Here is a 55,712-nt window from a genome sequence, read left to right on the forward strand (position 1 = left end):
AATGGTGGCGTAGTGGGAAGGCTGGACGGCGCAAAGGTTCGGTTTCATGACGTTCATGGTGCGCCATTTGCACTGGGCAGACATGCTGCACGAGGAGGGCGCCATGGCCCTCTCAGCACGACTGGCGCCGGTGTGGTCTTTGTATGACCGGCTTGGCGGGATTCGCGTCATGGCCTGCGCGGCGGCCCTGCTGGGGCTGTGCGGCGAAGACTGCCTGCCACTGCCGTTACAGGGGCTGCGGGGCGGTGAGCGCGAGGAGGTGGCGGCGGTGCTGGGCGTGCTGGGGCTGTTGTAGAAGCCCGGCGAGCGGTTGCCGTGCGGTGTGGCGGGTGGTGAGCCCGGCCCTCGCCCACAGCCTCACCGGGTTCTTTGCCTTGGTTCAGATCACTTCCAGATACTGGCCGACCTCAAGACTGCACCGTTGAAGCTTCCTCATGGTTGCGTCACAGTTCCCCACTTCCGATGGAGGTGCAGAATGCATGGAATGATCCAACACATCAGGATGGCAACAGCTGGAAGCACACTTATGCTGTTGGCTGCCTGCACCTCTGTCGGCGACACGCGAAGTTCCGGACCTGTAGCCACTTTCTCGTCCAATCAGGACCCCTTAGCCGCCGCCACGTGTGTCCGCGACGCATGGGGAGAGGTGAGCATCGGAGGATCACGATGGCAGTATGTACTTGAGCCCCGTTCCGATGGCTACTCCGTGTCGACCTCCAGCGGCGGCGTCCCGGCAGAGTTTGTTGAGGTCAGCCCTCGAGCTGGAGGGGGAAGCGATATCAAGTTCTATAGTAAGTTCCTGAAGCGTCGACAGGCTCGCTACATCGAAGCCGTCACCCAATGCGGTGTCCGCTCACCGTAACTCCAAGTCTTGAGCCTCGCGAAGGTCACAGCCTTTGCCGGGATGCTGGCCCTGACGTCAGCCGGAAGGATACGACCGGCGGTCGAAGATCCTGCGAACGCAGCAACGATCTGCCTGAATAGCTCGGACCGGACGCCGACGCGACGCTGCTCGCCCGCACCCGGAGGGTCCGTCGAAACCACTTCGGTCTTGGATTGGGTCAAGGCTCACTCACCAGCATATGCGCCGCTTTGCTTTTGGGTCGGCCATCCGGCCCCGCTCCGAATGGGCGGCAGTGATCTGGAAGGAGTAGTACATGGCAGCAATCTGTCCGCGGTGCCTTTTGGCTACGTAATGGAGGTCTGCCACCTCAGCCGCGCGGTGAACGCGCCGCGGAACAACAGCTTGAATCTGCTGGTGCAGATCGCCTGGGGTTGGCGACACCAAGACGCGAATTGCGCTCTGTAAGGCCCGCGAAAGCCCGGGGCCATACCTTTCCCTTCGCAGTACAACACAAGCAGCAGAGCGCTATTCGCGCATCAATCTTTGCATGGGGGCAACGTGGCGAGCTTGGGTTGGTTCGACGGAATGGTCCTCGGCTTCTTGCTGGGCGTCGCTGCAAGCGCAATTGCCGCATTCCTCGCCCTTCGTGAGAACAGGCGGGACAAATGACCGCAGCTCAAGCCTCCCCAGAGAGGATGACGCCGACGGAGTAGAACTCCGGCACCATTCGGCCGCACCTACCACCGGGGCCGCGCGATGGAGGCTTGCCGCCTCGGCCGAGCAAATGGCGCGTCAAGACATTCAGCAAGCCGGTCAAATGCCACAAGCCATTGATATATGGTGACCCCGGCCCGATTCGAACGGGCGACCTTCCCCTTAGGAGGGGGACGCTCTATCCAGCTGAGCTACGGGGCCATTGGCAGCGGGGAAGGATACCGCGTCTGGCTGAATGGACCAAGCGCGAGGCGTTCTGCAGGACGCCCAGCATCAGTATTCTGTGCGCATCTACCCGCTGCACTTAATACCGTCGCCGCATGATGACCTTCTGGGAGAGCCTGTCTGCACTCGGCGACAGCCGCGCCTTGTTTCCGCTTGCCATTGTACTCGCCTTGTTCCTGCCAACCTCTCACCGCCACCTGCTGTGGCGCTGGGCCGTGGCCGTCACTGTAGTCGCCGCGACAACGCTGGCCAGCAAGATCGCCTTCATGGGCTGGGGTTTTGGGATGGAGCATCTGGATTTCACCGGCATCTCCGGGCATGCCGCCATGTCCAGCGCGCTCTATCCCGTGGCCTTATGGCTGCTGGCCAGCGGCCGCAGCCGAAACTTGCGGGCCTGGGCCGTCGCCGGCGCGGGGCTTGCAGTCGCGATCGGCTGCTCTCGACTGCCTTTGCGGGCCCATTCTCCCTCCGAGATCATCATAGGACTCAGCCTCGGCCTGGCCGCGTCGGCTTGGGTGCTGCGTCACGGACAGACGCTGGGCAACATCCTGGCGGTGCATGGCCGCGCGGCACTGCTGGCCATTGCCGCCGCCATGACCACGCCGATATTGCTCGCAGACTTACACACTCATGACCTCGTGAAGGCCGCTGCCAAGACACTGTCCGGCCGCGCGCAGGCATTCGAGCGTCAGGATCTACGCGGCCACTCATCGCCAGACAGAAGCCATCATCAGACACGAAGTTTTCACAAATCTTGACAGCAAGTGTTCATCCGCAGAATATGTGAAGGGAATTTTCCCTGACGGAGCAGGCCTCCCATGTTCAAGAAGACGATCGCAGTTGTGGCACTGGCGGCCCTGTCCGCCTCCCCGATGATGAGTTTCGCGCAGGAAGCGCAGGCTACGGCCGGCACGGAGGCTACTGCGGCGGAAGTTGCCGGCGCAGAAGCTGCTGGCGTCTCGACCGCTGCAGTCGTGGGCACCACCGTAATCGGCGTGGCCGCCGCTGCCGTTGCATACAGCATCGGCGGCGACAGCACCAGTGGCAGCAATGACGGCGGCAGCGGCACTGATCCGGGCGGCCCGGGTCCGGGCGGCCCTGGCACGGGTGGCACCGGCGGTACGGGCGGCACCGGTGGTACGGGCGGCACCGGCGGCTGATCAGCGCACCGCGTACCATTCAGGCCCTCGCCGGGCGCGGCCCGGCGGGGGTTTTTTATGCCTGCCAGACTCTCATTCCCATGAATAACCTCACCCCTCGCCTTCTCGCCGCTGCGTTGACCGCACTGGCGCTGTCCAGCTGTGCGCTTGCGCCGGGACAGCACCTGCGTCGCAGCGACGTCGCCGTTGACCGCAAGAGCGGCGATGGTCAGCTGGAAATCGTCACCATCACACCGAAGCTGATCGCGCAGGAAAACGCCGCGCGGACGCAGAATTCACTGCCAGCTGCATTGTTCGATTACCAGCCGGCACCATACACCGTCGGCGCCGGCGACATTCTCTATGTCACCGTATGGGATCACCCGGAACTGACGGTGCCAGCCGGCCCCCAGCAGCAGGGCGCTCTGGCAGGGCGCCTTGTGCAGAGTGACGGCACGATGTTCTACCCATACATCGGCAAAGTCGCAGCCTCGGGCAAGACGCCGATGCAGCTCCGCGAGGAGATCAGCACCCGCTTGGCCAAGTACGTGGAATCGCCCCAAGTGGACGTATCCGTCCTCACCTATGGCAGCCAGCGGGTCTGGGTGACAGGCGCTGCCCAGCGATCCTCGCCGATTGCTCTGGGCACTTCGCCGCTGACGCTGGCGGATGCGATCAGCCAATCCGGACTGGACAACCAGCAGGCCGACTTGTCGGGTATCCAGCTCAGCCGGGAGGGCGTCACCTACACGATCAACCTGGAAACCCTGGCCCGCGAGTTTGGCGGCCGCCAATTGCTCCTCAAGGATGGCGACTCCATCTTCGTGCCCTACCTTGATCGCAAAGAGATCTTCGTGGTGGGCGAAGTCAATCAGCCCGGCGCCTACAGCTTCCGCACCGGCGATGTCTCGCTGAACCAGGCACTCGGCCGTGCTCGCGGCCTGCTTCAACAGACCGCAAACGGTAACGCCGTGTATGTCATCCGCGGCAGCACGGACCTGCAACAGGAGCCCTCGATGGTCTATCAGCTGGAGGCGCGCTCGCCGACCGCGTTTGCCGCTGGTAGTCAGTTCCATCTGCAGCCAGGGGACGTGGTATTTGTCGGCGCAGCCGGCGTCAGCCGTTGGAATCGCTTCGTGAATCAGCTGCTGCCCTTCACCAATATCCTGTACAACGCGGCGCGTACCGGAACCGAAATCAAGGACAACTGACATGGCTCGCATGGATGCGGCCTGCCAATGCCCGGCACATCGCGCCCGTGGCGCGGTGTTGCTGGTCATCGTCGCCGCCCTGCTGTTCACCGGCTGCACCACCGGCAGCCGCTCCACAGTGGATACCTTCCGGCTGATCACCCATCGCCCGGCACAGGCGACCGCGGAAGGCGTGGCCAGCAACCGCTTCCCGCAGATGCAGGTGGACACACCTGACATCGTCGCCGTGGCAGTACTGGGCTACATCGATGCGGGCCGGCAGCAGTGGTTCGCAGGTACACACGCGGTGTTCGAGATGGACCACCATGGCCTGCTTCTGGGCGGCAGCGGTCTGGGACAGCAATGGCGTGCCCGCATCATCGGCCCGTCACCTTTTGATGACCTGAGGGGCGTGACCACGCCCGTGAGCGTGCAGCGCCGCTACGACTGGGTGCCCGCCTACCAGGTCGACGTCGCCGTGACTGGCACCCTGAGCAGGGGTGCACTGGAGCAGGTGGACATCCTTGGTTCGCGCCGAACCCTGCAGCGGTTCGACGAACAGCTGCGGGGCGGTGGCATGAGTGGCCGCAATGTCTACTGGGCAGACCCAGCCACCGGCTTCATCTGGAAGAGCCGACAGCATCTGGCGCCCGGTCGCGTCGCAGAACTGACCCAGCTCAAACCCTATCGCACGGCCAAGGATTGAGCCATGACGTTCAGATTTTTCAGCGCGGCTATCCTCGCCGCGCTGCTGGTCACCAGTGCTGCCCAAGCCGCGCAGATCCATATTGAGGGCGCCGCTGAAGCGACCGGGGTGTACGAGCTGAGCGCCGGCGCCCGCTTGGCCGAGGGCCTGCTGCTGGCCCGCCCAAGCGCCGACGCCTACCTGCTGGGGACAAGCCTCGAACGCCCGCAGGCCCTGCAGGCCCAGGTGCGGCTGCGCGCGGGGCTGCAGTATGGCGCCGGGCAGCTGGCAGAGTCTGCCGACGCACAGGTCGTGGCGCTCGCGCAGGCTCTGCAGACCTGGCTGGAGACACATCCCGCCACCGGCCGAACGCCCATCATCGGCTCCGCACGCCTGATCCAGGTGCAGCCCGCAAGCAACCCTGTACTAGCGACAGGCGACAGGCTGCGGTTCCCACTGCAGCCACGCACGATTACTGTCATGGGCGCAGTGGAGCAGGAATGCGAACTGCCGCACGTCCCGCAGCGCGACGCACGCGACTATCTGCGTGACTGTCATCCCAGCCCTCTTGCCGACCGCAACGACATCTACGTGATCCAACCCGACGGGCGAGTCCAGCAGTTGGGTATCGGCCTGTGGAACCGCGCAGATCCGCAGGCTGTCGCGCCAGGAGGTACGGTCTTCGTGCCCGTACGTGCCTCCCTCATCAAGCGTATCGACCCGCTGTTCAACAGCGATTTCGCCACGTTCATCGCCACCCAGCCCATCAATCCGTGATGACCCAGTCCTGCCTGCGCGCGCGCCCGGTGCGCCCCGCCCGTTTCGCACTGAGCGCGCTCGCCTTGTCGCTATCCTGCGCACTGCATGCCCAGGAGGCGCCGCCACCCACTGCCAACGAATGGGGCGGGATCGGCCTTCTGCAGACGCCTACCGCGCGCATGGCAAGCGACGGAGACCTGAGCTTCACTGCGTCGTACAACGCTCCGTATGCACGCTACAACCTGACCATGCAGCCATTCCCATGGCTGGAGGCATCATTCCGCTACATTAATGTCAATAACTTATTGTATGGGCCCAGCGTTGCCGGCGCTCAGCATTACAAAGACAAGTCGATCGACTTCAAACTGCGCCTGTGGCAGGAATCACGCCTGCTGCCGGAACTTGCCTTTGGTGTGCGTGACCTGGGTGGTACCGGATTCTTTTCCAGCGAGTATCTGGTCGCCAACAAGAATTTCGGTCCGTTCGATGCTTCGATCGGACTCGCCACCGGCTACATTGGCAACCGAGGTGACTTCTCCAATCCACTCGGCGCCATCGATGATCGTTTCAAGGACCGCCGCTCCATCGCCAACAGTGACATCACCCAGGCCGGCAAGTTCGGCCTGAGCAACATGTTCAAGGGGCCGGTCGGTATCTTTGGCGGCATCACCTACCAGACACCGATGGATGAACTGCTGCTCAAAGTCGAATACGACGGCAACGACTACCGCCGTGAACCCCGCAACAACAACCTGCGCCAGCGCACACCCATCAACGTGGGCCTTGTCTATGTCCCCAGCCGTAATGTCGAGTTGACTGCTGCTTGGGAGCGCGGGGACGCGGCGATGTTCTCGCTCACCCTGCGTGGCAACCCGGGCAATACGCCTGCTGCACCGAAACCGTTCGACCCGCCACCGCAACGGATGCTGCCCGCGACCGCTGTCGCCGAGCAGCGCGCAGCCGTCACCAGCGGCGACGCCTCCGGTGCCGCACCCGTCACCAGCACCGACTGGGCCGCAGTCACCGCCGAACTGCAGCGCAATGCCGGCTTCCGCGTCGAACGCATTTCGCGCCGCGGCGACGAGCTGTATATCGACGGTTACCAGACCCGCTACCTGCATGCCGCCAAGGGCCTGGGCCGCGCCACGCGCATCCTTGCCAACGCGACCGGCGATGACTACGACTGGTTCACCCTGCGCACCACCCGCGTGGGCATGCCGATCGCCGATCTGTCGATCAACCGTGAAGCATTCGCCGGCTACCTGGATGGCACGGTCAGCGAAGACGTCCTGCGCCGGAGCACGGAACTGCAGGCACCCGACACGCGCGCGCGGGAGACGCTGTACAAGCCCAAGCGCACCCCCTTCGGCGGCGGCTTCAACGTCGGCTACCGGCAGAACCTGGGCGGCCCCGATGGCTTCATCCTTTACCAGATCGCAGCCAACTACACCGGCAGCCTGTTCCTGCGCGACAACATCTGGCTGACCGGCACCGTCAGCGCCGATGTCACCAACAACTACCACAAGTTCAAGTACAACGCGCCCAGCCGCCTGCCGCGCGTGCGCACCGACATCCGCCAGTACCTGACCACCTCCGACGTGATGCTGCCCAACCTGCAGGCCAATATCGCCGGACGGCTGGCACCGGACCTGTATGGCATTGCCTATGCCGGTTACCTGGAGTGGATGTATGCCGGCGTTGGCGGCGAGCTGCTGTATCGCCCAAGCGGCGAGCGCTGGGCGGTTGGTGCGAATCTCAACCGGGTGCAGCAGCGCGACTACGACCAGCACTGGGGTCTGCGCGACTACCGCGTCACCACCGGCCACGCCACGTTCTACTATGCCTTCGACGCCCGTGAACGCATCATCGGCTCGCTATCGGTCGGTCAGTACCTGGCTGGCGACAAGGGCGCCACTCTGGACCTGGCCCGCGTGTTCAACAATGGCGTGACCATGGGCGCCTATGCGACCAAGACGAATGTCTCGGCGCGCGACTTCGGTGAAGGCAGCTTCGACAAGGGAATCTACTTCAGCATTCCGCTCGACGGCTTCTTGCCGCGCTCCACGCGCGGCCGTGCAGCCTTCAACTGGAACCCGCTGATCCGCGACGGCGGCGCCATGCTCGGCCGCAAGTACGGCCTGTACGGTATGACCGGTGACCGCGACGAGCGCTTCTTCTACGACAACCTGCGCAACGTCGGCGAATGAAAAAAGCCGGGGGCCTGACGGCTCCCGGCTTTCTGCTTCCAGCGCACCTTCAGTAGGCGCCGGGCACTCAAAGGTAGCGGACCCAGCTCTTCACGCCTTCATCCATCAGCGTGTAGACGTGTTCGAATGCCGCCCGTTGCTGGCGATACGGATCGGGAATCTCGCGGTCGGACTGCCACTTGCCCAGCAGGAAAGTCTTGCCCGACGCCTCTGGCGCGATCTCGATGATGCGATGGACGTGCTTGCGCTCCATCACCAGCACCAGATCCGAGGCACCCAGGATGCTGCGGTCGATCTGCCGTGCACGATGGCTGCTGCCATCCAGGCCATGCTCGGTCAACAGCGCCTGCGCGGTCGCGTCCACGCCATGGTTGACCAGCGCCCCCAGGCCGGCCGAGGACACCGTGATGCCCTTGCCCCGCACTGCCTCACGCAGCATCACTTCAGCCGACGGACTACGGCAGATGTTGCCGACACATACAACCAGAATATTCTTGAACACGGACAACGGCTTCCATCAGTTCTTCGGTACATGAGACGCAGCGCCCGGCCGCTTCTGCAGATCGGGCACTTCCACGCGGGCGCGGCCGGCATATCGCCAGCGACAGTCTCGGCGCCTAGTATGCCGACTTCTGGCCCAGCACCTTGAAAGCCGTCATCACAATGATGCGCACATCCAGCGTCGGACTCCAGCGCCGGATGTAATCGATGTCGTACTGGACCCGCTTCTTCATCGAGCGCAGCTCCGGAGTCTCACCACGCAATCCATTCACCTGCGCCCAACCGGTAATACCCGGCTTCACATAGTGACGATGCATATAGCGCTCGATCACACGCTCATAGTGGTTGTTGTGCTGGATAGCGTGCGGCCGCGGCCCCACAACCGACATGTTCCCACCCAGCACATTGAAGAATTGCGGCAGCTCATCCAGGCTGCTGCGGCGCAGGAAGGCGCCGAACCGGGTCACTCGCGGGTCACCGCGCGTCGCCTGGGTGATCTGACCCGTCCCCTCGGCATGCACGCGCATGGAGCGGAACTTGAGCATCCAGAATTCCTTGCCGCCAAGCCCATGACGCTTCTGGCGGAAGAAAACCGGCCCCGGCGAACTCAGTTTCACGCCAATGGCCAGCACGGCAAACAACGGCGCCAGCAGGATCACCGCCGCACCGGCAACCAGGATGTCCTCGACGCGCTTGAACAAGCGGAACCGATGATCCACCAATCCTTGGCGTACACCGATCATCGGTACATCACCCACCTGGTGCACACCAGGGTTGAGCGCCCCAAGGCCAGTCGTATCAGGGATCAGACGTACAGGTACCGGGAATCGCTCGATCTGCTTGAGCATGTCCTTGATCGCGGATGCGTCCCCCATTGGCATCGAAACCCAGACCTGGTCGAACTCGCCGCGGTGCTGATCCATGTACTGCGGAACGTCTTCCAGCCGCCCCAGCCTGCACGGCGCGTCCCCGCCGCGACGGGTGGCGATATCGCCCGCACCGGCAAAGTAGCCGATGACGTCCTTGCCAAGCTCCGGCTTCCCACGCAGCAGACGATGCAGCCTCAACGCGGGGGCCCTTAGCCCGACCAGCAGGATCCGCTCATGGTCCATCCCGCGCGAGCGCAGGCGATGCAACTGCACCCTCAGTAGCACTCGCAGCGCCGCCATCGATCCCAGGCCAAAGGCGTACCAGCCAACCAGCCATGTCGAAGGCACCACATCGGCAAGCCCGACCAGCACGACATAGAGCGAGAACAGCGCAAAGGTGGCAGACCAGGCCAGCAACAACAGCCAGAGATCCGCCAGAAGGCCACGGATCCGCCAGTTGCGGTACACCGGCGCCACAGAGAAGCAGACGATGGCACTGAGGATCACCGCGCCGAACACGATGCGCTGGGATGAATCAGGCGCACCTGTTCCGTACAGCAGAATGTGGGAAAGAACTGCCATGCCCGGCAGCAGCAGCATGTCGCCCAAGCGCAGCCCCAACTCCAGGGCAGCCCGGGCTTCGACGCGGCGGCGACCCACCCGGGCCCGCTCTGCGGAAAGATCTTCTACTGATCCATGTAGCAACGCACTTCTCCATTCTCGGCTCGACGGGACGCGGAATTGCCTGCATCCACGTGCATGGACTCCCCAGCCGGCACGGAATCATCGAGGTTGTGTCAATCAAATGTGGAGGAATTGTGAATGAAGATTGAGCCAAAAGATAGGAATTTCGACAGACTGCGGGCCCAAGTGAGCACCCCAGAATAGTCATACCTCACTGAAATCATTAATAAATCTTTATTTTTCAATTTGCATCGACATGAGTCATTTCACGTCAAAAAATGAACGCCATTGCGCACTTCATGTCGGTTTGCTGGCGCTCAGCCCACCCCACTCCACCCCGCACCGCACCAAAGCCCAGCAACCTCCCTCTGCTACCATCGGCGGTTCTGTTCATCGCGTCCCCCACCTGCCCGCGATGGCGCCAAACAACGTAACGAAACACAGGAGTCTGCATGTCTTCCGAGCTGCTCAAGTCCCTTGGCCTGGACGCGATCAACGCTGGCACGTACCTGGGCAACGGGGAGTGGTCGAGCGCGACCAGTGGTGAGCTGATCACCCCGGTCAACCCGACCACCGGCGAGCCGATCGCGCAGGTCCGCGCGACCACCGAGGCTGAGTACGAGACCGTCGTCACCCGCGCTCAGGAAGCCTTCAAGATCTGGCGTACCACGCCGGCCCCGCGCCGCGGTGAAGCCGTGCGCCTGTGCGGCGAAGCACTGCGCAAGCACAAGGACGCCCTGGGTTCGCTGGTCGCCCTGGAAATGGGCAAGAGCAAGCCGGAAGGCGATGGCGAAGTGCAGGAGATGATCGACATCGCCGATTTCGCCGTGGGCCAGAGCCGCATGCTGTACGGCTACACCATGCATTCCGAGCGCCCCGGCCACCGCATGTACGAGCAGTACCACCCGCTGGGCCTGGTCGGCATCATCTCGGCCTTCAACTTCCCGGTCGCGGTGTGGAGCTGGAATTCGTTCCTGGCCGCCATCTGCGGCGACGTGTGCATCTGGAAGCCGTCCAACAAGACGCCGCTGACCGCCATCGCCTCGCTGAAGATCTGCAACGACGCCCTGCGCGAAGCCGGTTTCCCGGACATCTTCTTCCTGATCAACGACGCAGGCACTGCGCTGTCGGAAAAGATGGTCGATGACCGTCGCGTGCCGCTGATCAGCTTCACCGGCTCGACCCAGGTCGGCCGCACGGTCAACGAGAAGGTCGCGCGCCGCCTCGGCCGCTGCCTGCTGGAGCTGGGCGGCAACAACGCCATCATCCTGGACGAAACCGCCGACCTGAAGCTGGCCGTGCCGGGCATCGTGTTCGGTGCGGTCGGTACCGCCGGCCAGCGCTGCACCACCACCCGCCGCCTGATCGTACACCGCTCGATCTACGCCGACGTGCTGGCCACGCTGGTCAAGGCCTACAAGCAGGTGGAAGGCAAGATCGGCGACCCGACCGACGCCGCCAACCTGATGGGCCCGCTGAACAGCGATGGCGCCGTGCAGCAGTTCCTCGATGCCATCGCCCAGGCCAAGGCCGCCGGCGGCACCATCGAAACCGGTGGTACCCGCATCGACCGCGCAGGCAACTTCGTGCTGCCGGCGATCGTCTCGGGCCTGAAGAACAGCGACGCCGTGGTCCAGCACGAAACCTTCGCGCCGATCCTGTACGTGATGCCGTACGACAGCATCGACGAAGCCATCGACATGCAGAACGGCGTGCCGCAGGGCCTGTCGTCTTCGATCTTCACCCAGAACCTGAAGACCGCCGAGAAGTTCCTGTCGGCGGCCGGCAGCGACTGCGGCATCGCCAACATCAACATCGGCACGTCCGGTGCTGAGATCGGCGGCGCCTTCGGTGGCGAGAAGGACACCGGCGGTGGCCGCGAGTCCGGTTCGGATGCATGGAAGGTCTACATGCGTCGCCAGACCAACACCATCAACTATTCGGATTCGCTGCCGCTGGCGCAGGGCATCAAGTTCGATCTGTGATGGCAAACGACGCGGACACGTCTGTGGGTCAGAGCCCCTTCGGGGATCTGACCCCAGCGAAGGGTCAGCCCCCCGCAGGGGCGCCGACCCTCGCTTTCACCGGCCGCCGCGTGTTGATCGCCGGCGGCAGCAAGGGCATTGGCCGTGAAATGGCGCTGGCGTTTGCCGGCGCTGGTGCGCAGGTCTCGGTCTGCGCGCGCGGCCAGGCCGGTCTGGATGCACTGCGCGCCGATGCACAGGCACAGGGTTTCGAACTGCACACGTTTTCCACCGATCTGGCCGATCCAGGCCAGATCCAGGCCTGGCTGCAGGCCGCCGCCGATGCCCTCGGTGGCATCGACGTGCTGGTCAACAACGCCACCGGCTACGGCATGGCCGACGACGAGGACGGCTGGGCCGCCAGCCTGCAGATCGACCTGATGGCCGCCGTGCGTGCCTCGCGCCTAGCCCTGCCCTGGCTGCGTGCGTCCAGTGACGCCTGCATTCTCAATCTCTCTTCGATCGCCGCGCAGCAGCCGCGCCCCGGTGGCGCACCCTACGCCGCCGCCAAGGCCGCGCTTTCGCACTACACCACCTCGCAGGCGCTCGCGCTGGCCAAGGAACGGATCCGGGTCAATGCCATCGCACCGGGCTCGATCGAGTTCGATGACGGCCTCTGGGACCGCCGCCGCACCGAAGATCCCGCCCTGTACCACGGTACGCTGGCGAAGATTCCGTTCGGTCGCTTCGGCCACCCGCGCGAGATCGCCGATGCCGCCCTGTTCCTGTGCTCACCGCTGGCGCGCTGGGTCACCGGCAGCGTGCTCAACGTGGATGGCGGCCAGGTGTTGATGGGCTGACACCGGCACTCCGGTAGCTGCCAACCTTGGTTGGCATGCCTTTCGTCGACCAAGGTCGACGCCTACCTGGCTGAAATGCCTTTCGTCGACCAAGGTCGACGCCTGCCATCGCATCCGCCGGGCATGGGATTGCCAGGGCAGAGGCACTATCATGTGCGTACTGCCAAGGAGGACCCCGATGAGCGTGGCACCCCGACAGACAAGCGCCCTGGCCGTGGTCAGCCTGGTCATGGGCATCGCCAGCTGGACCGTCCTGCCCTTCGTGGCCAGCGTCGTGGCCATCATCACCGGCCACATGGCCCGCGCCGAAATCCGCCGCCGCCCGCATGAACTGGAAGGCGATGGCTTGGCCGTCACCGGGCTGGTGCTGGGCTGGGTGATGGTCGGCGCCGTGATCGCCGCCATCCTGGTCTTCATCCTGTTCTTCGGCGGCCTGGCCTGGCTCGCTGCAATGTCGAACTGACTGCCATGACCGCCTCCGACAGCACTGAACGCTTCAGCAGCCGCGTCGCAGATTACGTCCGCTATCGACCCGATTACCCGCCGGCCCTGCTGGACTGGCTGCACGGTCCGATGGGCGTCAGCCACGAGGCTCTGATCGCCGATATCGGCGCCGGCACCGGCATCTCCAGCCGTCAGTTTCTGGCCAGCGGTCATCCCGTTGTTGCGGTTGAGCCAAATGCGGCCATGCGAGGCGCCGCCGAACAGTGGCTGGCGCCGCAGTATCCGGACTTTTCCGCAGTCGACGGCCGCGCAGAAGCCACCGGACTGGCCGACGCCAGCATTGATCTGGTCAGCGTCGCACAGGCCTTCCATTGGTTCGATACCGTGGCGGTGCGCGCCGAATGGCAGCGAATCCTGCGCCCCGGTGGCCTGGCACTGATCTACTGGAACTCGCGCCTGCTCGATGCCAGCCCGTTCCTGGTCGGCTACGAACAGCTGCTGCTGGACTACGGCACCGACTACTCCGCTGTGGCCGAGCGCTACCAGGATGACGCCACCATGCTGGCCTGGTTCGGCGCAGGCCTGCGCGGCATGGTGGAGTTGCCCAACGTGCAGCACCTGGACTTCGACGCTCTGCGCGGGCGCCTGCTGTCCTCCTCCTATGCCCCCCAATCCGGTCATCCGCGCCACGCGCCGATGATCGACGCTTTGCAGGACCTGTTCGCCGCCCATGCGGTCGACGGGCAGGTTGCTTTTGAATATCGAACCCGAGCCTTCCTCGGCACGCTGGACTGAACCGACGCATGTATTCGCTTGCCCGCCCCTTCCTGTTCTCGCTCGACGCCGAGCGCGCCCACGGCCTCGGCCTGTCCGCATTGGACCTGGCCTATCGCACCGGCACCACGCCGCTGCTGGCCGCACGCATCGCGCCGATGCCCAGCACGGTGTTCGGGCTGACCTTCCCCAATCCAGTCGGCCTGGCCGCCGGCCTGGACAAGAACGGCGAGCACATCGACGCACTGTTCGCATTGGGCTTCGGCTTCGTCGAGATCGGCACCATCACCCCGCGCCCGCAGGCGGGCAACCCGCAGCCACGGCTGTTCCGCCTGCCGGCGCACAACGCGATCATCAACCGCATGGGCTTCAACAATGCGGGCGTGGATGCGCTGGTGCGCAACGTCGAGCGCGTGCGCAACCGTCGCGGCATGCTCGGCATCAACATCGGCAAGAACAAGGACACCCCCAACGAACAGGCCTCAGATGACTACATCGCCTGCCTGGACAAGGTGTACCCGCTGGCCGACTACATCACCGTCAACATTTCCTCGCCGAACACCGCCGGCCTGCGCGAACTGCAGGAAGAAACCTCGCTGCGCCAGCTGGTCAGCCAGCTGCGTGAGCGCCAGGAAAGCCTGGCCGCCCGGCATGGCCGCCGCGTGCCGATGCTGGTGAAGGTTGCACCGGACCTCAGCGAGCGCGACATCGACGCCGCCGCACGCGTGCTGGGCGAACTGCAGGTGGACGGCGTGATCGCCACCAACACCACCGTCGACCACAGCAAGGTGGCCGGCGACCCGCTGGCCAACGAAGCCGGTGGCCTGTCCGGTGCGCCGGTGCTGGAGCAGTCCACGCTGGTGCTGCGCCGCCTGCGCGCGCGCCTGCCCGAATCGGTGCCGCTGATCGGCGTCGGCGGCATCCTGTCCGGTGCCGATGCGGTGGCCAAGATGGCTGCTGGTGCGGCGCTGGTGCAGTGTTACAGCGGCTTGATCTTCCGCGGCCCGCCGCTGGTATCGGAGTGCGTGGAGGCGATCCGTCGCCGCCGCGAAGCGCCGAGCCGCGGCGCGGTGGCCCCGCTGTGAGCGCGCCCATGGATACCGTCGACGGCAATGCCCCGCTGCGCTGGACGCTCACCCGCAACGCGCCGCTGCAGGCACTGAACACCTTCCATGTGCAGGCCAGCGCAGCCCAACTGCTGGAACTGCACGATGCCGCACTGCTGCCGGAAGTGCTGGCGCTGCCCGACGTGGCCAGCGGCCCGCTGCTGGTGCTGGGTGCCGGCAGCAACGTGCTGATCGCCGAAGACCTGCCCGGCACCGTGCTGGTGTTCGGCAACCGTGACATCAGTTTCCTTGAGCACCGCGCCGACCACGCGGTGATCCGCGCCGGCGCCGGTGTGCCCTGGCATGGTCTGGTGATGTGGTCGCTGCAGGAAGGCCTGTCCGGCCTGGAAAATCTGGCCCTGATTCCCGGCACCGCCGGTGCCGCGCCGATCCAGAACATTGGCGCCTACGGCGCGCAGGTTGGCGAGTTCATCCAGGCGGTCGAAGCCTGGGATTGTGAGGAGCAGGCCTGGGTGCGGCTGGACAATGAACAATGCGCTTTCGCCTACCGCGACAGCGTGTTCAAGCAGCAACCGGATCGCTACCTGATCACCGCCGTCGAGTTGAAGCTGCCGCTGCTGCATGATCTGCGCATGGACTACGCCGGCATCCGCGAGGAACTGCAGGCGCAGGGCGTGGAATTGCCGAGCGCGGTGGACGTGGCCAACGCGGTGATCGCGATCCGCCGCCGCAAGCTGCCCGACCCGGATGTGCTTGGCAATGCCGGCAGCTTCTTCAAGAACCCGGTGCTGCCGCTGGAACAGGTCGACGTGCTGCTGCAGCACTTCCCTGAGCTGCCGGTGTTCCCGGCAGACCGCGAAGACAAGCGCAAGGTCTCGGCGGCATGGATGATCGAGTCCTGCGGCTGGAAGGGCTTCCGCGAAGGCGATGCCGGCGTTGCGCCGAGCCACGCACTGGTGCTGGTCAACCACGGCAACGCCACCGGCGCTGACCTGCTGGCGCTGGCGCGTCGCATCTCGGCCTCGGTGCTGGAGAAGTTCGGCGTGCCGATCGAACCGGAGCCCCGCCTGCTCGGCGCACAGTGGTGAACAGCCCCGCCCTCTCCCCCAGCGCCACCCCGATGCGGGCGGCGCTGCTGATGCTCGGCAGCACGATGGCATTCGGCCTGATGGCGGTGGCAATCCGCTATGCCACCCGTTACGTGCCCACCCAGGAAGTGGCGTTCTTCCGCAATGCCTTCGGCCTGCTGGCGCTGCTGCCGATGCTGCTGCGGCCGGGTCACGCACCGCTGAAGACCCAGCAGCTGCCGCGCTATTTCGTGCGCAGTGCGATCGGCTTGGGTTCGATGCTGTGCGCATTCTGGGCCCTGGGCCATCTGCCGTTGGCGCAGGCGGTCTCGCTCTCCTACTCCACACCGTTGTTCGTCACCATCGCCGCCGTGCTGTGGCTGGGCGAGACCGTGCGTGTGCGCCGCTGGGCCGCGGTGGTGGTCGGCTTCATCGGTGTGCTGGTGATCGTCCGCCCCGGTACGGCGGGCTTCACTGCGGGCAGCCTGGTGGCGGTGGGTGCGGCCGTGCTCAGTTCGCTGGTGGCGATCCAGATCAAGCAGCTGACCCGCGTCGACAGCGCCGACACCGTGGTGCTTTACACGTACGTGTTCTGGGTGCCGCTGTCGCTGATCCCGGCAGTGTTCGTCTGGGTCTGGCCGACCGGCTTCGCCTGGCTGTGGCTGCTGGCCACCGGCGTGCTCGGCACCATCGGCCAGCTGCTGTGGACACGTGCGCTGCGCCTGGGCGAAGTCTCGGCGCTGACCCCGATCAGCTTCCTGCAGCTGCCACTGGTGACGCTGTGCGGCTGGTTGCTGTTCAACGAAACCGTGGACCGCTGGACGATCATCGGCGCCGGCATCATCCTCGCCGCCAACGCCTACATCGCCCACCGCGAAGCCGTGCTGTCGCGCCGCGCCGCAAGCGCAGCGGCCTCGGCAGCAGCCAAGCCCGCCGAATGAAAACCGCCTCGATGGACAAGCCCTTGGTAGAGTCGACCGTTAGTCGACTGCTTTCCGTTCGGAGCTTGCAAAACCCGCGCTGCGCGCGATAGTCGACTCTACCCGGGCGATCCTGGCAACGGCCCAGAACCTAATCCAACGCGCTATACACCCGCTCCGCAGCATCGAACACATTGCCCGGCGCGAACTGCTCACCCAGGTAGTGCAGCGACTGCCGGCGCAGCTGCGGCGAGCGTTCCTCACCGTCGCTGCCCAGCAGCACCTGCTGGAACTCGATCAGGTCCTGCAGGATGCGCCAGTGCCGGTACCACGCGATCCAGCGCGGATCCCCAAGGTCGCCGCCATAACCCTCCGCGAAATCGAGCGGATTCTCGCGACCCCAGCGACCACCCACGGCGCCACCGATGAACATCAGGTCGCGCTCACGCGGCGCCAGTGACAGGCCATCCCAGTCGATCAGATGCAGGCCGCCGTCGTTGCCCATCAGCAGATTGCCGGCATGCAGGTCGGTGTGGCACAGATGCAGGTCGACCGGCGCCTCCTTCAATGCAGCGCGCAGCTCCAGCGCATGCGCATGCAGTGCCGCGATGCGCGCATGCTGCTGATCCCAGACCGAAGCGAATGCGCGCCCCAGCCCATCCTTCGCCACCGCCAGCCCTTCACCGGCCAACCATTGCCCCACCGTCTCCAGCGCCGCGGTTTCCAGCCGTACGATCGGCAATGCCTGCTGCAACTCCGGAGGCAGCCGCGCACCGTGCAGGCGTCGCAACACCTCCCCCAGCCGCCGCCACTGCGTGCGGCTCAGCGCCGCCTCGAAGCCGGACTGGCCTTCGATATAGGGGAACAGGGTGAACTGCAAGCCCCAGCGCTGCACCGACGCGCCACCGGTCAGCGCCGGCCATGGCGCGACGATTTCGTCTATGCCGAGGGTGCCGCGCAGCCAATGCAGGCTGTCCCAGACCGAGGGATCAACCTGGTAGTTCCGGCATTTCAGCCACCATTGCCCGTGCCGCGCATCGATGCGATACACGCTGGCATTGGCGTCGGCGCCCACCGGGCGCGGCACCACCGCAGTGGCCGTGATGCCATAGGATTGCTGAAGGACTTCGCCGAGATGCTGCGCCGAAGCGAATGACATGGATGCAAGCGGAAAGTATTACCTGCCGCCACTATCGCAGATGACTTCGCTGCGACACAGACATGTCCGTCACAACATCGTGCGGCGCGACCAAAGGACTAGCCTGCAATACGGCGCATCACCGCCTCCAGCGGACCGCGCGCGAACTGCCATGACCACAGCCACGCCGCAGCAGTCGCGAGCATCAGGAACAGCAGTGCCCACAGCAGTACCGAGGCCAACGACGCACTGCCGCCCAGGAGGCCCAGGCTTTCCAGCGTGCCCATGCCCAGCAGGATGTGGCCGACATACAGGGTCAAGGTCATGCGTCCGGCCGCCGTGAAAGGCTCCAGCCAGTCACCCGGGTGCACCCGCGTGAGCCACAGGCAGGCGGCAATCACACTGCAGGCCGCGCCCGCCCCGGTCAGCACATAGGCAGGACCCGGCGGCATCGGCTGCGTTCCCAACCACGCCTGCCACGGCGTTCCCTGGGCCAGATGCTGCACACCATGGCCGGCGCCGATCAGCAGCAGGCCCAGCACCAGCAGCGCGCGCTGGACCCTCGGCTGCGACAGTTGCAGGCGTGCCAGCAGCATCCCCAGCAGGAAGAAGCACAGCCACGGCAGCAGCGGATGGAAGCCATTGAACAGCAGGTTGCGAACCGCGCCCGGCCATTGCCACAGACCGGCGTATTCCAGCGTCTGCCAGTTCCATCCCTGACTGTAATCCCAGTGCAGCAACGCCCAGAACGAACAGGCCGCCAGGCCCACGATGCTGCCCAGCAACACCCGCGGCGAGGCGCGCAGCCACACCACGGCCAACGCGAAATACACCGCGTAGTAGTGCAGGATATCGGCCGGGAACAGAGTCAGGTTGAGCAGGCCCAGCGCCAGCAGGAACGCAGCACGCCGCCAGGTCTGCATGCTGGCCTGCCACCAGGGCTGCCGCTGCGTTGCCAGCACCAGGCCCAGCCCGGCCAGGGTGACGAACGTCGCCGAGGCCTTGCCTTCCAGAAGGTGGAAGAAGCCTGCCAACCAGCTCGTACCCTCCGCAGGCACGGCCATCGCAAGGCGGAAGTTGACCAGCACCATGCCGGCCAGTGCGAGGTAACGCGCCAGATCCAGGCCGTGCAGTCGCCGGTCAGCAGCGCTCATGCACGCGCCCCCAGCAGCAGCGCAAGCAGGCCAAGATCCAGCGATGCATCCTCGGTGCCATCGGCTTCGCCCAGCCCCCGACGCAGCGCATCGCTTTCGATCGCATCCAACAGCACCTGCGCCTGCAGCGCCGGGGCCAGCGCGGGTCGCCGCCGCTCGCGCTGTGCAACACGCAGCAGGGCATCGCCCAGCACCTGCTGCAGCTGCCTGCGGTTGGCCGCAAAGGCCTTGGCCACGGCAGGGTTGCGCGCACTCTCGGCCAGCACCTCGACCGCAAGCGTTGCCCATTCCGGCTGCCGGCACAGTGCATGGAAATCCTGCAGGAAGGCCATCACCTGTGTCCGCTCGCCGTCGGCGGCCGCCAGGCGCTGCAGCATCGGAGCCAGCTCTTCGCTCTCGGCCACCGCTACCGCAAGGATGATCGCCTCCTTGCCCGGGAAATGGTTGTAGAGATTGCCCAGGCTGACCCCGGCAGCCTGCGCGATGTCGCGCATGCTGGTCTGGTGGAATCCCTTGGCGAGGAAGCACTGCAGGGCGGCCTGCAGGATTTGCGTGACACGTTGCTCGTTGCGGTCTGTTCGGTTCATGGCATCAATTGTGAACGAACGTTCGTACATTTTTAAAGGGGGCGAAATCCATCGGCAGGGCACCGTTCAGCGCCGCCCTACCCGGCCCTGCGCAGCTTCAGAAAAACTCGTCGAGCAGCCGATAGAACGCCAACCGACGCTCATCAGCCACCGCGCCATAGCGCTGGAACAGCGGGGCTACCCAGCGCGTGTCACCGAAGTTGTGGACGATGCTGCGCGCGGCCAGCGCAAGGTCCTGATAGCGGTCGGCCACACCCAGCCGGCCACAATCGATGAAACCACTGAAGCGGCCCTCGGCCACCATCAGGTTGGGCAGGCAGGCATCACCGTGGCTGACCACCAGATCTTCATGCGCGGGCTGGCTGGCGAGCAGCTCGGCAACGACCTGCTGCGCACTCTGCCCCAGGCGCTCATCATCGAAATCATCGGCATCGACCAGGCCCGCTTCGACGCGCGCCACCGCGGCCTGCACACGCGACGCCAGCCGCTGGTCGAACGGGCAGGCCGCCACCGGCAAGGCATGCAGCCCGCGCAGCGCGTCGGCCAGCACCTCCACCAGCTGCTGCGGGGCGAGTTCCGGCGAGGACGCCAGATCACGGCCCGGCAACGCGCTCATCAGCAACCAGCGCCGGCCCGCGTCCTCGGCGGTGGCGATCACCGTCGGCGCCGGCTGGCCCTGCGCCTGCAGCCAACGCAGGCGGGCGATCTCATGACCCAGCTCACTGAAGGCATCGATCACTTCCGATTTCAGGAAGGCATCGGCCTGCCCCGGTCGATGCACGCGAGCGACGTCCGCACGCGAAACCCCGATCGACTGCCGCTCGATGCGCGCGCCGGCCAGCGCTTCGCGCCACGCCGATGGCAACGGCATGCCGTCGCTGCTTGCGGGTGTTGCCTGCATGCCGGGGTGCTCCAATTGCCGGTGACCCCATGGATTCTCGCTCATTCCGTGGCAACTGCAGCCAGCAGCGCAGCTGCAAGATACAGGCCCAGACCGAACACACTGTGTGCGACCAGGCTGCGCAGGCGGGCCTTGCCCGGCGCCGGCGTCTTCGATGCCGCGATGCCCGCGCCCATGCACGGCTGCAGGATGAAGAAGGGCGCGGCCACACTGAGAATGCCGAACAGCAGTGCGGGCAGCACGGTAGGGGCACGCAGCCAATCTGTGCCGACCACCGCCAGCAGCAGCCCAGCGAAGATCACCCCGATCAGGTAATGCGCGGTCCAGCCCAGCGCGCGTTCACCGTCGACCACCGCCGAGCGGCCGATGCCATCGTGACGGAAGCGCCCGCGCGGCAGGTGGCCCAGCCAGCGCCCCACCATCGCGAAATCCAACGAGGGAATGCCAAGCAGGCGCCGTTGCAGCAGCGCCCACAGATCCATCACTGCGGTCGCCCCCACACCGATCAATACCGCATCCACCGCCCATGTCGCCAGCCCGCTCATATCGCACACCTTCAATTGTTTGCTTGAATGATAGAGCGATGCTAGCGTGAGCCGCATGAACGCCGCAACCGATCCGCCACCGTCGCCGCTGGAAGCACTGGCCGAGATCGCCCGCACCCTCGGCCATGCTCACCGCCTGGCCCTGCTGGAACACATCGCCCAGGGTGAACGCGCGGTGGAACGGCTGGCCGAACTGACGGGGCTGTCGGTAGCCAATACCTCCCAGCATCTGCAGCAGCTGCGCCGCGCTGGCCTGGTACAGACCCGTCGCGACGGCAAGCGCATCCTCTACCGCAGTGGTGATGGCCCGCTGGGCAACCTGATGGCCGCGCTGCGCGACTACGCCGACCACCAGCGCAGCGAAATGCACGATGTGATTGCCGACAGCGTGCTGCGCCGCGATGCATTGGATGGGCTGACGGTGGAACAGCTGCTGCAGCAACGAGACAGTGTGGTGCTGCTGGATGTGCGGCCACAGGAAGAATTCTCGCTGGGGCACCTGCCCGGCGCGCTGAACATTCCCGTTACGGAATTGCGTGCACGGATGGATGAACTACCGCGTGCCGTCCACATTGTGGCCTATTGCCGCGGGCCCTACTGCGTGCTTTCCAACGATGCGGTGGCGATGCTGCGCGAGGCCGGACTGACCGCGCAGCGGCTCGCCGCCGGTTACCCCGAATGGAAAGCCGCGGGCCTGCAGGTCGATCTGCCCCAGCACTGAGTGAGTTGCGTGTCATGGATGATGTGTTCTCCCCGTTGATCGACAGCTGCTGGCGGCGCCTGTTCGCTGGCGAAGGCGTCCTGCAGGATGGCCCAGCGCTGCACATTGCCTGCAGCGACGAGCTCGATGAGGGCGAGGACGGCATGCTGCTGCAGCCGGTTTCCGGCCCTGCGCGCGCACTGCTGCGCCCTGCGCTGGCTGAACGCCTGCAACTGCAGGCACGCGCACACTGGACCCTGCAACATCTGCAACAGCGCCTGATCGACATCGGCCAGCGCACGCATGGCGCAGACCGCATTTTCTATTTCCCTGCCGCATCCCTGGCGGCATTGGCCGAACACCCTGCTCCACCCCACATCCGCCGTCTCGGCCCGGCCGACGCTGCTGCGTTTGACGTGTTCCAGGCCAGCGCCAGCGAGGAGGATCTCGATGCGGCCTGGGTCGAACTCGATCACTGGCAGGTGTTCGGCGCCTTCGCTGGCGAGCGGCTGGTTGCTGCGGGAAGCATGTACCCCTGGAGCCTGGATCCAGCCCTGGCCGACATGGGCGTGCTGACCCTGCCCGAGGCCCGCGGCCGCGGGCACGCGCGCCAGCTGGTACACGCCATGGCCGTGTCCGCGCAGGCGGCCGGGCTGCAGCCTCAGTACCGTTGCCAGCTCGACAACACCGCCTCGATCATTACCGCCGAGCGTAGCGGCCTGCGTGCGTTCGCCGATTGGGACACCCTTCTGGCGGCCGACTGAGGCCGCCGCAGTACAACAAGGAAGCAACATGAAATTGATGGTCATCGGCGCCAGCAGGGGCCTCGGTCGGGCGTTCGTGGAAGGCCTGTGCAGTGCCGGCGACACCGTCATCGGCGTTTCGCGCAGCCGTCCGCGCGACCTTGAATGCCCCGAGGGTGTCACCCTGCAGTGGATTGAAGCCGATCTGTCCCAGCCCACGTCGGCTGCCAATCACATCGCAGCGCAGGCACCGGCCGATCTGGATGTGCTGATCCACAACCTGGGCATCTGGGAAGAGACTGCCTTCAGCGACGAGTACGCCTTCCTCGACGAGAGTGATGCCGCGCTCACCCAACTGGTCGACGTCAACATCACCGCCACCCTGATGCTGCTGCAGCGCCTGCTGCCGCGAGTGCTCGGCGCGCCGCGCCCGCAGCTGGTGCTGACCGGCTCGACCTCGGCGCTGCCGCGCAGCGGCCGCCCGGAAGTGGCGTTCGGTGCGTCCAAGTTCGCACTCAATGGCATCGCCGATGCGCTGCGCGAAGGCTTCCGCGATCGCTGCCTGGCGGTGACCAGCCTGCAACTGGGCTACCTAAACACCGACGATGCACTGTCGGTGCCGGTTGCAGAGGCCGCAGCCCGCGGCGACGGCGCACTGGTGCCGGTGCATGACGTCGTCGCGATGGTGCGCGCGTTGCTGCAGTTGTCACCGTCCGGCTTCGTGCGCGAACTGGTGCTGCCGGCCATCGCCGACCCGCGCTACTGACCGTAGAGACCTTGGTCGGGACCCATGGTGGCCGCGTACGCGCCTGTGGTTTAACCTGCTCGCACTGGCCGTCGGTCACAGGCGGGAACCTGCTATGGATGCGCTATCACGGGTCTCGGCCCAGGTCCTGGACAGCGCCCTGCCCAGCCTGCCGTTGTACCTGCTGCAGGCCACGGCGGTGATCGGCATGATCGGCGTACTGCTGATCGCCACCCGCCGCTCCGGCCATGCCATCGAAGGCCGCCGCCTGTATGTAGGCGTAGCACTCGGCCTGATCTACCTGTTCAACGCCTGGTTCGTCGCCGGCTACACCCAGGGCGTGGTCAAGCTCAATCTCGGCTTCGACATCCTGCTGATCAGTGGACTGCTCGGTGGCTGGCGCGGCGGCCTGGCCTGCCTGGCCGCCAGCCTGCTGGCCCGTTACCAGTTCTCAGGCACCCAGTTCTTCCTTCCCGCAAGCATCGAAGCCACCCTGCAGATGATGGCCGGCATCTGGCTGCGCACGCGCCTGCACCCACGCATGCTCGGCGAGCTGTCAGCGCGCATGATCCTGCAGGCGTGGGGCGTGCGCATCGCAGTGACGGCGCTGGGGCTGGCGCTGGGCGTGGCCATCATCGGGGCCGCGCAGCTGCCGGTTGCCGAGCTGGCGATCCAGCGCGTACTGGCGCTGCCGGTGTCGCTGCTGGTGCTCGGCGCAGTGTTCGCGCTGGTCTACAACGATGCGCAGATCGATGCACAGCGGCAGCGTGAGCAGGCCTGGCTGCGCATCGACCCGATCAGTGGCCTGCCCAACATGCGCGCGCTCGGCGAGCGGCTGAAGCACTACTGGCGTGACAATGATGGCGTCGGCAAGGCCTGCCTGGTGGTGGCCGAGATGGGCAACCTGCGCGACCTTCGCCTGCGCTATGGGCCGCTGCAGGACAGCGGCCTGTGGCGGCACGACAGCACCGACGAGGTGCATCAGCTGCTGCCCTCGCTACCGGCGCACCAACTGGAGATCTACCAGTTTGGCGACGCGGCGTTGGCGATCCTGGTGCCTGACACCTCGCTGCCCGAGCTGCGCACGCAGGCACAGATCACCGACCTGGCACGCAACCTGGCTGATCTGGTCGGCCGCGACTGGCCGGGTTTCCGCCCACTGTTCCGCTGTGCGGTGGTCGAGCTGAAGCCACCGGCCACTGCCGACGATGGCCATCTACCATTCCGCGCGATCACCCTGGCGCTGAGTGCGATCGAGTCGGGCGTGGTGTTTTTCGATGATCCGGTCCAGCGCGACAGCGAGATCGACGCGTTGATCGAGCGCGCGCTCGAGCACTGGCTGCAGCATGGCGACGCGCCGCTGTGCTACCAGCCCAAGCATCGCCTTCGGGACCGGCAGCTGGTCGGCGCCGAGGCACTGCTGCGCATGCGTGACGGCGAGGACCGGCTGATCGCACCGATGCGGGTGATCTCGTTGCTGCGTCGGCACGGCCGGCTGGCCGATCTGGAATGGGCGACGCTGCAGTCAGCCATCCATTTCCTGCAGCGCTGCCATCAGGAAGGCAGCAAGCTGACGATCGCGGTCAATGTTTCCGCCGAGTCCCTGCGCCTGCCCGACTTCGGCCTGCGCCTGCAGGAGCTGCTGCAGTTGCACGACGTGCCGGGGTTGATGCTGCGCCTGGAAATCGTCGAGTGGACCGAGATCGTCGAGCGCGATGTGGTCGACGCCAACATCGCGCAGCTGCTGGCCGCCGAGGTGACACTGTCACTGGACGATTTCGGCGCGGGCTACTCGACCCTGATCCTGCTCTCACAGCTGGCCATTGCCGAGGTCAAGATCGAGCAGGCGCTGATCGCCACGCTGTCCGATGCAAAGTCACAGTCCATTGTCCGCTTCATCGTCGAAGTCGCGCATCGCTGCGGCGCCATCGTGGTGGCCGAGGGCACTGAGACCCTTGCCCAGGAGCAGCAGCTGCGCGCCCTGGGCGTGGATGTCGGGCAGGGTTATCTGTACTCGGCAGCGCTACCGGCGGATGAGTTCCGCCGTTTCGCTGCCAGCTAGATCGCGTAGAAACCCAGGAACATCGCCACCGCCGATTCGGCCACGCGTGCGCGCTCCTGTTCGTTCAACGGCGCCTGCCCCATAGTCACCTGCGGCCAGAACGCAAAGCTTTTCACCAGGCCGTGCAGCTGGTGGCCAGCAAACTCCGGATCGACCTTGCGCAGCCGCCCATCGGCGATGGCCGCACGGATCCAGGCACTCTCGCCACTCTCCTTCTCGCCCATGCGGCAAACGATCGCCTGCGCCCGTTCCGGTGAATGGATGATCTCGGCCATCGCCACCCGCGCCAGGTCGATGAAGTTGGCATCGCTGAGCAGTTCCAGCTTCTGGCCCAGCAGCTGCAGCAACTGTGCCTGCAGTGACTGATCGGTGCGATACGGCAAAGCATCGCTGGCCACGCTGCGCTCCCACAGCTCCTCCAGGATCATCGAGAACAACGCTTCCTTGCTCGGGAAGTGGTTGTAGACGGTGCGCTTGGAGACCCCGGCCACCTCGGCGATGCGATCCATGCTGGTCGCCTCGTAGCCGGCCGCGCGGAACTCCTCCACCGCCGCCCGCACGATGGCTTCGCGTTTGCGGTCGGTCAGGCGTTGCGGGGCACGGGGCATGGCGGAAACCAGATAACTGAACGGATGCGCACATTTTACACCCGGGAGTGTACTTTTGAAAAACACGAAACTACACTGTGCAGTGTACCCAGCGGACGTCACCCATGAAGCGCCTGCTCCTTGTCCTTTTGCTTGGAATCCTCGCCGTGACCGCCTACACCTTCTGCAAGTCCTGGTCCCTCCCCGACTTCCCCGATTCGCCGCAGTACCGCGATGGCAGGTTCCGCAATGCCCTGCCGCGTCCGGCAATGGGCCTGCGCGATGGCGCGGAGATCTGGTGGACCTTCCTGTTCAACAAGCCCAAGGGCACCGTGCCGGCGCACCCCATTCCGGTGCAGCCGCTGGACCGCGCAACCCTGGACGCCGCACCTGATCGCAGCCTGTTCCGGCTTGGGCATTCCACGATCTTGCTGAAGCTGCGCGGGCAGTACTGGCTGACCGACCCGGTGTTCTCCGAGCGCGCCTCGCCGGTGCAATGGATGGGCCCGGCCCGCTTCCACGCGCCGCCGATCAGCATCGACGAACTGCCGCCGATCGCCGGCGTGATCCTCTCGCACAATCACTACGACCACCTGGACCACGCCGCGGTGATGCAGCTGGCCGGCAAGACCACGCGCTTCATCGCCCCGCTTGGCGTGGGCGACCAGTTGATTGCGTGGGGCGTGGACGCCAGCAAGGTGGAACAGCTGGACTGGTGGCAGTCGACCGAAGCCAGCGGCCTGCGCCTGACCGCCACCCCGGGCCAGCACTTCTCCGGCCGTGGGCTGGGCGACAGCGACCGCAGCCTGTGGGCTTCGTGGGTGATCCAGGACGGCGACTTCCGCATCTTCTTCAGCGGCGACACCGGCTATTTCGATGGCTTCAAGACCATCGGCGAGAAGTACGGCCCGTTCGACCTGACCATGATCGAAACCGGCGCCTACGACCCGCGCTGGGCGTTCGTGCACATGCAGCCCGAACAGACTCTGCAGGCGCACCTGGACCTGCGGGGCAAGTGGCTGCTGCCGATCCACAACGGCACCTTCGACCTGGCCCTGCACGCCTGGCAGCAGCCGTTCGAGCGCATCACCGCCTTGGCCGCCGCAAAGAACGTGCCGGTGGCCACGCCGATGATGGGCGAAGCACTGGACATGCAGGCGCCCGAAGCGGGCACGCGCTGGTGGGAGATGGTGGAGCTGTAACGGGGTAACTCGACGCAATGCATCCCGCGGCTCTACACCGGAAAGCAGACCGCGGTGGCACCGGCCACGCCCAGCAGCGCTGCAGTGCGTCATGTAACCGATTACACGCCCTGCTAGCGTAGCGCCTGCCCGATTCCGGCCGCACCTGCGAGGCTGTCCGCAATGACGTTGCGCGTTGAACGTTCCAGGCTCTCCCCCCTGCCCCCCTTCGTCCGGCCAGCCTTCACGCTGCTGCTTGCCACCCTCGCCTCGGCCGCACACGCGCAGAACCTGCCTCCCCGTACCCAGTGGCAGGCCAGCGCGTCGTCGCAGCAGGTTCCGGCGATGGCCATCAGCCGCCTGATCGACAACGATCCGAAGACGGTGACCGGTGGCGCGTTCAGCCCCGGCCACTGGTTCCAGATCGATCTCGGCAAGCCTGCGATGCTGGCCGGTGCACGCCTCACCTGGGATGTTTCCAACCCCGAAGGCTATTCGCTGCAGACCTCGCTCGACGGCAAGCAGTGGCAAAGCGCCTACGTCATGGGCGATTCGCTGGGTGGCATCGAAACCCTGTACTTCGCGCCGCGACAGGCCCGCTACCTGCGCCTGGCCAGCCCGCAGCGCACCTCCGACTGGGGCGTATCCATCTTCGAAATGGAACCGCTCGACACCGCACTCAGCGCACGGGTGACCGGGCTGGGCGCCACCCAGTCCGCTGCGCTGTGGCAGGGCGGCGGCACGGTTGCCATCCCCGCAGGCAAAGGCGGCATCCACACGCTCGACATCACCCTGCCCCGCGCCCAGCCCAGCACCGGGCTGGCAGTGGACTGGGCCAACGTGCACGGCGCTGCACGCCTGCAGGCACAGGACGCACAGGGCCGCTGGCACGAACTGGCGCGCGACGCGCAGGCGGCGACCCGGCAGCAGAGCTGGCTGGCGGCCGACGCGCCACTGGACATCAAGGCACTGCGGCTGACCGTGGAAGGTGATGCCCCCCAGGTCAAACGCATCCGCCTGCTCGGCCCGAAGGCGGTGATGACGCCGATGAAGCGCTACCAGATCGCCGCCAGCGGCGCGCAGCGCGCGTTGTTCCCAGCCTCGTTGCACATGCAGCAGACTTACTGGACCGCAGTCGGCGTGCATGCGGGCCGGCAGAAATCGATCTTCGACGAATACGGCAACATCGAGGCCTACAAGGGCGCACCGCTGGTGCAGCCGATCTGGCGCAGTGCCGATGGCCGCGCGACCGGTGCCGCCGAACAACCGGTGCAGCACGCACTGCGCGATGGCTGGAAGCCGATGCCGTCTGCCACGTGGTCACCGCAGCCCGGGCTGGAACTGCGCAGCGAAGCCTTTGCCATCGAGCGCGACGGGCAACCGGTCACCTTCGTGCGCCATCGCCTGCGCAACACCGGCAGTTCGGCCATCGAAGGCACGCTGACCCTGGCAGTGCGACCGATGCAGATGAATCCGCCGTGGCAGAACGGTGGCCTGTCGCCGATCCGCCAAGTGGCCGTCGAAGGCAACCGCGTGCGCGTCAATGGCCGCACGCTGCTGCAGTCGCTCAGCGCGGTGGATGCCGCTGGCACCGCGGCCTTCGGCAACGAAGGTGACACCGAGATCACCACGGCCATCGCCAGCGGGCAGCTGCCTGCCGCACAGCAGGCACGCGATGAGCAAGGATTGGCCGCAGCCGCATTGAGCTACCGGATCCGCCTCGCCCCCGGTGCCAGCGACGCGGTGGTGGTGGCCTTCCCGCTCGGTACCGCCACCGCCGATGCCAATGGCGTGCTGCCGGAAGCACCGGCCCTCAGCCTTGCGTCGCTGCCGCGCGACGGCGACAAGGCCTTCGACACGCTGGCCAGCCGCGCCTCCGCCGATTGGCAGGCGCGGCTGGGCCAGGTCGGCCTGCGCCTGCCCGACCCTTCACTGGTGGACATGCTGCGCGCACAGGCCGCCTACATGCTGATCAACCAGACCGGCCCGGCCATGCAGCCCGGCCCGCGCAACTACAACCGCTCCTTCATCCGCGATGGCATGGCCACCTCGGCCGTGCTGCTGCGCATGGGCGAAGCCAAGGTGGCACGCGACTACCTGGCCTGGTACAGCGAACACGGCGTGCACGGCAATGGCCTGGTGTCGCCCATCCTCAACGACGATGGCAGCGTCAATACCGGCTTCGGCTCGGACATCGAGTACGACAGCCAGGGCCAGTACGTCACCCTCGTTGCCGACGTCGCCCGGCTCGATGGCGGGCCGGAAAGCGTGCGTGCCTACCTGCCCAAGGTGAAGGCCGCGCTGCGCTTCCTGCAGGAGCTGCGCGAACGCACGCTGGTGCCGGGCTACATGGCCGACCAGCCATCGCCGGAGCGCTTCGCCGGCATCCTTGCGCCATCGATCAGCCACGAGGGCTATCCCTCACCCACCCACAGCTACTGGGACGACTACTGGGGCCTGAAGGGCTGGCATGACGGCGCGTGGCTGGCCGAATCGCTGGGCGACCACGAAACCGCCACGTGGGCGCGCGAACAGTACAAGGCGCTGTATGACGCACTGCATGCCTCGATCCGCGCAACGATGGCATGGAAGGGTATCGACTTCATTCCGTCATCGGCCGACCTCGGCGATGGCGATCCAACCGGTGTATCGATCGCGCTGGACCCCACCGGCGCCCAGAGCGTGCTGCCGGCCGAAGCCCTGCGCACCACCTTCGCCCGCTACCTGGACGATGTGCGCAAGCGCAACCAGCCTGGTGCGCTGTATGCCTATACACCGTATGAAATCCGCAACGTGCTGAGCTACGTGCACCTGGGCCAGCCCGAAGCGGCCGACGAGCTGCTGCAGGGCCTGCTGCACGATCGCAGGCCGCTGGAATGGCAGGTGCTGGCCGAGGTCGTGCACTCGCGGTTGCGCTTCCCGCGCTATCTGGGCGACATGCCGCACACCTGGATCGGCGCCGAATACGGCCGCACCCTGTTTGGCATGCTGATGCGCGAGGACGACGACGCGTTGTCGCTGCTGCCGGGTACGCCTCCTTCGTGGGTCGCTGGCGACGGCCTGGCCGTGGACCGCCTGCCCACCGCCTATGGCACCCTGCAGATGCAGGCACGCCAGCACGACGGCAACCTGACCGTGTCGCTCGGCAAGGGACTGCGCAAGGGCACGCCGGTACGCGTATGGTGGCCCAGCCGTACCCTGCCCAAGGACGTGCGCGTGGATGGGCGATCGGTACGGAACTTCGACAAGGACGGCGTGCTGCTCGATGGCCCGTTCCGCACCCTGGAGGCACGTCGGCAGTAATGCCGATGCAGGAACCGAAGTGATCGAACTTCTACTCGATGGCAGCCCTGTCGCCGCCGCTACCGACGATCAGCTGGCCAGCGCACTGGCGCTGGCCGCATCCATGCCCCAGTTCGAGCTGTGGGCATCGGTGCCCGACGGTCCATCGCTGTGCATGCTGCGCAATGCCGAGCATGCATGGCTGATGTACCTGCGCGAGCCCGGCGATGACGGCTTCCATTCCTGCGGAAACGAACACCGCGCCGGCAACGCCTACTTCCGCCTCGACAATGGCCAGGTGGATGGCTATCCCCTGGCGTGGTGCATCGGCATCGAGGCGTGCTTCGCCGCGATCAGTTTCTTTCACGGCACTGGAGGCGCCCGCCTGGAACACATCGATTGGCAGCCCTGACCCCGGTAGAGGCCGACCTTGGTCGGCATGCCCCGCCTCGCATTCCGGTGGCTGCCCTCCGGTAGATGCCGACCTTGGTCGGCACGCCTTCCGTCGAGCAAGCTCGACGCCTACCAAGCGGCATCACTAGAACCCCGGCAACCCCGGCGGATTGGTCTGCGACTGCGGCACCGCTTCCTCGGCTACGTTCCAGCGCGCCAGCACCTTCGCGTAGGTACCGCTGCTGATCTGGGTGTTCAATGCCTGGGTCACCGCATCGGCCAGGCCACTGCCCTTGCGCGTGGTCACCGAGATCGCCGCTGCGTCCGGCCAGCCACCCGGGAACAGGCCAACCCGGCGCACCTTGCCATCGCGCGCCGAGTAGGCGCCGGTGGCATTCGGCTCGAACGACACGTCGGCGCGGCCTGTGATCACTGCCAACCGCCCGATCACCGCATCATCGAAGTACTGGTACTCCACCGGTTTCAGGCCTGCGGCGATGTTCTGCTTGTCCCATTGGCGCAGAATCTGGTCCTGGTTGGTGCTGGCGCCGACCACCACCTTCAGCCCGGCCACGTCGGCTGGCTTTTCGATCTTCTGGATCGGCCCATCACTGCGCGTGTAGATGCCGAGCAGATCGTAGCGGTAGCTGGAGAAGTCGAACTTCTTCTTTCGCTCTTCAGTGACGGTCACATTGGACAGTACTGCATCGTACTTGCCCGACTCCAGCCCAAGCGGCCAGTCGGCCCAGGCCACCGGCACCACCACCAGTTTCAACCCCAGCCCATCGGCGATCAGGCGGGCGATATCCGGCTCGACGCCCACCACGTCCTTGCTGTCGGCGCCGTAGTCGGCCAAGGGCAGCTGGCCAGGATGGGTGGCGATGGTGAACGCACCGGGCGTGACGAAGCGGTAGCCGGCCGGGATCAATGCCTGCGCCTTGGGATCGAGCGTTCCTTTCAGCACCGCCGTATTCGCACCGGCAAGGCTGGTCGCGGCCACGACGCTCGCGTCCGGTGCCTGGCGCACGCGTGAGTAGACGATGCCGGCAATGCCAATGACCAGCACGCCCACGATCAACAGGGTGCTGCGCGAGGGGCGACGCGGTGCGGCAGGGCTCATGGCGTTCCTTTCGGGGTTACAGTGTTTTGGCGAGGAAATCGGCGGTGCGTTGCTGGCGCGGGCGCTCGAACAGAGCCTCGGGCGTGCCCTGCTCGATCACCCGGCCCTGGTCCATCATCACCACGTGGTCGGCCACGCGGCGGGCGAAGCTCAGTTCGTGGGTGACAATCACCAGCGTGGTGCCGGAGCTTGCCAGCTCCTCGATCACGCTGAGCACCTCGGCCACCAGTTCCGGGTCCAGCGCCGAAGTGGGTTCGTCGAACAGCAGCACCTTCGGCTGCAGCGCCAGTGCGCGGGCAATCGCAATGCGCTGCTGCTGGCCACCGGACAGCTGGCGCGGGAAGGCGTCGGCCTTGTCGGCCAGGCCGACCCGCTCCAGCAGTGTCCGCGCCTGCTGCTCGGCCTGCACACGCGGCACACCACGCACCGCGATTGGCGCTTCGATGATGTTCTCCAGCGCGGTCAGGTGGGGGAACAGGTTGAACCCCTGGAACACCATGCCCACCTCCGCACGACGGCGGCGGATCTCACGCTCGGGAAGCTCGTACAGGGTGTCACCGTCGCGGCGGTAACCGATCAGCTGCCCGCCCACAGTCACATAACCACTGTCGGCGCGTTCCAGATGATTGATCAGCCGCAGCAGCGTGGACTTGCCGGCGCCGGAGGGACCGATCAGCACCGTCACGCTTCCAGCGCGCAGATCCAGGTTCACCTCTTCCAGCACCGGCTGATCGCCGAACACCTTGCCCACACCATGCAGCGACACCGCCGCACCCTCGCCCGCTTCAACCTGAGTGGCGATGCGCGGGCGATTGACCACCCGCGGTGCAGCATTGCGTGCCGTTCGCTCCGGCGACGATATACGCGAAACGCTGCGCTCGCGCTGCAGCTGGCCGCGCGCGAACCGCTGCTCCACCCGCCGCTGCAGCAGCGACAGCACGGTCAGAATCACCAGGTACCAGACCGTGGCCACCATCAGCAGCGGCACCACTTCCAGGTTGCGGCGGTAGATCACCTGCACGGTGTAGAACAGTTCGGGCAGTGCCAGCACGTAGACCACCGAGGTGCTCTTGGCCAGGCCGATCACATCGTTGAAGGCGGCCGGCAGGATCGAACGCATCGCCTGCGGCAGGATGATGCGGCGCACCTGGCGGCCACGCGGCAGGCCGAGCGCGGCTGCGGCCTCGTACTGGCCGTGGTCGACCGAAAGAATGCCACCGCGGATCACTTCGGCCGAGAACGCCGCCTGGTTCAGGGTCAAACCCAGCACCGCGGCGGTGAACACGCCGATCAGCTGCGTGGTCGGGTACGAGAACAGGCTGATGCCGGTGAACGGCACCCCCAGCTCGATGGTGCTGTACAGATAGCCCAGGTTGTTCAGCAGCAGCAACAACACCAGCAGCGGGATCGAGCGGAACAGCCACACATAGCCCCACGACACAGCCGACAGCAGCGGCGAACCGGAGACGCGGGCCAGCGCCAGCAGCGTGCCCAGCGCGAAACCGAGGCCGGTGCCCAGTGCGGTCAGCAGCAGCGTGCGGCCCAGGCCTTCCAGCACCGGGCGCGCGAAGAACCATTCGGCGAAGGTGACCCAGCCCCAGCGCGGATTGCCCAGCACTGATTGCAGCCCGATGAGGATCAGCGCCAACGCCAGAAGGGTTCCGACCAGCTGTAGTGGATGCCGGGCCGGCACGATCTTCAACGCCGGGGTTGGCGCCGGGCGTGTGGCAATTCCATCCAGCGCAGTCGAAGGCGTGCTCATGCGTGGGCTCCATGCAGCACGGTCTGTGATGGCACAACGGCTGGCGCCGATACGCCCAGGCGCTTCTCGAACGGCAAGTGGGCGATGGATTCCGGATCGGCATCCAGATCGAACAGCGCGGTGTAACCGTGGCTGAGATACAGGCCAACCGCTTCGGGCTGGCGGAAGCCGGTGGTCAGGAATACCCGCCGGTAACCCTGCCGCGCCGCCTGATCTTCCAGTTCCTGCAGCACGCGCCGCGCGATGCCCTGGCGGCGCAGTCCCGGCAGCGTCCAGATGCGCTTGAACTCGGCAGTGTCCGGATCGCGGTGCGGCATGAAGGCGCCGCCGGAAATCGCCACACCGTCGCGCAGCAGCAGCACGAACGCCCCTACCGGCGCCGCAAAGGCCTGCGCCGGGTAGCGCTGCAGCTCCTCGCGGGCGCTGCCACCGATACGGCGGCGCACATCGGCGTAGCGACTGTCGTACTCCTGTTCCAGCCCATCGAACAGTGGACGGGCCAGTGGATCGTCCACCGAGGTGTAGAAGAAGCGTTCGTTGCTGCTCATGCCACGTCCTTCACCAGGTAGTCTTCGGCCAGCCGCGCCCACAGGCTGGCGGCCGGTGCGATGGCGGCGTCATTGAACACATAGCGCGGGCTGTGCAGCGGCGCGCTGTCGCCGTTGCCGACGAACACGAAACTGCCCGGCCGCGCCTGCAGCAGGAACGCGAAATCCTCACTGGCAGTGCGCGGCGCGAATTCGGGCACCACGCGTTCGCTGCCGAAGCCCTGCACGGCCACCTCACGGATGTAGGCGGTCTGCTCAGGGTGGTTGATCACACTGGGGAAGCCGCGCGGGAACTCGATCTCGGCGCGCGCGCCGAACGCCGCGGCGGTCTGCTCGGCAATCTCGGTGACCCGACGCCGCAGCGTGTCGCGTACCGCTGGCAGGTAGGCGCGCACGGTCAGCTTCAGCTCGACCACGTCTGGAATCACATTGGCGGCCTGCCCGCCGTGAATCGAACCCACGGTGACCACGCCCATCTGCCGCGGATCGACATTGCGCGACACCACGCTCTGCAGCGCGGTGACGATGTGCGCTGCCACCAGAATCGGGTCGACGCTTCCCTGTGGCTCGGCGCCGTGGCCGCCCTTGCCGATCACCTTCAACCGCGCCCAGTCCACCGACGCCATCGCCGGGCCATCGACGAAGCCGAAGTGGCCGACCGGCACACCCGGCCAGTTGTGCAGGCCATAGATCGCATCCACCGGGAAGCGCTCGAACAGGCCGTCGGCAATCATCTTCGAAGCCCCCGAGCCGGTTTCTTCGGCCGGCTGGAACACCAGCTGCAGGGTGCCGTCGATATCGCCGTGATGGGCCAGGTAATGCGCCGCGGAAAGCAGGATGGCGGTATGCCCGTCGTGGCCGCAGGCATGCATCAGTCCCTCGTTCTGGCTGGCGTAGGCCAGGCCGGAGTCCTCGTGGATCGGCAGTGCATCGATGTCAGCGCGCAGGCCGAGGCGACGGCTGCCCTGCCCGCGCTGCAACGTACCGACCACGCCGGTACCGCCGAGGCCGGTGGTCACCTCATAGCCCCACTGCTGCAGCAACTCGGCCACGCGAGCGCTGGTGCGGTGTTCCTCGAAGGCCAGCTCCGGGTGGCGGTGCAGGTCATGGCGGATCGCGATGGCCACCTCGGCGCGTGCCGCGATTTCCGGCAGCACGCCAGTCGTTGGGGAATTCAGTCGGGCATGGCCCGGCGCTACGGCGTTTTCTCCGCTCATCGCCTTACCCCACCTTCCGCGCCGGTTCGGCGTCGGTCGAATGGCGGCTGGCCTTGTACGGCAGGCCCAGATGCTCACGCAGGGTCTGCCCTTCCAGTTCACGCTGGTGGTAGCCACGCGCCTGCAGGATCGGCAGCACCCGGGTCACGAAATCGTCCAGGCCTTCGCGCTGCGCCGCGAAGCCGAGGATGAAGCCGTCGCTGGCACCGGCATCGAACCAGCGGATCAGCTCATCGGCCACATGCTCCGGTGTGCCGATGAAGTTCGGCCGCGGGCTGACTGCTTCCAATGCCACCTGACGCAGGCTCAGCCCCTTCTCGCGTGCATCCTGCTTGATGCGGTCGGTGGTGGAGCGGAACGAATTGCTGCCGATGTCACCCAGCTCCGGGAAGGGTGCGTCCGGGTCGTACTGGCTGAAATCGTGGTGGTCGAAGAAGCGTCCGAGATAGGCCAGCGCATCCTCCAGCGTCGCCAACGCAGCAATCGCCTGGTACTTGGCCTCGGCCTCCTCGGCAGTGCGGCCGACGATGGGGCCGATGCCCGGGAAGATCTTCACGTCATTGCCGCTGCGGCCATGGGCAATCGCAGAGTTCTTCACCTTCTGGGTGAACGCGCGGGTCTCCTCCAGCGACGGCGAATGGGTGAACACCGCATCGGCGTACTTGCCGGCCAGCGCGATGCCATCGTCGGACGACCCCGCCTGGAAGATCACCGGCTGGCCCTGCGGCGAGCGCTGGATGTTGAGCGGCCCTTCCACCTGGAAGAAGCGTCCCTTGTGGTCGAGGCGGCGGAACTTTTCCGGCGCGAAGAACGTGCCACTGTCGCGCTCACGCACGAAGGCATCGTCATCCCAGGAATCCCACAGCCCTTGCACCACATCCAGGTACTCGTCGGCGATCTGGTAGCGCAGCGCGTGCTCCGGATGCGGCCGACCGTAGTTGCGGCCCGAGCCCTCCAGTGGCGAGGTCACTACGTTCCAGCCGGCGCGGCCGCCGCTGAGCAGGTCCAGCGAAGCGAACTGCCGGGCAACGGTGAACGGATCGCTGTAGGAGGTCGACAGCGTGCCGGCCAGGCCGATCTTCTTTGTCGCCGTGGCCAGCGCCGACAGCAGCGAGATCGGCTCGAAGCGGTTGAGGAAGTGCGGGATCGACTTCTCGTTGATGTACAGGCCATCGGCCACGAAACCAAAGGCGATGCCGTTGTCCTCGGCGGTACGCGCGATGTCGATGTAGAACTGCAGGTTGACGCTGGCATCGGCCGGATTGGATGGATGCTTCCAGGCATGCATGTGGCTGCCGGGGCCCTGCAACATGATGCCGAACGGAATGTGGCGCGGGGTCGTGCTCATGGGAATCGCTCCTGCAGGTCAGGCCACCGCCGCGCGCGGCGCGGGCGACAGCAGTTCAAGGGATGTGAGGCGTGCGTCGAGGTCGGCCACCGGCGCATCGAGAATGAATTCACCCACGCCGAAGCGGCGGTGCAGCGCGTCCAGTTCGTCACGCACGTGCTGTGCATCACCGGACAACACGCTCGGGCGTGTCTCCTCGATGCGGAAGTCGGCCACGCCCACCTGGCGCGCGTACTCGGCAGCTGCTTCGGGGCTGGGCAGGTTCACCGTCTGCCCGGGACCGAGGTGCAGCTTGTAGACGCGCAGTGCACCGATATGGCGGGCTGCGGCTTCGGCCGTCGGCGCGGCGAAGGCCACCGTGGCCAGCAACGGTGGCTGCGAGGAGACGCTGCGGTAGGCGTCGAACGCAGCTTCGATGTGCTTCGGCTCACCATCGAAATGAGCGGCATAGACAAAGCGCCAGCCCAGTTCGGCCGCCTGCTGCGCGCTCTGCGGGCTGGCCCCGAGCAGGAAGCGCTCCGGCGCCTGCTGCGGCACCGGTCGGGCCAGCGCCTCGGTGTCTGCCCCCGACAGATAGCCTTCCAGGTCGCGCAGTTGCTGATCGAAGTCGGCGAACGCCGGGCGCCCGGCCGCCAGCGCGGCAGTCGAGGCCGGCAGGCCACCGGGGGCCTTGCCCACGCCCAGATCGACGCGCCCCGGCGCCAACGCCGCCAGCAGATTGAAGTTCTCCGCCACTTTGTAGGGCGCGTAGTGGCGCAGCATCACCCCACCACTGCCGATGCGGATGCGCCGGGTCTGCGCCAGCACCCAGGCCGCCAGCACTTCCGGTGCGGGGCTGGCCAGCGTCGGTGCGGCGTGGTGTTCGGCAAACCAGTAGCGGTGGTAGCCCAGCTGTTCGGCGCGCTGCGCCAGCTGCAGGCTGTTGCGCAGTGCCTGCTCCGGCGAAGCGCCCTCGGCCACCGGGCTCTTGTCCAACACGCTGATCTGATAGCTCATGGTTACGTCCTCTCTCAGGGGTGGGCCACGGGAATGCCGAGCAACCCGTTCAGCGCAGCCAGGATCGGCTCGGCACCGGAGATGTACTGGCGGTCCTGGTGCGCGCCACTGGCGAGCTCGCTGCGCACGCCCTGCGGCAGCACCAGCTTCGGCAGCGACTGGTCCTGCTCGCCGATCTCGGCAATCACCTCACGGCGCGGCCGCGCGAAGCCGATGCGGCGCACGTCCAGCTGCGCGTCCAGGCCGTCGATGCTCGACAGCGCGCCCTCCAGCAACAGGCTGTGCCGGCAGAAAAAGCGCTGGCCGGGAATCTGACCGTCCTCGAACTCACGGTCGAGCAGGAACAGGATGGGTTTGCTTGCTTCGTCCAACGCCACGGGAGTGTCCTCATCAGGGCCGGCAATGCGATGCCGCTTCGATATCGATGCTAGAGATGCCGGCAGCCGCAGCAGCGATGCCTGGCGACAATCGGCGGTCAGATCCGGCCATGCAGATGCGGTGTAGCCATAAGCAAAGCGCCGCCGGTTATGGCGTCAGGCAATACGTCGCAGCGGCGCCGGAACAGTCAGCGCCTGCGCGGCCAGATGCCCAGCTGCGCGCTCGGTCGCCAGTTCGATGCGCGCCTGCAGGGCGGCACTGTTGATGTGCTCGCCCTCGAAGTCGGCCGCTGTGGCATACACCCCGATCGGCAGCGTGTGCGCCTGCAGGAAACTGAACAACGGCCGCAGCTGGTGGTCGATCACCAGCGCATGTCGCTCGCTGCCGCCGGTGGCTGCCAGCAGTACCGGCACATCCACCAGCGCCTCCAGCTCGATGAAGTCGACCAGGTGCTTGAACAACCCGGGATACGAGCCGCGATAGACCGGCGCGGCCACCACCAGCAGCTCCGCCGCTTCGATGGTCTGCAGTGCCCGTTCCACCGCCGGCTCCGCCTCTGCGCGCGACAGCGACTGGCCCAGCGAGCGCGCGATCGGTGCCAACTCCACCAGCTCCACGCTGACATGCACCCGCTGCTGCAGCGAGTCCAGCAGATGACGCACCAGCAGCAACGTGCGCGATGTCGCCGAGCTGGTCGGCGACCCCACCAATGCAACCACCCTCAATGCAGAAGACATGACCCCCTCCTCGTAGCGCCGGGCCATGCCCGGCGACGCTTCGTCTGAACCTCAGAACCGGTAATTGATCCGCCCATACCAGTACGTACCAACGTTGCCCAGCACATCGCCGCTGTCCCACGTGGTCTGGATGCTGGCCACATCGGTGGCACTGCGCGCGTACTCCGGCACCTTGCGGGTGCGCTTGTCGAACACGTTGTTGATACCCAGCGCCGCACTCCAGCCCGCGCCCAGCTCCACAGCACCGGAAAGATTGGTCACCAACACCGGCGGCTGCTTGTACTCCACGCCGTTGTTCAGGCGCTTGATCGGGCCGTAGTAGGTGAAGTCCAGGTTCGAGCGCCAGCGTCCGTTCTGCCAGCCAAGTCCCGCCACCTGCGTATAGCTGGGCGTGCGGAAGCGCAGCGCGTACTCGCTGGATTTTGTCAGCAGGTTGATGTTCGGCAGCCCCTGCAGCGCCGCCGGAATGTCGCTGACCTTCTGGATGGTGGTGCGGCCGACGTTGGCCGCGTAACTCCAGCGCAGCTTGCCCCACGCCGTTTCCTGGTTCGCTTCCAGGGTCAGCTCCACACCGCGCGTACGGGTATTTCCCACGTTGGTGAAGTAGCTGGCGTAGAACGCATCACCCGGCAGGATGCTGATGCCGGCCGAACCCAGCAGTGCATCGATCGTGTTCTTCTGCACCGCACTCAGCACCGTGCCGCTGTTGTCGGTGACGCGCGCCGGATCCTGCGCGTTGTAGCCGATCTGGCTGGACTGACCGAGCTGGCCGCGGATGTCGATCTGATAGGCATCCACTGCCAGGTGGAAGGCCGGGCTCGGGTCCCAGGTCACGCCCAGGCTGTAGTTGGTGGCCTTTTCCGGCTTCAGCGGTGTGGCGCCCAACGCAATCGCCGCCGGCGAAGACACCTGCGCCACCAGCGTGGTACCGCACGGGCAGCTGCCGGTGGCCTGGTAGTACTGCGCACCCAGGCTGGGCGCATGGAAGCCGTTGCTGACCGTGGCGCGCACGCCCAGCGCATCGGTGAAGTCGAAGCGCGTGGTCAGGCGGCCGGTGGAGACGGTGCCGAAGTCGGAATGGTCTTCCCAGCGCGCGGCCGCATCCAGGTACCAGCGCGAGGTGATGTTGGTGGCCGCACCCGCGTACACCGCCTTGCTGTTGCGGGTCGCCTTCACCGCATCCGCAGTGGAATAGCCGACGAAGGCCGCGGCACCGAAGCCGGTGTACGACTCCCACTGCCCTGCCCCGCGCTCGTACTGTTCATGCTGGTACTCGGCGCCGGCGCTGACTTCCAGCGGCGCAGCAAATGCCGCCACCTCGAAGCCACGGCGCAGGTCCAGGTTGGCGATGCCCTGCTGGTAATCGAGCTTGCCGTCGTAGAAGTCGGTGGGCGAACCGGGGTACGGCAGTGAGTAGTTCACCGAGTTGCGTGTGTAGGTGCGCACCGTGCTGCGGTTACCGGTCAGGCTGGCGTCGTAGTCCCAGCCAGCGATCTGGCCTTTTACCCCGGCCGTACCGGTGTACTGCTTTTCCTTGGTTTCCAGCACCGGCAGGAAGCCATCCGGAAACACGCTCAGCACGCCAGGTGCCTTGTAGGTAGTGAAGATGGTCGCCGGCAGGCGGAAGTTCTGGATCGCCTGCGCGGTGCGATCGCTGGCCGTAGCATTGGCGTAGAACTGCGCGCTCTCGCCCAGGCCATGGCCCACGTTCGCCGCGAACGCTTTCAACGCATACGACGGCGAGCTGAGGATGGTGTTGGCCTCAGCATCGCGGTTCGCTTCCGCCGGGTTCGGCGACGCACCCGCAGGCAACCGGTTGTTCGGGCGCAATGCCACCAGATTGCCATTGCCATCCACCGCCGGATAGCTCAGATAGCCGTCGATGTAGCGGCGGGTGCGGATTGCATGATGCTGGCGAGTGGTCTCGCCGGACAGGTTGACGAAGCCATCCTCGCCCCACGGCAGGCCCACGTTGGCACGCACGCTGGTACGCGAACCATCGCCATCGGTGCTCTGCCCGCTCTCAACCGACACATCGCCACCGTGTGCCTGCGATTTCAGGATCACGTTGACCACGCCGGTGATCGCGTCCGAACCGTAGATGGCCGAAGCACCATCGCGCAGCACTTCCACATGGTCGATGGCCGACAACGGAATCAGCGCCAGGTCAGCCCAGGCATGCCCGGGGAAACCGCCACCATTGGCCCCGCTCACATAGGCGCTGGCGTTGCGGCGCTTGCCGTTGACCAGCACCAGCGTGTAGCCCGGTGACAGATTGCGCAGCTGGTAACCGCGGATCAGGCTTTCCTGGTCGCTCTGGTAGCCACCGATCTGGCTCAGCGACGGCAGGCTGCGCTGCAATGCTTCGAGCAGGTTGCCCTGTCCGGTAGCAGCGAGGTCCTCGGCGGAGATCACATCGATGGGCGTGGAGCTGTTCTTCACCGTGCGCGTGCTGGTGCGTGAGCCGGTCACCACCACCGCATCCAGCGTGGAGGCCGCCACGTTGGCCGTCGCGGCGGTGGCAGCAGGATCTGCATCGGCTTCAGCCGCATGGCTCGGTGTGGCGGCGAGAATGGCTGTGATCAGAACAGCGAGAGTGCTCAGGACAGGGGCGTGGGCGGCAGGCATGGGGGCTCGTGGGGGTGGGCCGGAAACACGCTTCCATTCAAGGGCCTGTTCACCTGCCGCGACAGGCGGGATCACGTCACCCAACCGTCATATCCGGCCATCCACATGACCGCTGGTAATGACGTTAGGCAGCCCACACGCACGTGGTCGGATCCCTTTCCAAAGGAAAGGGCTCTGACCCCAGCCTCCATATACCCACCCGGTATCACCTCATGCCCTCGCACCACGCAGCGCCACGCACCGCCCCCGTAGCATCAAGACATGCCCAGCCCACCCGCCGATCCCACCGCGCCGCTCGTTGCCATCGTCGCCTGCCACGGCCAGGGGCTGTTCGAGTTCGGCTGTGCGGTCGGCCTGTTCGCGCCGGTGCGGCCGGAACTCGGCGTCGCCTGGTACCGCACCCAGCTGTGCGCAGGCGAGCCCGGTGCACTGCGCATGCTCGGCAATGCACAGGTGCAGCTGCCCTACGATCTCAGCACGGTTGATGATGCCGACATCATCGTCATCCCCGGCTGGCGCGAGCCCAGCGAACGTCCGCCGCAGGCACTGCTCGATGCACTGATCCGCGCCCACGCACGCGGCGCGCGCATCGCTTCGATCTGCTCCGGCGCGTTCGTGCTGGCCTGGGCCGGGCTGCTCGATGGCCGCCAGGCCACCACCCATTGGCGCCTCACCGAAGCGCTCGCACGCGAGTTTCCGCACATCGATGTGCGCGAGGATGTGCTGTACGTGGACACCGGCAGCATCATCACTTCGGCCGGTTCGGCCACCGGCATGGACATGATGCTGCACATGGTGCGCAAGGATTACGGCGCGCGCGTGGCCAATCTGGTGGCCGAGCGATTGGTGCTGGCGCCCTGGCGCGATGCGGGGCGCAGCCAGCGCGTCAGCCGCGCCATTCCCAATGGCGAGCCCACGCGGCTGGCAAAGCTGATGGAATGGATGCGCCGCAACCTGCGCGAGCCGCACTCGCTCGGCAGCCTTGCCGAGCAGGCCGCGCTCAGCCAGCGCACCCTGCAACGTCAGTTCCTGGAAGCCACCGGCCTGTCGCCCATCGACTGGCTGATCCGTGAGCGCGTGGCCTTCGCCCGCGACCTGCTGGAAACCACCGACCGGCCATTGCAATGGATCGCAGAGCAGGCCGGTTTTGGTTCGCAGGAATCGTTCCGCCGCCACTTCCGTTTGCAGGTGGATGCCAGCCCCACCGAGTACCGCAGCCATCATCGCAGTGGCATCGGTGCGGACCGCTTGGTGGGCTGCTGATTCCAGATAGTGCCGGCCGCTGGCCGGCAGGGTTCACGACCGGATGGCGCGTCGATGGATCCGCCAGCACTGCCCCGCAAAACCGATCACGAATACGCCCAGGCAGCCGAGCAGTGTCTGCAGCACCACCGGTGCCATCGGCGCTGCTGCCAGCGGATGCGCAAGCGGCAAGCGCGTCAGCGTTTCGTTTACGCCCGGCACCAATGACAGCAGGAAACTGAAGGACAACGCGAACGTCGACAGGTAACGCGCCGAGCGTCCCAGCCAGCTCAGGCGTGCCGCCAGCACACCGCCAAAGGCCACCAGCAGCACGATCACACCGAATGCATGGCCCGGATTGAGCCCGCCCGTGCTGGAGACGGTGAACGAGGTCGCCACCGACAGCACCAGGCCAATCAGATAAACCCTGCCCGAGCGCGTGCCGGGATCGATCGCCCGGTAGCGGATGAAGCCATACAGGCCAGCCAGGATCGGCACCAGGCTGATGGCGGTATGGATCGCACCGGGAAGGGAAAGCGGATGTGCCATGGGAATCTCCATCAGTTAAATAAACCTACTAGTAGGTAGGCATTGGATGCAAAAAGAAGGCCCGCGCTGCCGCAGGCCACTACACATCACCTCAGGTGGCCGCACTCACCCGCGCGATTGCCAACCGCGCGAGCGTCGCGAACGTCGCCGCATCACCAAAACCACGGGCTGCCAGCATCGCGCCATGCACCGATGACATGAACGCCTTGGCCTCGTCCACAGCCGAACCCTGCAGTCGCAACTGGCCCTGCGCGGCACCCTTTTCCAGTGTGACGGTCAGCCACCCGCTCAGATCCTCGAAATGCCCCCGTACTTCAGCGGCAATCTCCGCAGGGATCATCGGCGCCTCCGCCGCCAGCATCGCGCAGATGCAGAACGACGACGTGCCACCCGCGATGCAGCTGGACCAGTAGTCGACGTAGGCGTTGAGCTCCTGCAGCGGGTCATCCAGCTGCCGGTCCAGCAGCGCCAGGCCCTCGCGTGCCTCGGCCCGATACAGTTCAACCACCGTGCGAACCAGGTCCGCCTTGCTGGGGAAATGGTGATGGATGCTGGCCTTGCTGATGTTCACCCGCGCCGACACATCCGCGTAGCTGAAACCGTTGTAGCCACCGGCCTCCAGCAACGAGCGGGCGTGGGCCAGGATTTCCTGGGCCTTGGGGGAGAGCGAGTCTTTCATGGCCATTAACCTACTAGTAGGTAGATTTCCTGTCAACCATCCACTGCCGCACTCGCGGGGCATCGTCCCCGGTAGAGCTGGCCGCTGGCCGGCTTGCTGGCAACGTGACCTTCGATTGCGCCTCAATGCGAAGACACGTACACCGCATCCGCTGGCGCTGGTGGCAGCGCAAAGCTGCGCCGCATCCGCGCCACCTCGGCCGCCGGCGGCAGCGCGAACAGCCGCTTGAACTCACGGTTGAACTGGGACGGGCTGGCATACCCCACCGCCAGCGATGCGGCCTCGGCGGTCATCGCCTCCCGCAGCATCAGCAGCCGCGCCTGATGCAGGCGGGTGGACTTCACGTACTGCATCGGCGATGTGCCGGTAATCGCGCGGAAGTGGTCATGGAAGGTGGCCACACTCATGCCCGCCTCGGCCGCCAGCTGGCCCACGTCCAGCGCCGTCGCATACGACGCATGGATCGTACGCAGCACCCTGCCGATGCTGCCGAAGCGGCCGCGCATGGCCAGCGCCTCCCGCATCGCACCGCCCTGCGCACCGGTCAGCACGCGGAAGTACAGTTCGCGTACCAGCGCCGGGGCCAGCACGGCCGCTTCGAGCGGGTCGGCCAGCGCTTCCAGCAGGCGCAGCACCGTGGCCTGCATCGGCGCCTGCATCGGGCTGGACATCATGCTCTGTGCCGGTGCCTGCGATGTGCCTACCTGTTCGCCCAGTTCGATCAGCAGATCTGCCGCCAACTGCAGATCCAGATGCAGGTAGATCGCCAGCAGCGGCGCCTCCGCAGAGGCATCGGTTTCCATCGTGAACGGCACCGGCACCGACACCGCCAGATAGTGCTGCGCGTCGTACTGGTAGATCTGCCCGCCCAGGTAGCCGCGCTTCACGCCCTGGCAGACGATCACGATGCCGGGGTCGTACAACACCGGCGTGCGCGCCAAGGGCCGGTCGGAGCGCAGCAGCCGCACCCCCGGCAGCGGAGTGAGCGTATAGCCCTCCTCCACCGCCAGCGTCTTCAGCAGGCCGACCATGCGCGCCTGCACCTGCCGCTGCAGGGAATCGACCACTGGCACTCCAGAGGAATAGGCAAGAATGGTCGAATCCTAGGCCTGGGGCGGGCACCGTTCAAGCACTAACGTGCAAGCCCTGTCCACCGTGAGCGCCTCCCCATGTCCCCATCCCGCCTTCTCCTCATCACCGGCGCCAGCAGCGGCTTCGGCCGTGCCCTCGCCCAGCAGGCACTGCTGGCGGGTCATCGCGTGGTCGGCACCGTGCGCAACGAAACCGCCCGCCACGCGTTCGAAACGCTGGCGCCCGGCCGCGCGCTCGGCCGCCTGCTGGACGTGACCGATACCGCCGCCATCAATGCGCTCGTCACCGATATCGAAACCAACGTCGGCAGCATCGACGTGCTGGTCAACAACGCCGGTTACGGCCACGAAGGCATCCTCGAAGAATCCACGCTGGCCGAGCTGCGGCATCAGTTCGAAGTGAACGTGTTCGGCCCTGCGGCGTTGATCAAGGCCGTGCTGCCGCACATGCGCACGCGCCGCCGTGGCCACATCCTCAACATCACATCCATGGGCGGCTTCATCACCCTGCCCGGCATCGCCTGGTACTGCGGCAGCAAGTTCGCCCTGGAAGGCATCAGCGAAGTGCTCGGCAAGGAGGTTGCTCCGTTCGGCATCCACGTCACTGCCGTCGCGCCGGGCTCATTCCGCACCGACTGGGCGGGCCGCTCGATGGCGCGGGCACCGCGCAGCATTGAAGACTACGATGCCCTGTTCGACCCCATCCGCAGCGCGCGTGAGGCAAAGAGTGGTCACCAGCTGGGTGATCCGGTGAAGGCTGCACAAGCCATGCTGCAGATCATCGACAGCGATGCCCCGCCCAGCCACCTGCTGCTGGGCAGCGACGCACTGCAGCTGGTACGAGCGAAGCTGGATACGATGGCCAAAAGCACCGACGCGTGGGAACAGCTGAGCCGTTCGACCGACGGCGTAGCGTGAGACCTTGAGGCCGCCGATGCCGTCACCGGCGACCTCCCTCCTACCTGCTCAGTCTTCCTGCACCAGCTTGAACTCGCGCAGCAGGCCACCGATCTGGGTCTTGTCCAGCTTGTTCATCAGCAGGTTGCGCAGGAACGCCGGGCCTGGAATGTCCAGTTCCTTGCCATCGCGCAGGCGACCGGTGGCGGCCAGCAGCGAGCGCACGTCATAGGTGGAATTGAACACCTCCGGCACGCCACGTTCGATACCCAGCAGCGTGTACACCGCTTCCATCGGTGTACGCACCGAATACTCGGTGGTGAAGATGCAATCGCGCTGCTTCGATTCGGCGAACTGTCCGATGAAGGCGAAGTTCACCGCTCCCTCCGGCACCACATCCGGGCGGTCACCGGCCTGGCGCGGCATGAAGAATGCGGTGATGTACGGCATCATCACCGGCACCGTCTTCGCGCCGGTAGCAGCCAGTTCATCGATCTCTTCCAGCGGCACGCCCAGGTGGTACAGCCACTCGCGGGTGATCTCCTCGCCCGTGCAGTCCTGCATCGGCTTGTTCACGTAATCGCCCGGCGTATCCACGAACAGCGAATACACCCACACCACGATCTGGTCCTTCGGCTGGTTCTTGAAGTGCGGCTGGCGGTTCACCGTCCAGCTCATCAACCAGCGCGAATCGCGCACGCTCACGATGCCGCCGGTCACCACCTTGCCGCTGAACGGATCGCGCTTGGCAATCTTCTCGATGTACGCCGGAATGCGTGCATCCAGCGTGGTCACCGTCGCCGATTCCCACTTGGTTTCCGGTATATGCGCGCCGAATACATCCGGGCGCCCGAACGCCGCATCCTTGGCCGCGATGCGCCGCCACAGGTCCCACGCCGGTGCCGGGCCTTCATTCAAGTGCGCAGCGGTGTGGTGATCGCCGCTGTCGGAATTCTCGGTCAGCGAGCCGATCGTCATGAACACCAGATCGTCCGCGCCCAGGTCCACGCCACCGGCCTGGCCGTCCCGCGTCCAGTGGATGCGCGTGGCCTGCTTGCGGCCCTCCTGCAGGTCGAAGTCAACATCGGTCACTTCAGTGCCGTACTGGAACCGCACGCCGCGCTCCTGCAGCCACTTCACCAGCGGCAGCACCAGCGATTCGTACTGGTTGTACTTGGTGAACTTCAGCGCCGAGAAATCCGGCAGGCCGCCGATATGGTGGATGAAGCGGTGCAGGTACAGCTTCATCTCCAGCGCCGAGTGCCATTCCTCGAACGCGAACATCGTGCGCCAGTACAACCAGAAGTTGCTGTCCAGGAAGTCGCGGCCCAGCACCTCGTTGATGCGCTTGTTCTCCATCTCCTTACGAGTGGCCAGGAACAGCGCGATGATGTCCTTCTGCGCCTGCTCGCTCAGGGTGAACAGGCCGTCGGTATGCGCATCCTCGCCGCGATTGATCGTGGCACGCTGCAGCGAATAGTTCGGGTCGTCCTTGTTCAGCCAGTAGAACTCGTCCAGCACACTGGCATCCTCGATCTCCAGCGACGGAATCGAGCGGAACAGATCCCACAGGCACTCGAAGTGGTCTTCCATCTCGCGGCCACCGCGGATCACGAAACCCTTCTCCGGCACCTTCAGGCCATCCAGCGCGCCACCGGCAATCTGCTGCTGCTCGAGAATGGTGATGCGCTCACCGGCCATGCGGCCATCGCGCACCAGGAACGCGGCGCCGGCAAGTGAGGCCAGGCCCGAACCGACGAACCACGCGCGCTTGCCATCGACACCGGCGGGCTTGCGCGGACGCGCGAAGGCTTCGTAGTTGCCACTGCTGTAGTACATGCGTTGCTCCTTCCTGGAGGGGGTAGCCCCCACTCTAGCGCTGATCCGATGTACCGCATCCTGCAGATAGGCTGCGACGCAGTGACGCAGGTGCTTGCTGTCCCCGCATTTCCAGCGGCCTCAACCGCCGTCAGCCGTCGACTCCGTAGTGAACCAGCGCTGGAACCCCTGTATGGCGTCCGGCATCAGCGCGCAGGCGCGCTCGCAGACCACGGATTCGGCCTGGCGGATAGCACTCACTGCATCCGGATGCGCGCACACCGCCATCGCCACATCCGACGCGTCCAGCATCGCTAGGTTCACGCCCACACCCACTGGCGGCATCAGATGGGCAGCATCGCCGATCAGCGTCACGCCGTTGCGCGGTGTCCAACGGAAATCCGCCGGCAGGCTGTAGATCGGCCGCCGCACGAAGTCGGTGCACGCCTCCAGCAGCCGCCGAAGGTTCGGTGCCCAGCCGATGTAGCTGCCGGTCACCAGCGCACGCATGCCTTGCTGCGCGATCTGCGCATCAAGCCAATCAGAGGGCCGCTTCAGCGCCGCGTACACGCAGAATCGATCGCCGCTGTTGCGCTGCACGAACAGCGCTTCCTCGCCGCCAAAGCAGAACAGGCTGCCCTGACCCACCATGGCCGCGATATCCGCCGCCGGCTGCGCGATCCATCCTTCAAAGAAAGTAATGCCGGTCGGCAACGGCTGGCAGGCACTCAGGGCTGTGCGCACCTTCGACCATGCGCCATCGGCACCGATCACGATGTCGGCCTCGGCCTGCACACCATTGGCGAAGCGCAGACTGTGGGATCCTGCCTGCGCAAGCGCCAGCTCGGTCAAGCAGTGGCCCCACTGCACCGTGTCGGCCGGCAACGCGTCCAGCAGCAGCTGGCGCAGGTCGCCGCGGTCGATCTCCGGCTTGTCCATGCTGCCCTCCGGCCCGAATCCACCGGCGACAATCGCTCCAGTCCACGGGTCGCCCGTCCGCTCCTCCTGGCCTTCATGGCGCGCCACCGCCCGGAACGCCTCCAGCAGACCAGCGCGCTGCAGCGCCACCTGGCCGGAGTCCTCGTGCAGGTCCAGCGTGCCGCCCTGGGTGCGCTGCTGCCCGGACGACTCGCCCTCGTACACGCTCGCGCGATGGCCGCCGCGATGCAGGATGAGCGCAGCGGTCAGGCCGGCGGGCCCCGCGCCGATGATGGCAATACGTGGAGGGTGTGGCATGGAGCGGCCTGCATCTTGGTTGATATATCAACCGTAGAACGTTCGGGTTGACACGTCAACCCGTCCCGGGCAACGTGAGCGCATGACCCCACCCACCATCACCCCTGACGAGTGGGCCGCCTGGCGCGGCTTCCGGCGCATGGCCGAGATCACCTCCGGCCGCATCGTCCACGACATCACCCGCAGCACCGGGCTTTCCAGTGCCGACTTCGTCGTGCTGATGGAACTGAGCAAGGCCAAGGACCGCTGCCGCCGCCAGCGGGAACTGCTGGACTACCTGGAATGGGACAAGACGCGCCTCTCGCACCAGCTCACCCGCATGGCCGGCCGTGGCCTGATCGAGCGCGACACCGACAGTGACAACGTGGTGGTGATCCGCATGACTGCAGAAGGCCGCACCCAGCTGAGCGCAGCGCGGCCGGTACACGTCGCCAGCGTGCGCCGGAATTTCCTCGACCACCTCTCAGCCGATGACCTGGCCGCGCTGCAGCAGATCACCGACAAACTGCATGCAGCACTACAGGACGCAGAGAACTGAGACGCCGCCAGGTCACAGACGGCGGCCCAACACCTGCCCCGGCCAGCCATCCACGTTGAAGGTCGACAGCCGTTCGTAACCGCACGATTCGTAGAAGCGCACCAGCTCGCCACTGCCACCGCCATAGCAATCCACGCGCAGGTAATCCAATCCCGCTGCGCGTGCCTGCTCGTCCGCGAACGCCATCAAACGCCGGCCGATGCCACGCACCCGCGCATCGCGCGAAGCAATCAACACGCGTACATACAGCTCCGGCTCGGTCGCCGCGGGCACATAGGGCATGGCCTCGCCCAACGCCAGGAACGCACGCACCTCACCCTGCGCGGTTTCCGCCACCCACGCACCGGGCAGTGCGCAGGCATCGGTCACCTGGGTAATGCGGCGCGGAATGGACGACCACGCCTCGGTACCCCACTGCTGCGGATTGCCGATGGCCACGAACCACGCAATCACTTCATCGAACAACTCCAGCACCGCAGGCGCATCGGCCGCGCTGGCGCGACGGATCGTCAGCGCCTCTTTTCCAGCATCACTCACGCGTAGTACTCCTTTCATTCAACGAACCCGAACGGCTGCAATCACCCGGCTCCGCCCAGAATGCCGCCGCGCACCAGGCATCACCACGGCCAAAAGTCCATTGCGCGCCGCCAACCGGTAGTGCCGGCCGCTGGCCGGCAGCTGCAATCCTCCAACTCCACCAGGGTGCCGGCCAGCGGCTGGCACTACCACGGCCGGGCGTTCACGGCGGCGGAGTTGACATGCAGGCATTTACCTGCCTATTGTGATCCCACGGACGGCCCCCCGCCGCCCATCGTGGAGCCACAGTCATGGTGGATATCGCTCACAGAGTCGGCATCAAGGCCCCATCGGCCCAGGTCTACCAGGCCCTGGCCACCCCCGAAGGCATCGCCGCCTGGTGGGCCGAAGACACCACCGGCGACCGCCACATCGGCGGCACAATCACCGCCCGCTTCACCGCCAACGGCCAGGAAATCGGCGCCATGCAGATGAAGCTTCTGCAGCTGCAGCCGAACGAGCTGGTGCTGTGGGAATTCATCGACGGCCCACCGGAATGGATCGGCACCACCGCGCGCTTCGCCCTGCACCAGGACGGCGACTGCTGCATCGTGCTGTTCAGCCATGAAGGTTGGAAAGAACGCGTGGAATTCATGCACCACTGCAGCACCAAATGGGCCATCTTCCTGATGAGTCTGAAATCCCTGCTGGAGACCGGGCGCGGCCAACCCAGCCCGCACGACGTCAAGATCGACACCTGGAACTGAAGGCCCCCATGGATGCAGACAAGGTGTTCAAGGCCCTGGCCGACCCCACGCGCCGCACGTTGTTGGACCTGCTGTGCGAGCGCAACGGGCAGACGCTGGGGCAGCTCTGCGAGCACCTGCAGATGGCCCGGCAATCGGTCACCCAGCACCTCGGCCTGCTGGAAGACGCCAACCTGATCAGCACCGTGCGCCGTGGTCGCGAGAAGCTGCACTTCATCAACCCGGTGCCACTACATGAAGTCTACGAGCGCTGGGTACGCAAGTTCGAACAGCAGCGCCTGAGCCTGCTGCATGACCTCAAACAGGAACTGGAAGGAGAATGACGATGACCGCAGAATCCACCCGTTTCATCCACGTGATCTACATCGCCTCCACACCGCAGAAGGTGTTCGAGGCCATCACCCGGCCCGAGATCGCCAGCCGCTACTGGGGCCACGAGAACGTCTCGGACTGGAAACCCGGCTCGCGCTGGCAGCATGTGCGCGCCAACGAAACGCGCTCGGTCGAGCTGGTCGGCGAAGTGGTGGAAAGCACCCCGCCCTCGCGGCTGGTCATCACCTGGGCCGCCGCTTCGCAGGCGGAAAACCCCGATGCCTACAGCCGCGTCACCTTCGACATCGTGCCCTACCAGGACATGGTGCGGCTGACCGTTACCCACGACGAACTGGAGCCCGGTAGCGGCATGGATACCGGCATCCGCCAGGGCTGGCCGATCGTGTTGTCGAGCCTGAAGTCGTTGTTGGAGACGGGCAAGGGGTTGGATGTGCTTTCGAAGCCGAGTGCTGCCGGCTAGCTGAATCGCGGCAATAGGTTGACGCAATACGAAGGCCGCTTCGACCGCGTTCCGACGCGCGCACCGACACGATCGCCCGCAGGCATCCTTGGCGACCTTCGATGAGTGCTTCAGACGCAGAGTCCCTGCACAGCAAAGTGGCGGCGGTCACCCTCGGCTTCTGGGTGATGAAGATCGCCGCCACCACCCTCGGCGAGACCGCGGGCGATCTGCTGTCGATGACGCTCAACCTGGGCTACGTGGCCAGCTCGGCCATCCTGCTCACGGTCTTCGCCGGCCTGCTGGCCGTGCAGCTGTCGGCACGGCGCTTTCACCCCGTGCTGTTCTGGTCGGTGGTGTTGGCCACCAGCACCGCCGGCACCACCCTGTCCGACCTGCTCGACCGCACGCTCGGCCTGGGCTACGCCACCGGCGCCAGCCTGCTGGCCGGCTGCCTGGCGCTGGTGCTGTTGGCGTGGCGCCTGTCGGAAAAGTCGATCTCGGTCAGCAACATCGCATCGCGCCGCGCCGAAGGTTTCTACTGGACCGCCGTGCTGTTCTCCAACACGCTCGGCACCGCCCTGGGCGATTTCCTCGCCGACGATTCCGGGCTCGGCTTCACCGGCGGCGCACTATTGATCGGCAGCCTCATCGCGCTCACCGCACTGGCCACCCGCATCAAGGGCATCAACCGGGTCATCCTGTTCTGGATCGCCTTCGTGCTCACCCGCCCGTTCGGTGCCACCTTCGGCGACCTGCTCACCAAGCCACTGGAAAAGGGCGGCTTGGGCTTCGGCACGGTGGGTTCGTCGTTGGTGCTGTTCACCATTCTCGCCACGCTGGTGGCGCTGCCGATGCTGCAACGACGGGCACAGCCCGCCAGTCAGCGCGCCGTCCAGCCCCCGTCCACCGGCAGCGCCGTGCCGGTAATCTGCGCCGCAGCGTCCGAGGCCAGGAACACCACCATCTCGCCCAGCTGCTCGGGCGTCACGAACTGTAACGAAGGCTGCTTCTCAGCCAGCAGCGCGCGCGCGGCGGATTCCTGATCCGTGCCTTCGCGCTCGGCCAACGCGGTGATCTGCCGCTCGACCAGCGCCGTCCGCACCCAGCCCGGGCAGATCGCATTGGCGGTGATGCCGGTGCCCGCGTTCTCCAGCGCGGTCACCTTGGTGAACCCCACCACACCATGCTTGGCCGCCACATAGGCCGACTTGTTCACCGAGCCCACCAGCCCATGTACCGACGCAATGTTGATGATGCGGCCGGCGCCCTGCTGCTTCATATGGGGCAAGGCGGCCGCCGTTGCATGGAACACCGCCGAGAGATTCAGCGCGAGGATCGCATCCCACTTCTCGATGGGAAATTCCTCGATCGACGCGGTGTGCTGGATACCTGCATTGTTCACCAGGATGTCGATGCGCCCCATCTTCGCAACGGCGTGGTCAATCATTCCGCGCACCGCCTCGCCACGGGAAAGATCGGCGCCATCATGCGCCACCCGTATGCCGAACTCAGCTTCCAGGTTGGAACGGATGCGTTCGATCTCCGACGCATCGCCGAATCCGTTCAACACGATATCGGCGCCTCGCCGCGCCAGCGCGGTGGCAATGCCAAGGCCGATACCGCTGGTGGATCCGGTAACCACCGCGACCTTTCCACTGAACATGGGCGTGACTCCATCGAGCGTAGGCCGCCAGTGTAGCGGTTAACACGGTCTTTGCTGAATCAGCAACGGAATGTGACTTTTGTCCACCTGCCAACGCGTTTAGCATGCGCGCCGCTGAATCTATGGAAGCATCCATGCCGTCTGTACTACTGCGCGCACGAATCCACGGCTACCACGCCAGATGCAGATATGAATGCACCATCACCCAATCCTATCCCGGCATATTCGAGATACTCGAAGTGGTGATCGAGGGCCACCCACCTTTCGCTGGAACAGGACGCCGCTTCCCGACATTGGACTCTGCCGTGGAGGCGGGACGCGCACTGGCGCACCTGCTGATCGACGACTGATCTTCACGGCCCGTGCCATTTCATCGAATCACCCCGGCGAACGACCCGTTTCCTGCTCAACCTGCTCCCACCCGCACTCCGGCACGATCTCGCCATCCCGGTCGGACACCGCAACCCAGTGCGCCACCACTGCTTCTCCTGCCCAGGCTCCTCCGCCAATGCGTATACCGGGAGTCAGTGTCACGTTTGCTCGCGCGAAGTGTCCGGCACCCGCACAGAGAATCGCACGGGTCGGAGCAGATTCCGTTACCAGCGCCAACAGCGCAGGGCTCACCAACGCCGGATCCAGTGCTATCAACTGATCATCGGAAAGCACGCCGGACGTCATCGAGGTAGCCGCCGTGGGCGCCAGCGCGTTGACCCGGATGCCATATCTCGCGCCTTCGATGGCAAGCGTCTGCATCAGACCCACCAGTGCCATCTTGGCCGCGCCATAGTTCGCCTGGCCAAAGTTCCCGAACAATCCCGACGATGATGTCGTCATCACGATCCGCCCATAGTTCTGCGCCCGCATGATGTCCCAGACCGCCTTGCTGCAGATCACCGCACCCATCAGATGCACGTCCATCACCTGACGGAAATCATCCAGGCTCATCTTCGCAAAGCTCCTGTCGCGCAGGATTCCGGCATTGTTGACGAGGATGTCGATCCTGCCCCAGCGCGCGAGCGCATCGGCCACCATCGACTGCACGGATGCTTCGTCCGTGACTGAGCCGCTGCAGGCAATGGCTTCCCCCCCGGCCGCTACCACCGCCTCCTGCACCGCTTCGGCAGCGTGTACGTCCAGATCGTTGATCACCAGACGCGCCCCTTTCCCGGCAAGGTAAAGAGCGTGACTACGGCCCAGGCCCTGTCCTGCTCCCGTCACGATGGCAACGCGTTCATCCAATCTCATTGTGCTGGTCTCCTCCCGCCCTGTTCCGTTCCCGGGCCGATGCGTACTCTGCCCGCAGCCGGTTCTTGTCGATCTTTCCAGTGACAGCCAATGGCATGCGCTCAAGCCGGTACACCGCGTCGGGAATCCACCATGACGCGACGTGGTCGCGCAGCGCGGCCAGCAATGCGTTGTCGTCCAGCGACGCTTCTCCGGAAACCTCTACAATCAGTATCGGCCGCTCGCCCCACCTGGGGTCCGGACGTCCAATGACGGCGGCCAGGGCCACGCCCGGAACTGCGCCCACCAGTGCTTCGATCTCGGCCGGATTGATCCACTCGCCGCCCGATTTGATCAGGTCCTTGGCGCGGCCGGTAATGGAAAGATTGCCCTTGGCGTCGAGGCGTGCAAGGTCACCGGTGGCAAACCAGCCCTCCGCATCCACCGCATCCTCCTTTTCACCAAAGTAGCGCTGGAGCACAGCCGCACCGCGTACCTGCAGGTGTCCCTCCACGCCACGCTGCGTTGGCAAAGGCTGCCCAAACTCATCAACCATCCGAAGATCCAGACCGAGCGCCGGTCGCCCGGACTGTGCCGCCGAACCCGCCCCCTCCGGCGGCGCCAACGTGCCACAGGGAGAAAGTTCGGTCATGCCCCAGCTGGTCTGTACCACCACATCCAGGCGCCGCTCCAGCCGCTCCATCAGCGCGGGCGCCAGCGGCGCACCACCTACGATGATGCGCTGCAGAGAGTGAAGGGCGAGATCTTCTGCTTCCACATGCTCAAGCAGCGCCAACCAGACAGTCGGCACCCCTACCCCCACTGTTACCGCCTCCGACTGGAGCAGGCGCGCAAGACGCGCACCCTCAAGATGACGACCAGGCAAGACCAGGCGTGCGCCAACCGCCGCAGCGGCGAACGGCAGCCCCCAGGCATTGGCATGGAACATCGGCACGGCCAGCAGCACGCTGTCCTCACCCGTGATCGCCATCATCTCGGCCTGCAGCACGCGCAACGTGTGCAGGTAGCTGGAACGATGGGTGTACGTCACG

55 protein-coding genes, 1 tRNA gene and 1 pseudogene (2 of these 57 cut by a window edge) are annotated in these 55,712 nt (G+C 65.8%); 29 read left to right on the forward strand and 28 right to left on the reverse strand.

The annotated features are described in order from the left end of the window. A protein-coding gene (locus tag V9K93_RS18840) for a GNAT family N-acetyltransferase (protein WP_337303015.1) crosses the window boundary here: on the reverse strand, positions 1-48 show its 5' portion. It extends 417 nt beyond the left edge of the window; 48 of the gene's 465 nt are visible here — the first part of the coding sequence; the start codon lies at positions 46-48; the stop codon falls past the left edge of the window. Between V9K93_RS18840 and V9K93_RS18845 the strand changes: the two genes are divergently transcribed. Further along, a complete protein-coding gene (locus V9K93_RS18845; RefSeq protein WP_337303016.1) occupies positions 47-295 on the forward strand; it encodes a hypothetical protein in 249 nt (82 codons plus the stop codon). The two genes, V9K93_RS18840 and V9K93_RS18845, sit on opposite strands and share 2 nt — an antisense overlap. A gap of 1,387 nt (positions 296-1,682) precedes the next feature. Here the strand turns inward: V9K93_RS18845 and V9K93_RS18850 are convergent. Beyond that, positions 1,683-1,759: transfer RNA gene (locus V9K93_RS18850), tRNA-Arg, on the reverse strand. Positions 1,760-1,878: 119 nt separating this feature from the next. Between V9K93_RS18850 and V9K93_RS18855 the strand changes: the two genes are divergently transcribed. The 6 genes from V9K93_RS18855 (at position 1,879) to V9K93_RS18880 (ending at position 7,763) form a co-directional block, all read left to right on the forward strand. Continuing rightward, entirely contained in the window at positions 1,879-2,541 is a 663-nt protein-coding gene (locus tag V9K93_RS18855; protein WP_295376801.1) for a phosphatase PAP2 family protein, read from the forward strand. Between the two features lie 60 nt (positions 2,542-2,601). Next, entirely contained in the window at positions 2,602-2,943 is a 342-nt protein-coding gene (locus tag V9K93_RS18860; RefSeq protein ID WP_057503544.1) for a hypothetical protein, read from the forward strand. 80 nt (positions 2,944-3,023) lie between these two features. Continuing rightward, on the forward strand, positions 3,024-4,133 hold the full coding sequence (locus V9K93_RS18865) for a polysaccharide biosynthesis/export family protein (RefSeq protein WP_295380956.1): 1,110 nt from the start codon (positions 3,024-3,026) through the stop codon (positions 4,131-4,133). Position 4,134: 1 nt separating this feature from the next. Next, complete coding sequence (locus V9K93_RS18870; protein WP_248298454.1) at positions 4,135-4,818, forward strand: YjbF family lipoprotein; 684 nt, start codon at positions 4,135-4,137, stop codon at positions 4,816-4,818. A gap of 3 nt (positions 4,819-4,821) precedes the next feature. Beyond that, positions 4,822-5,574: a capsule biosynthesis GfcC family protein gene (locus tag V9K93_RS18875; protein WP_295380960.1), complete on the forward strand. Its 753-nt coding sequence runs from the start codon at positions 4,822-4,824 to the stop codon at positions 5,572-5,574. After that, entirely contained in the window at positions 5,574-7,763 is a 2,190-nt protein-coding gene (locus V9K93_RS18880) for a YjbH domain-containing protein (RefSeq protein WP_337303017.1), read from the forward strand. Before V9K93_RS18875 ends, V9K93_RS18880 begins: the two co-directional genes overlap by 1 nt. 67 nt (positions 7,764-7,830) lie before the next feature. Here the strand turns inward: V9K93_RS18880 and V9K93_RS18885 are convergent, their stop codons facing one another. Continuing rightward, the gene (locus tag V9K93_RS18885; RefSeq protein ID WP_136638723.1) at positions 7,831-8,265 is read right to left on the reverse strand and encodes a low molecular weight protein-tyrosine-phosphatase; all 435 of its coding nucleotides are present in this window, start codon (positions 8,263-8,265) and stop codon (positions 7,831-7,833) included. A gap of 115 nt (positions 8,266-8,380) precedes the next feature. After that, positions 8,381-9,733, reverse strand: a complete 1,353-nt coding sequence (locus V9K93_RS18890; RefSeq protein WP_248298459.1) for an undecaprenyl-phosphate glucose phosphotransferase — start codon at positions 9,731-9,733, stop codon at positions 8,381-8,383. A gap of 536 nt (positions 9,734-10,269) precedes the next feature. On the opposite strand from V9K93_RS18890, the gene amaB reads away from it, so the two are divergent. From amaB to V9K93_RS18925, 7 genes are all read left to right on the forward strand, one after another. After that, positions 10,270-11,802, forward strand: a complete 1,533-nt coding sequence (gene amaB, locus V9K93_RS18895; protein WP_154348941.1) for an L-piperidine-6-carboxylate dehydrogenase — start codon at positions 10,270-10,272, stop codon at positions 11,800-11,802. Then, the gene (locus tag V9K93_RS18900; RefSeq protein ID WP_337303018.1) at positions 11,802-12,641 is read left to right on the forward strand and encodes an SDR family NAD(P)-dependent oxidoreductase; all 840 of its coding nucleotides are present in this window, start codon (positions 11,802-11,804) and stop codon (positions 12,639-12,641) included. Before amaB ends, V9K93_RS18900 begins: the two co-directional genes overlap by 1 nt. A gap of 178 nt (positions 12,642-12,819) precedes the next feature. Further along, positions 12,820-13,104, forward strand: coding sequence for a DUF4190 domain-containing protein (locus tag V9K93_RS18905; protein ID WP_136638719.1), 285 nt, complete (start codon positions 12,820-12,822; stop codon positions 13,102-13,104). Positions 13,105-13,109: 5 nt separating this feature from the next. Further along, the gene (locus V9K93_RS18910) at positions 13,110-13,880 is read left to right on the forward strand and encodes a class I SAM-dependent methyltransferase (RefSeq protein ID WP_136638718.1); all 771 of its coding nucleotides are present in this window, start codon (positions 13,110-13,112) and stop codon (positions 13,878-13,880) included. Positions 13,881-13,888: 8 nt separating this feature from the next. After that, positions 13,889-14,944 carry a quinone-dependent dihydroorotate dehydrogenase gene (locus tag V9K93_RS18915; RefSeq protein WP_337303019.1) on the forward strand — a complete coding sequence of 352 codons (1,056 nt, stop codon included), beginning with the start codon at positions 13,889-13,891 and terminating at the stop codon, positions 14,942-14,944. An 8-nt stretch (positions 14,945-14,952) separates the two neighbouring features. Then, complete coding sequence (gene murB, locus V9K93_RS18920) at positions 14,953-16,014, forward strand: UDP-N-acetylmuramate dehydrogenase (RefSeq protein WP_337303020.1); 1,062 nt, start codon at positions 14,953-14,955, stop codon at positions 16,012-16,014. A 32-nt stretch (positions 16,015-16,046) separates the two neighbouring features. Beyond that, positions 16,047-16,934 (forward strand): DMT family transporter, encoded by an 888-nt coding sequence (locus V9K93_RS18925; protein WP_337303044.1) that lies wholly within the window; start codon positions 16,047-16,049, stop codon positions 16,932-16,934. 130 nt (positions 16,935-17,064) lie between these two features. On the opposite strand, the gene V9K93_RS18930 is transcribed toward V9K93_RS18925, so the two are convergent. From V9K93_RS18930 to V9K93_RS18950, 5 genes are all read right to left on the reverse strand, one after another. Beyond that, on the reverse strand, positions 17,065-18,072 hold the full coding sequence (locus V9K93_RS18930) for a phosphotransferase (protein ID WP_295380975.1): 1,008 nt from the start codon (positions 18,070-18,072) through the stop codon (positions 17,065-17,067). Positions 18,073-18,170: 98 nt separating this feature from the next. Further along, positions 18,171-19,205 carry a DUF418 domain-containing protein gene (locus tag V9K93_RS18935; RefSeq protein WP_337303021.1) on the reverse strand — a complete coding sequence of 345 codons (1,035 nt, stop codon included), beginning with the start codon at positions 19,203-19,205 and terminating at the stop codon, positions 18,171-18,173. Beyond that, positions 19,202-19,792 (reverse strand): TetR/AcrR family transcriptional regulator, encoded by a 591-nt coding sequence (locus V9K93_RS18940; protein ID WP_337303022.1) that lies wholly within the window; start codon positions 19,790-19,792, stop codon positions 19,202-19,204. The genes V9K93_RS18935 and V9K93_RS18940 overlap by 4 nt, the downstream gene beginning before the upstream one ends. A 97-nt stretch (positions 19,793-19,889) precedes the next feature. Then, positions 19,890-20,693: an APH(3')-II family aminoglycoside O-phosphotransferase gene (locus V9K93_RS18945; protein WP_136638745.1), complete on the reverse strand. Its 804-nt coding sequence runs from the start codon at positions 20,691-20,693 to the stop codon at positions 19,890-19,892. Positions 20,694-20,734: 41 nt separating this feature from the next. Next, positions 20,735-21,238 (reverse strand): DUF2938 domain-containing protein, encoded by a 504-nt coding sequence (locus tag V9K93_RS18950; RefSeq protein ID WP_046982851.1) that lies wholly within the window; start codon positions 21,236-21,238, stop codon positions 20,735-20,737. 55 nt (positions 21,239-21,293) lie between these two features. On the opposite strand from V9K93_RS18950, the gene V9K93_RS18955 reads away from it, so the two are divergent. The 4 genes from V9K93_RS18955 to V9K93_RS18970 all read left to right on the forward strand — a co-directional run bounded on the left by V9K93_RS18955 (position 21,294) and on the right by V9K93_RS18970 (position 25,488). Then, complete coding sequence (locus tag V9K93_RS18955; protein ID WP_046982852.1) at positions 21,294-21,959, forward strand: ArsR/SmtB family transcription factor; 666 nt, start codon at positions 21,294-21,296, stop codon at positions 21,957-21,959. Positions 21,960-21,973: 14 nt separating this feature from the next. Next, entirely contained in the window at positions 21,974-22,702 is a 729-nt protein-coding gene (locus V9K93_RS18960) for a GNAT family N-acetyltransferase (protein ID WP_136638712.1), read from the forward strand. A 28-nt stretch (positions 22,703-22,730) separates the two neighbouring features. Further along, the gene (locus V9K93_RS18965) at positions 22,731-23,447 is read left to right on the forward strand and encodes an SDR family NAD(P)-dependent oxidoreductase (RefSeq protein WP_046982854.1); all 717 of its coding nucleotides are present in this window, start codon (positions 22,731-22,733) and stop codon (positions 23,445-23,447) included. Between the two features lie 94 nt (positions 23,448-23,541). Beyond that, positions 23,542-25,488 (forward strand): EAL domain-containing protein, encoded by a 1,947-nt coding sequence (locus V9K93_RS18970; RefSeq protein ID WP_337303023.1) that lies wholly within the window; start codon positions 23,542-23,544, stop codon positions 25,486-25,488. Here V9K93_RS18970 and V9K93_RS18975 read toward each other — a convergent pair. Further along, on the reverse strand, positions 25,485-26,096 hold the full coding sequence (locus V9K93_RS18975; RefSeq protein ID WP_337303024.1) for a TetR/AcrR family transcriptional regulator: 612 nt from the start codon (positions 26,094-26,096) through the stop codon (positions 25,485-25,487). The genes V9K93_RS18970 and V9K93_RS18975 overlap by 4 nt on opposite strands. A 104-nt stretch (positions 26,097-26,200) precedes the next feature. Here V9K93_RS18975 and V9K93_RS18980 point away from each other — a divergent pair, with 104 nt between their 5' ends. The 3 genes from V9K93_RS18980 (at position 26,201) to V9K93_RS18990 (ending at position 30,950) form a co-directional block, all read left to right on the forward strand. Further along, positions 26,201-27,277, forward strand: coding sequence for an MBL fold metallo-hydrolase (locus tag V9K93_RS18980; protein ID WP_136638708.1), 1,077 nt, complete (start codon positions 26,201-26,203; stop codon positions 27,275-27,277). 162 nt (positions 27,278-27,439) lie between these two features. After that, positions 27,440-30,559 carry a discoidin domain-containing protein gene (locus V9K93_RS18985; RefSeq protein WP_337303025.1) on the forward strand — a complete coding sequence of 1,040 codons (3,120 nt, stop codon included), beginning with the start codon at positions 27,440-27,442 and terminating at the stop codon, positions 30,557-30,559. A 19-nt stretch (positions 30,560-30,578) separates the two neighbouring features. Then, positions 30,579-30,950, forward strand: coding sequence for a hypothetical protein (locus V9K93_RS18990; protein ID WP_337303026.1), 372 nt, complete (start codon positions 30,579-30,581; stop codon positions 30,948-30,950). A gap of 126 nt (positions 30,951-31,076) precedes the next feature. On the opposite strand, the gene V9K93_RS18995 is transcribed toward V9K93_RS18990, so the two are convergent. The 9 genes from V9K93_RS18995 to V9K93_RS19035 form a co-directional block, all read right to left on the reverse strand. Continuing rightward, positions 31,077-32,051, reverse strand: coding sequence for an ABC transporter substrate-binding protein (locus V9K93_RS18995; RefSeq protein ID WP_337303027.1), 975 nt, complete (start codon positions 32,049-32,051; stop codon positions 31,077-31,079). Positions 32,052-32,067: 16 nt separating this feature from the next. Then, on the reverse strand, positions 32,068-33,813 hold the full coding sequence (locus tag V9K93_RS19000) for an amino acid ABC transporter permease/ATP-binding protein (protein ID WP_337303028.1): 1,746 nt from the start codon (positions 33,811-33,813) through the stop codon (positions 32,068-32,070). After that, positions 33,810-34,361, reverse strand: coding sequence for a GNAT family N-acetyltransferase (locus V9K93_RS19005; RefSeq protein ID WP_337303029.1), 552 nt, complete (start codon positions 34,359-34,361; stop codon positions 33,810-33,812). Before V9K93_RS19005 ends, V9K93_RS19000 begins: the two co-directional genes overlap by 4 nt. Next, positions 34,358-35,578, reverse strand: coding sequence for a M20 aminoacylase family protein (locus V9K93_RS19010; protein ID WP_337303030.1), 1,221 nt, complete (start codon positions 35,576-35,578; stop codon positions 34,358-34,360). Before V9K93_RS19010 ends, V9K93_RS19005 begins: the two co-directional genes overlap by 4 nt. Before the next feature lie 4 nt (positions 35,579-35,582). Continuing rightward, a complete protein-coding gene (locus V9K93_RS19015) occupies positions 35,583-36,926 on the reverse strand; it encodes an LLM class flavin-dependent oxidoreductase (RefSeq protein ID WP_337303031.1) in 1,344 nt (447 codons plus the stop codon). An 18-nt stretch (positions 36,927-36,944) separates the two neighbouring features. Further along, positions 36,945-37,922 (reverse strand): MsnO8 family LLM class oxidoreductase, encoded by a 978-nt coding sequence (locus V9K93_RS19020; RefSeq protein ID WP_241882104.1) that lies wholly within the window; start codon positions 37,920-37,922, stop codon positions 36,945-36,947. A 14-nt stretch (positions 37,923-37,936) separates the two neighbouring features. After that, positions 37,937-38,299 carry a DUF3088 family protein gene (locus V9K93_RS19025; RefSeq protein WP_032129754.1) on the reverse strand — a complete coding sequence of 121 codons (363 nt, stop codon included), beginning with the start codon at positions 38,297-38,299 and terminating at the stop codon, positions 37,937-37,939. Positions 38,300-38,455: 156 nt separating this feature from the next. Continuing rightward, positions 38,456-39,037, reverse strand: a complete 582-nt coding sequence (msuE, locus tag V9K93_RS19030; RefSeq protein ID WP_337303032.1) for an FMN reductase — start codon at positions 39,035-39,037, stop codon at positions 38,456-38,458. Between the two features lie 51 nt (positions 39,038-39,088). Then, complete coding sequence (locus V9K93_RS19035) at positions 39,089-41,665, reverse strand: TonB-dependent receptor plug domain-containing protein (RefSeq protein ID WP_337303033.1); 2,577 nt, start codon at positions 41,663-41,665, stop codon at positions 39,089-39,091. Between the two features lie 261 nt (positions 41,666-41,926). Here V9K93_RS19035 and ftrA point away from each other — a divergent pair, with 261 nt between their 5' ends. Beyond that, positions 41,927-42,928, forward strand: coding sequence for a transcriptional regulator FtrA (gene ftrA, locus V9K93_RS19040; RefSeq protein WP_337303034.1), 1,002 nt, complete (start codon positions 41,927-41,929; stop codon positions 42,926-42,928). Between the two features lie 33 nt (positions 42,929-42,961). Here ftrA and V9K93_RS19045 read toward each other — a convergent pair whose 3' ends face one another. From V9K93_RS19045 to V9K93_RS19055, 3 genes are all read right to left on the reverse strand, one after another. After that, on the reverse strand, positions 42,962-43,456 hold the full coding sequence (locus V9K93_RS19045; protein ID WP_046982867.1) for a hypothetical protein: 495 nt from the start codon (positions 43,454-43,456) through the stop codon (positions 42,962-42,964). Between the two features lie 91 nt (positions 43,457-43,547). Then, positions 43,548-44,135 (reverse strand): TetR/AcrR family transcriptional regulator, encoded by a 588-nt coding sequence (locus V9K93_RS19050; protein WP_046982894.1) that lies wholly within the window; start codon positions 44,133-44,135, stop codon positions 43,548-43,550. A 122-nt stretch (positions 44,136-44,257) separates the two neighbouring features. Beyond that, positions 44,258-45,202 (reverse strand): AraC family transcriptional regulator, encoded by a 945-nt coding sequence (locus V9K93_RS19055; RefSeq protein WP_337303035.1) that lies wholly within the window; start codon positions 45,200-45,202, stop codon positions 44,258-44,260. Positions 45,203-45,304: 102 nt separating this feature from the next. Here V9K93_RS19055 and V9K93_RS19060 point away from each other — a divergent pair, with 102 nt between their 5' ends. Further along, on the forward strand, positions 45,305-46,144 hold the full coding sequence (locus V9K93_RS19060; RefSeq protein WP_295381025.1) for an oxidoreductase: 840 nt from the start codon (positions 45,305-45,307) through the stop codon (positions 46,142-46,144). Positions 46,145-46,192: 48 nt separating this feature from the next. On the opposite strand, the gene V9K93_RS19065 is transcribed toward V9K93_RS19060, so the two are convergent. Both V9K93_RS19065 and V9K93_RS19070 read right to left on the reverse strand, forming a co-directional pair. After that, positions 46,193-47,962 carry an oleate hydratase gene (locus V9K93_RS19065; RefSeq protein WP_046982869.1) on the reverse strand — a complete coding sequence of 590 codons (1,770 nt, stop codon included), beginning with the start codon at positions 47,960-47,962 and terminating at the stop codon, positions 46,193-46,195. Positions 47,963-48,082: 120 nt separating this feature from the next. Beyond that, positions 48,083-49,177 (reverse strand): FAD-dependent oxidoreductase, encoded by a 1,095-nt coding sequence (locus V9K93_RS19070; RefSeq protein WP_136638695.1) that lies wholly within the window; start codon positions 49,175-49,177, stop codon positions 48,083-48,085. A gap of 82 nt (positions 49,178-49,259) precedes the next feature. Between V9K93_RS19070 and V9K93_RS19075 the strand changes: the two genes are divergently transcribed. Then, positions 49,260-49,715 carry a MarR family winged helix-turn-helix transcriptional regulator gene (locus V9K93_RS19075; protein ID WP_099783733.1) on the forward strand — a complete coding sequence of 152 codons (456 nt, stop codon included), beginning with the start codon at positions 49,260-49,262 and terminating at the stop codon, positions 49,713-49,715. 12 nt (positions 49,716-49,727) lie between these two features. Here the strand turns inward: V9K93_RS19075 and V9K93_RS19080 are convergent, their stop codons facing one another. Beyond that, positions 49,728-50,252 (reverse strand): GNAT family N-acetyltransferase, encoded by a 525-nt coding sequence (locus V9K93_RS19080; protein ID WP_136638694.1) that lies wholly within the window; start codon positions 50,250-50,252, stop codon positions 49,728-49,730. A gap of 290 nt (positions 50,253-50,542) precedes the next feature. Between V9K93_RS19080 and V9K93_RS19085 the strand changes: the two genes are divergently transcribed. The 4 genes and pseudogenes from V9K93_RS19085 to V9K93_RS19100 form a co-directional block, all read left to right on the forward strand. Next, complete coding sequence (locus V9K93_RS19085; protein WP_337303036.1) at positions 50,543-50,998, forward strand: SRPBCC family protein; 456 nt, start codon at positions 50,543-50,545, stop codon at positions 50,996-50,998. Positions 50,999-51,006: 8 nt separating this feature from the next. Then, the gene (locus V9K93_RS19090) at positions 51,007-51,321 is read left to right on the forward strand and encodes an ArsR/SmtB family transcription factor (protein WP_046982874.1); all 315 of its coding nucleotides are present in this window, start codon (positions 51,007-51,009) and stop codon (positions 51,319-51,321) included. 2 nt (positions 51,322-51,323) lie between these two features. Continuing rightward, positions 51,324-51,791 carry an SRPBCC family protein gene (locus V9K93_RS19095; protein ID WP_337303037.1) on the forward strand — a complete coding sequence of 156 codons (468 nt, stop codon included), beginning with the start codon at positions 51,324-51,326 and terminating at the stop codon, positions 51,789-51,791. Between the two features lie 101 nt (positions 51,792-51,892). Then, positions 51,893-52,654 (forward strand): annotated as a pseudogene (locus tag V9K93_RS19100) (COG4705 family protein); the annotation flags it as partial. Here V9K93_RS19100 and V9K93_RS19105 read toward each other — a convergent pair. Next, entirely contained in the window at positions 52,654-53,436 is a 783-nt protein-coding gene (locus tag V9K93_RS19105) for a 3-hydroxybutyrate dehydrogenase (RefSeq protein ID WP_046982877.1), read from the reverse strand. The pseudogene V9K93_RS19100 and the gene V9K93_RS19105 sit on opposite strands and share 1 nt — an antisense overlap. Before the next feature lie 104 nt (positions 53,437-53,540). Here V9K93_RS19105 and V9K93_RS19110 point away from each other — a divergent pair, with 104 nt between their 5' ends. Further along, entirely contained in the window at positions 53,541-53,786 is a 246-nt protein-coding gene (locus V9K93_RS19110) for a hypothetical protein (RefSeq protein ID WP_136638692.1), read from the forward strand. A 28-nt stretch (positions 53,787-53,814) separates the two neighbouring features. Here the strand turns inward: V9K93_RS19110 and V9K93_RS19115 are convergent, their stop codons facing one another. Together V9K93_RS19115 and V9K93_RS19120 are read right to left on the reverse strand one after the other, a co-directional pair. Then, complete coding sequence (locus V9K93_RS19115; RefSeq protein ID WP_136638691.1) at positions 53,815-54,681, reverse strand: SDR family NAD(P)-dependent oxidoreductase; 867 nt, start codon at positions 54,679-54,681, stop codon at positions 53,815-53,817. Beyond that, positions 54,668-55,712, reverse strand: the 3' portion of a protein-coding gene (locus tag V9K93_RS19120) for an AMP-binding protein (RefSeq protein ID WP_295379684.1). The gene runs 602 nt beyond the window's last position; only the last 1,045 of its 1,647 coding nucleotides appear in the window; its start codon lies off the right edge, out of view; the stop codon is at positions 54,668-54,670. Before V9K93_RS19120 ends, V9K93_RS19115 begins: the two co-directional genes overlap by 14 nt.

Source organism: Stenotrophomonas sp. CCNWLW162 (genome assembly GCF_037203745.1).
GTDB lineage: Bacteria > Pseudomonadota > Gammaproteobacteria > Xanthomonadales > Xanthomonadaceae > Stenotrophomonas > Stenotrophomonas maltophilia_AQ.

Bases quoted from the DNA above. Each gene is read 5' to 3' on its own strand.
- V9K93_RS18860 (WP_057503544.1), top strand. From the start codon at position 2,602: ATGTTCAAGAAGACGATCGCAGTTGTGGCACTGGCGGCCCTGTCCGCC.
- V9K93_RS19060 (WP_295381025.1), top strand. From the start codon at position 45,305: ATGTCCCCATCCCGCCTTCTCCTCATCACCGGCGCCAGCAGCGGCTTC.
- V9K93_RS19035 (WP_337303033.1), bottom strand. From the start codon at position 41,665: ATGCCTGCCGCCCACGCCCCTGTCCTGAGCACTCTCGCTGTTCTGATC.
- V9K93_RS18930 (WP_295380975.1), bottom strand. From the start codon at position 18,072: ATGTCATTCGCTTCGGCGCAGCATCTCGGCGAAGTCCTTCAGCAATCC.
- V9K93_RS18905 (WP_136638719.1), top strand. From the start codon at position 12,820: ATGAGCGTGGCACCCCGACAGACAAGCGCCCTGGCCGTGGTCAGCCTG.
- V9K93_RS19045 (WP_046982867.1), bottom strand. From the start codon at position 43,456: ATGGCACATCCGCTTTCCCTTCCCGGTGCGATCCATACCGCCATCAGC.
- V9K93_RS18960 (WP_136638712.1), top strand. From the start codon at position 21,974: ATGGATGATGTGTTCTCCCCGTTGATCGACAGCTGCTGGCGGCGCCTG.
- V9K93_RS18940 (WP_337303022.1), bottom strand. From the start codon at position 19,792: ATGAACCGAACAGACCGCAACGAGCAACGTGTCACGCAAATCCTGCAG.
- V9K93_RS18910 (WP_136638718.1), top strand. From the start codon at position 13,110: ATGACCGCCTCCGACAGCACTGAACGCTTCAGCAGCCGCGTCGCAGAT.
- V9K93_RS18865 (WP_295380956.1), top strand. From the start codon at position 3,024: ATGAATAACCTCACCCCTCGCCTTCTCGCCGCTGCGTTGACCGCACTG.
- V9K93_RS18995 (WP_337303027.1), bottom strand. From the start codon at position 32,051: ATGAGCCCTGCCGCACCGCGTCGCCCCTCGCGCAGCACCCTGTTGATC.
- V9K93_RS18935 (WP_337303021.1), bottom strand. From the start codon at position 19,205: ATGAGCGCTGCTGACCGGCGACTGCACGGCCTGGATCTGGCGCGTTAC.
- ftrA (WP_337303034.1), top strand. From the start codon at position 41,927: ATGCCCAGCCCACCCGCCGATCCCACCGCGCCGCTCGTTGCCATCGTC.
- V9K93_RS18900 (WP_337303018.1), top strand. From the start codon at position 11,802: ATGGCAAACGACGCGGACACGTCTGTGGGTCAGAGCCCCTTCGGGGAT.
- V9K93_RS18985 (WP_337303025.1), top strand. From the start codon at position 27,440: ATGACGTTGCGCGTTGAACGTTCCAGGCTCTCCCCCCTGCCCCCCTTC.
- amaB (WP_154348941.1), top strand. From the start codon at position 10,270: ATGTCTTCCGAGCTGCTCAAGTCCCTTGGCCTGGACGCGATCAACGCT.
- V9K93_RS18890 (WP_248298459.1), bottom strand. From the start codon at position 9,733: ATGCTGCTGCTGCCGGGCATGGCAGTTCTTTCCCACATTCTGCTGTAC.
- V9K93_RS18955 (WP_046982852.1), top strand. From the start codon at position 21,294: ATGAACGCCGCAACCGATCCGCCACCGTCGCCGCTGGAAGCACTGGCC.
- V9K93_RS19000 (WP_337303028.1), bottom strand. From the start codon at position 33,813: ATGAGCACGCCTTCGACTGCGCTGGATGGAATTGCCACACGCCCGGCG.
- V9K93_RS18915 (WP_337303019.1), top strand. From the start codon at position 13,889: ATGTATTCGCTTGCCCGCCCCTTCCTGTTCTCGCTCGACGCCGAGCGC.
- V9K93_RS19110 (WP_136638692.1), top strand. From the start codon at position 53,541: ATGCGCGCCGCTGAATCTATGGAAGCATCCATGCCGTCTGTACTACTG.
- V9K93_RS18880 (WP_337303017.1), top strand. From the start codon at position 5,574: ATGACCCAGTCCTGCCTGCGCGCGCGCCCGGTGCGCCCCGCCCGTTTC.
- V9K93_RS19095 (WP_337303037.1), top strand. From the start codon at position 51,324: ATGACCGCAGAATCCACCCGTTTCATCCACGTGATCTACATCGCCTCC.
- V9K93_RS18845 (WP_337303016.1), top strand. From the start codon at position 47: ATGACGTTCATGGTGCGCCATTTGCACTGGGCAGACATGCTGCACGAG.
- msuE (WP_337303032.1), bottom strand. From the start codon at position 39,037: ATGTCTTCTGCATTGAGGGTGGTTGCATTGGTGGGGTCGCCGACCAGC.
- V9K93_RS18925 (WP_337303044.1), top strand. From the start codon at position 16,047: ATGCGGGCGGCGCTGCTGATGCTCGGCAGCACGATGGCATTCGGCCTG.
- V9K93_RS18975 (WP_337303024.1), bottom strand. From the start codon at position 26,096: ATGCCCCGTGCCCCGCAACGCCTGACCGACCGCAAACGCGAAGCCATC.
- V9K93_RS19075 (WP_099783733.1), top strand. From the start codon at position 49,260: ATGACCCCACCCACCATCACCCCTGACGAGTGGGCCGCCTGGCGCGGC.
- V9K93_RS19105 (WP_046982877.1), bottom strand. From the start codon at position 53,436: ATGTTCAGTGGAAAGGTCGCGGTGGTTACCGGATCCACCAGCGGTATC.
- V9K93_RS19115 (WP_136638691.1), bottom strand. From the start codon at position 54,681: ATGAGATTGGATGAACGCGTTGCCATCGTGACGGGAGCAGGACAGGGC.
- V9K93_RS18950 (WP_046982851.1), bottom strand. From the start codon at position 21,238: ATGAGCGGGCTGGCGACATGGGCGGTGGATGCGGTATTGATCGGTGTG.
- V9K93_RS18970 (WP_337303023.1), top strand. From the start codon at position 23,542: ATGGATGCGCTATCACGGGTCTCGGCCCAGGTCCTGGACAGCGCCCTG.
- V9K93_RS19070 (WP_136638695.1), bottom strand. From the start codon at position 49,177: ATGCCACACCCTCCACGTATTGCCATCATCGGCGCGGGGCCCGCCGGC.
- V9K93_RS19020 (WP_241882104.1), bottom strand. From the start codon at position 37,922: ATGAGCTATCAGATCAGCGTGTTGGACAAGAGCCCGGTGGCCGAGGGC.
- V9K93_RS18875 (WP_295380960.1), top strand. From the start codon at position 4,822: ATGACGTTCAGATTTTTCAGCGCGGCTATCCTCGCCGCGCTGCTGGTC.
- V9K93_RS18965 (WP_046982854.1), top strand. From the start codon at position 22,731: ATGAAATTGATGGTCATCGGCGCCAGCAGGGGCCTCGGTCGGGCGTTC.
- V9K93_RS18855 (WP_295376801.1), top strand. From the start codon at position 1,879: ATGATGACCTTCTGGGAGAGCCTGTCTGCACTCGGCGACAGCCGCGCC.
- V9K93_RS19065 (WP_046982869.1), bottom strand. From the start codon at position 47,962: ATGTACTACAGCAGTGGCAACTACGAAGCCTTCGCGCGTCCGCGCAAG.
- V9K93_RS18980 (WP_136638708.1), top strand. From the start codon at position 26,201: ATGAAGCGCCTGCTCCTTGTCCTTTTGCTTGGAATCCTCGCCGTGACC.
- V9K93_RS18870 (WP_248298454.1), top strand. From the start codon at position 4,135: ATGGCTCGCATGGATGCGGCCTGCCAATGCCCGGCACATCGCGCCCGT.
- V9K93_RS19090 (WP_046982874.1), top strand. From the start codon at position 51,007: ATGGATGCAGACAAGGTGTTCAAGGCCCTGGCCGACCCCACGCGCCGC.
- V9K93_RS19010 (WP_337303030.1), bottom strand. From the start codon at position 35,578: ATGAGCGGAGAAAACGCCGTAGCGCCGGGCCATGCCCGACTGAATTCC.
- V9K93_RS19005 (WP_337303029.1), bottom strand. From the start codon at position 34,361: ATGAGCAGCAACGAACGCTTCTTCTACACCTCGGTGGACGATCCACTG.
- V9K93_RS18945 (WP_136638745.1), bottom strand. From the start codon at position 20,693: ATGCAGGCAACACCCGCAAGCAGCGACGGCATGCCGTTGCCATCGGCG.
- V9K93_RS19015 (WP_337303031.1), bottom strand. From the start codon at position 36,926: ATGAGCACGACCCCGCGCCACATTCCGTTCGGCATCATGTTGCAGGGC.
- murB (WP_337303020.1), top strand. From the start codon at position 14,953: ATGGATACCGTCGACGGCAATGCCCCGCTGCGCTGGACGCTCACCCGC.
- V9K93_RS19050 (WP_046982894.1), bottom strand. From the start codon at position 44,135: ATGAAAGACTCGCTCTCCCCCAAGGCCCAGGAAATCCTGGCCCACGCC.
- V9K93_RS19085 (WP_337303036.1), top strand. From the start codon at position 50,543: ATGGTGGATATCGCTCACAGAGTCGGCATCAAGGCCCCATCGGCCCAG.